This is a genomic window from Aquabacterium soli (assembly GCF_003933735.1).
GTDB classification, from domain to species: domain Bacteria; phylum Pseudomonadota; class Gammaproteobacteria; order Burkholderiales; family Burkholderiaceae_C; genus Aquabacterium; species Aquabacterium soli.
The window spans coordinates 1-54770 of sequence record NZ_RSED01000013.1; the positions used below are offsets into that span (position 1 = coordinate 1).

Annotated in this window: 57 protein-coding genes (1 of these 57 running past the window's edge); 23 read left to right on the forward strand and 34 right to left on the reverse strand. The window is 65.5% G+C overall.

Annotated elements, in window-relative coordinates; genetic code table 11:
• Positions 1-155: 155 nt before the first annotated feature.
• From EIP75_RS16070 to EIP75_RS16130, 13 genes are all read right to left on the reverse strand, one after another.
• A complete protein-coding gene (locus EIP75_RS16070; protein WP_125244299.1) occupies positions 156-1721 on the reverse strand; it encodes a hypothetical protein in 1566 nt (521 codons plus the stop codon).
• A gap of 9 nt (positions 1722-1730) precedes the next feature.
• Positions 1731-2399 (reverse strand): DUF7146 domain-containing protein, encoded by a 669-nt coding sequence (locus EIP75_RS16075; RefSeq protein ID WP_125244300.1) that lies wholly within the window; start codon positions 2397-2399, stop codon positions 1731-1733.
• 82 nt (positions 2400-2481) lie between these two features.
• The gene (locus EIP75_RS16080) at positions 2482-2916 is read right to left on the reverse strand and encodes a hypothetical protein (protein WP_125244301.1); all 435 of its coding nucleotides are present in this window, start codon (positions 2914-2916) and stop codon (positions 2482-2484) included.
• Positions 2916-3419 (reverse strand): hypothetical protein, encoded by a 504-nt coding sequence (locus EIP75_RS16085; RefSeq protein WP_125244302.1) that lies wholly within the window; start codon positions 3417-3419, stop codon positions 2916-2918. Before EIP75_RS16085 ends, EIP75_RS16080 begins: the two co-directional genes overlap by 1 nt.
• 358 nt (positions 3420-3777) lie before the next feature.
• The gene (locus EIP75_RS16090) at positions 3778-4068 is read right to left on the reverse strand and encodes a helix-turn-helix domain-containing protein (RefSeq protein WP_158622875.1); all 291 of its coding nucleotides are present in this window, start codon (positions 4066-4068) and stop codon (positions 3778-3780) included.
• Positions 4069-4082: 14 nt separating this feature from the next.
• Complete coding sequence (locus tag EIP75_RS24610) at positions 4083-4349, reverse strand: helix-turn-helix transcriptional regulator (RefSeq protein WP_233584909.1); 267 nt, start codon at positions 4347-4349, stop codon at positions 4083-4085.
• Positions 4350-4518: 169 nt separating this feature from the next.
• Complete coding sequence (locus EIP75_RS16100) at positions 4519-5481, reverse strand: hypothetical protein (RefSeq protein WP_125244304.1); 963 nt, start codon at positions 5479-5481, stop codon at positions 4519-4521.
• 593 nt (positions 5482-6074) lie between these two features.
• On the reverse strand, positions 6075-6728 hold the full coding sequence (locus tag EIP75_RS16105) for a hypothetical protein (protein WP_125244305.1): 654 nt from the start codon (positions 6726-6728) through the stop codon (positions 6075-6077).
• A 570-nt stretch (positions 6729-7298) separates the two neighbouring features.
• Positions 7299-7760 carry a hypothetical protein gene (locus EIP75_RS16110; RefSeq protein WP_125244306.1) on the reverse strand — a complete coding sequence of 154 codons (462 nt, stop codon included), beginning with the start codon at positions 7758-7760 and terminating at the stop codon, positions 7299-7301.
• 8 nt (positions 7761-7768) lie between these two features.
• A complete protein-coding gene (locus EIP75_RS16115; RefSeq protein ID WP_125244307.1) occupies positions 7769-8053 on the reverse strand; it encodes a hypothetical protein in 285 nt (94 codons plus the stop codon).
• The gene (locus EIP75_RS16120; protein ID WP_125244308.1) at positions 8050-8529 is read right to left on the reverse strand and encodes a hypothetical protein; all 480 of its coding nucleotides are present in this window, start codon (positions 8527-8529) and stop codon (positions 8050-8052) included. Before EIP75_RS16120 ends, EIP75_RS16115 begins: the two co-directional genes overlap by 4 nt.
• 9 nt (positions 8530-8538) lie before the next feature.
• Positions 8539-9039, reverse strand: coding sequence for a hypothetical protein (locus EIP75_RS16125; RefSeq protein WP_125244309.1), 501 nt, complete (start codon positions 9037-9039; stop codon positions 8539-8541).
• Positions 9036-9596 carry a hypothetical protein gene (locus EIP75_RS16130; protein ID WP_125244310.1) on the reverse strand — a complete coding sequence of 187 codons (561 nt, stop codon included), beginning with the start codon at positions 9594-9596 and terminating at the stop codon, positions 9036-9038. Before EIP75_RS16130 ends, EIP75_RS16125 begins: the two co-directional genes overlap by 4 nt.
• A gap of 113 nt (positions 9597-9709) precedes the next feature.
• Between EIP75_RS16130 and EIP75_RS16135 the strand changes: the two genes are divergently transcribed.
• Complete coding sequence (locus EIP75_RS16135) at positions 9710-9922, forward strand: hypothetical protein (protein ID WP_125244311.1); 213 nt, start codon at positions 9710-9712, stop codon at positions 9920-9922.
• On the opposite strand, the gene EIP75_RS16140 is transcribed toward EIP75_RS16135, so the two are convergent.
• The 7 genes from EIP75_RS16140 to EIP75_RS16170 all read right to left on the reverse strand — a co-directional run bounded on the left by EIP75_RS16140 (position 9919) and on the right by EIP75_RS16170 (position 16910).
• A complete protein-coding gene (locus tag EIP75_RS16140; RefSeq protein ID WP_338014934.1) occupies positions 9919-11253 on the reverse strand; it encodes a tyrosine-type recombinase/integrase in 1335 nt (444 codons plus the stop codon). The genes EIP75_RS16135 and EIP75_RS16140 overlap by 4 nt on opposite strands.
• 202 nt (positions 11254-11455) lie before the next feature.
• Positions 11456-11656 carry a DUF3606 domain-containing protein gene (locus EIP75_RS16145; RefSeq protein WP_125244312.1) on the reverse strand — a complete coding sequence of 67 codons (201 nt, stop codon included), beginning with the start codon at positions 11654-11656 and terminating at the stop codon, positions 11456-11458.
• Between the two features lie 154 nt (positions 11657-11810).
• Positions 11811-13052, reverse strand: a complete 1242-nt coding sequence (locus EIP75_RS16150) for a clostripain-related cysteine peptidase (protein WP_125244313.1) — start codon at positions 13050-13052, stop codon at positions 11811-11813.
• Positions 13053-13066: 14 nt separating this feature from the next.
• The gene (locus EIP75_RS16155) at positions 13067-13606 is read right to left on the reverse strand and encodes a hypothetical protein (RefSeq protein ID WP_125244314.1); all 540 of its coding nucleotides are present in this window, start codon (positions 13604-13606) and stop codon (positions 13067-13069) included.
• 63 nt (positions 13607-13669) lie between these two features.
• The gene (locus EIP75_RS16160; protein WP_125244315.1) at positions 13670-14233 is read right to left on the reverse strand and encodes a hypothetical protein; all 564 of its coding nucleotides are present in this window, start codon (positions 14231-14233) and stop codon (positions 13670-13672) included.
• Between the two features lie 137 nt (positions 14234-14370).
• On the reverse strand, positions 14371-16242 hold the full coding sequence (locus tag EIP75_RS16165) for a sensor histidine kinase (protein WP_125244316.1): 1872 nt from the start codon (positions 16240-16242) through the stop codon (positions 14371-14373).
• On the reverse strand, positions 16239-16910 hold the full coding sequence (locus tag EIP75_RS16170) for a response regulator (protein WP_125244317.1): 672 nt from the start codon (positions 16908-16910) through the stop codon (positions 16239-16241). The genes EIP75_RS16165 and EIP75_RS16170 overlap by 4 nt, the downstream gene beginning before the upstream one ends.
• Before the next feature lie 118 nt (positions 16911-17028).
• Here EIP75_RS16170 and EIP75_RS16175 point away from each other — a divergent pair, with 118 nt between their 5' ends.
• From EIP75_RS16175 to hprK, 4 genes are all read left to right on the forward strand, one after another.
• Positions 17029-17634: a CHAP domain-containing protein gene (locus tag EIP75_RS16175; RefSeq protein WP_158622876.1), complete on the forward strand. Its 606-nt coding sequence runs from the start codon at positions 17029-17031 to the stop codon at positions 17632-17634.
• Positions 17635-17942: 308 nt separating this feature from the next.
• A complete protein-coding gene (gene hpf / locus EIP75_RS16180; protein WP_125244319.1) occupies positions 17943-18293 on the forward strand; it encodes a ribosome hibernation-promoting factor, HPF/YfiA family in 351 nt (116 codons plus the stop codon).
• A 338-nt stretch (positions 18294-18631) separates the two neighbouring features.
• A complete protein-coding gene (ptsN, locus tag EIP75_RS16185) occupies positions 18632-19102 on the forward strand; it encodes a PTS IIA-like nitrogen regulatory protein PtsN (protein WP_125244320.1) in 471 nt (156 codons plus the stop codon).
• 75 nt (positions 19103-19177) lie between these two features.
• Entirely contained in the window at positions 19178-20122 is a 945-nt protein-coding gene (gene hprK / locus EIP75_RS16190; protein ID WP_125244410.1) for an HPr(Ser) kinase/phosphatase, read from the forward strand.
• Between the two features lie 65 nt (positions 20123-20187).
• On the opposite strand, the gene fur is transcribed toward hprK, so the two are convergent.
• A complete protein-coding gene (gene fur, locus EIP75_RS16195; RefSeq protein WP_125244321.1) occupies positions 20188-20625 on the reverse strand; it encodes a ferric iron uptake transcriptional regulator in 438 nt (145 codons plus the stop codon).
• A gap of 141 nt (positions 20626-20766) precedes the next feature.
• Between fur and EIP75_RS16200 the strand changes: the two genes are divergently transcribed.
• From EIP75_RS16200 to EIP75_RS16220, 5 genes are all read left to right on the forward strand, one after another.
• Positions 20767-21327, forward strand: a complete 561-nt coding sequence (locus EIP75_RS16200; RefSeq protein ID WP_233584911.1) for an outer membrane protein assembly factor BamE — start codon at positions 20767-20769, stop codon at positions 21325-21327.
• A 67-nt stretch (positions 21328-21394) separates the two neighbouring features.
• Positions 21395-22231, forward strand: a complete 837-nt coding sequence (gene dapB, locus EIP75_RS16205) for a 4-hydroxy-tetrahydrodipicolinate reductase (protein WP_274379818.1) — start codon at positions 21395-21397, stop codon at positions 22229-22231.
• A 19-nt stretch (positions 22232-22250) separates the two neighbouring features.
• Positions 22251-22922: a MotA/TolQ/ExbB proton channel family protein gene (locus EIP75_RS16210; RefSeq protein WP_125244323.1), complete on the forward strand. Its 672-nt coding sequence runs from the start codon at positions 22251-22253 to the stop codon at positions 22920-22922.
• Positions 22923-22934: 12 nt separating this feature from the next.
• A complete protein-coding gene (locus tag EIP75_RS16215) occupies positions 22935-23363 on the forward strand; it encodes an ExbD/TolR family protein (protein ID WP_125244324.1) in 429 nt (142 codons plus the stop codon).
• Positions 23364-23769: 406 nt separating this feature from the next.
• The gene (locus EIP75_RS16220; protein ID WP_125244325.1) at positions 23770-25284 is read left to right on the forward strand and encodes an AMP nucleosidase; all 1515 of its coding nucleotides are present in this window, start codon (positions 23770-23772) and stop codon (positions 25282-25284) included.
• Positions 25285-25333: 49 nt separating this feature from the next.
• Here EIP75_RS16220 and EIP75_RS16225 read toward each other — a convergent pair whose 3' ends face one another.
• Positions 25334-25651, reverse strand: coding sequence for a HigA family addiction module antitoxin (locus EIP75_RS16225; protein WP_125244326.1), 318 nt, complete (start codon positions 25649-25651; stop codon positions 25334-25336).
• 176 nt (positions 25652-25827) lie between these two features.
• On the opposite strand from EIP75_RS16225, the gene EIP75_RS16230 reads away from it, so the two are divergent.
• Entirely contained in the window at positions 25828-26631 is an 804-nt protein-coding gene (locus EIP75_RS16230; RefSeq protein ID WP_125244327.1) for a Crp/Fnr family transcriptional regulator, read from the forward strand.
• 12 nt (positions 26632-26643) lie between these two features.
• Here the strand turns inward: EIP75_RS16230 and purT are convergent, their stop codons facing one another.
• The 9 genes from purT to ssb all read right to left on the reverse strand — a co-directional run bounded on the left by purT (position 26644) and on the right by ssb (position 36434).
• On the reverse strand, positions 26644-27903 hold the full coding sequence (purT, locus tag EIP75_RS16235) for a formate-dependent phosphoribosylglycinamide formyltransferase (protein ID WP_125244328.1): 1260 nt from the start codon (positions 27901-27903) through the stop codon (positions 26644-26646).
• Complete coding sequence (locus EIP75_RS16240) at positions 27900-29195, reverse strand: sensor histidine kinase (protein ID WP_125244329.1); 1296 nt, start codon at positions 29193-29195, stop codon at positions 27900-27902. The genes purT and EIP75_RS16240 overlap by 4 nt, the downstream gene beginning before the upstream one ends.
• A complete protein-coding gene (locus EIP75_RS16245) occupies positions 29192-30106 on the reverse strand; it encodes a helix-turn-helix domain-containing protein (RefSeq protein WP_158622877.1) in 915 nt (304 codons plus the stop codon). The genes EIP75_RS16240 and EIP75_RS16245 overlap by 4 nt, the downstream gene beginning before the upstream one ends.
• Before the next feature lie 304 nt (positions 30107-30410).
• Positions 30411-31946 carry an efflux transporter outer membrane subunit gene (locus EIP75_RS16250; RefSeq protein ID WP_125244331.1) on the reverse strand — a complete coding sequence of 512 codons (1536 nt, stop codon included), beginning with the start codon at positions 31944-31946 and terminating at the stop codon, positions 30411-30413.
• Positions 31947-31951: 5 nt separating this feature from the next.
• Complete coding sequence (locus EIP75_RS16255) at positions 31952-32914, reverse strand: efflux RND transporter periplasmic adaptor subunit (RefSeq protein WP_125244332.1); 963 nt, start codon at positions 32912-32914, stop codon at positions 31952-31954.
• Entirely contained in the window at positions 32911-33126 is a 216-nt protein-coding gene (locus EIP75_RS16260; RefSeq protein WP_125244333.1) for a DUF1656 domain-containing protein, read from the reverse strand. Before EIP75_RS16260 ends, EIP75_RS16255 begins: the two co-directional genes overlap by 4 nt.
• Positions 33123-35255, reverse strand: coding sequence for an FUSC family protein (locus EIP75_RS16265; protein WP_125244334.1), 2133 nt, complete (start codon positions 35253-35255; stop codon positions 33123-33125). The genes EIP75_RS16260 and EIP75_RS16265 overlap by 4 nt, the downstream gene beginning before the upstream one ends.
• A complete protein-coding gene (locus EIP75_RS16270) occupies positions 35252-35755 on the reverse strand; it encodes a MarR family winged helix-turn-helix transcriptional regulator (RefSeq protein ID WP_233584912.1) in 504 nt (167 codons plus the stop codon). The genes EIP75_RS16265 and EIP75_RS16270 overlap by 4 nt, the downstream gene beginning before the upstream one ends.
• 160 nt (positions 35756-35915) lie before the next feature.
• The gene (gene ssb, locus EIP75_RS16275) at positions 35916-36434 is read right to left on the reverse strand and encodes a single-stranded DNA-binding protein (RefSeq protein WP_125244335.1); all 519 of its coding nucleotides are present in this window, start codon (positions 36432-36434) and stop codon (positions 35916-35918) included.
• Between the two features lie 215 nt (positions 36435-36649).
• Here ssb and recQ point away from each other — a divergent pair, with 215 nt between their 5' ends.
• The 4 genes from recQ (at position 36650) to EIP75_RS16295 (ending at position 42319) form a co-directional block, all read left to right on the forward strand.
• On the forward strand, positions 36650-38500 hold the full coding sequence (recQ, locus tag EIP75_RS16280) for a DNA helicase RecQ (RefSeq protein WP_125244336.1): 1851 nt from the start codon (positions 36650-36652) through the stop codon (positions 38498-38500).
• 168 nt (positions 38501-38668) lie between these two features.
• Positions 38669-39718, forward strand: coding sequence for a porin (locus tag EIP75_RS16285; RefSeq protein ID WP_125244337.1), 1050 nt, complete (start codon positions 38669-38671; stop codon positions 39716-39718).
• A 253-nt stretch (positions 39719-39971) separates the two neighbouring features.
• Positions 39972-41069, forward strand: a complete 1098-nt coding sequence (locus EIP75_RS16290) for a porin (RefSeq protein ID WP_125244338.1) — start codon at positions 39972-39974, stop codon at positions 41067-41069.
• 185 nt (positions 41070-41254) lie between these two features.
• Positions 41255-42319, forward strand: coding sequence for a porin (locus tag EIP75_RS16295; protein ID WP_158622878.1), 1065 nt, complete (start codon positions 41255-41257; stop codon positions 42317-42319).
• A gap of 50 nt (positions 42320-42369) precedes the next feature.
• On the opposite strand, the gene metW is transcribed toward EIP75_RS16295, so the two are convergent.
• On the reverse strand, positions 42370-42966 hold the full coding sequence (gene metW / locus EIP75_RS16300; protein ID WP_125244340.1) for a methionine biosynthesis protein MetW: 597 nt from the start codon (positions 42964-42966) through the stop codon (positions 42370-42372).
• Positions 42963-44180: a homoserine O-succinyltransferase MetX gene (gene metX / locus EIP75_RS16305; protein ID WP_125244341.1), complete on the reverse strand. Its 1218-nt coding sequence runs from the start codon at positions 44178-44180 to the stop codon at positions 42963-42965. The genes metW and metX overlap by 4 nt, the downstream gene beginning before the upstream one ends.
• A gap of 264 nt (positions 44181-44444) precedes the next feature.
• On the opposite strand from metX, the gene EIP75_RS16310 reads away from it, so the two are divergent.
• Positions 44445-46112 carry an FMN-binding glutamate synthase family protein gene (locus EIP75_RS16310; protein WP_125244342.1) on the forward strand — a complete coding sequence of 556 codons (1668 nt, stop codon included), beginning with the start codon at positions 44445-44447 and terminating at the stop codon, positions 46110-46112.
• Between the two features lie 28 nt (positions 46113-46140).
• Here EIP75_RS16310 and EIP75_RS16315 read toward each other — a convergent pair whose 3' ends face one another.
• Positions 46141-46761 carry a glutathione S-transferase N-terminal domain-containing protein gene (locus EIP75_RS16315; RefSeq protein WP_125244343.1) on the reverse strand — a complete coding sequence of 207 codons (621 nt, stop codon included), beginning with the start codon at positions 46759-46761 and terminating at the stop codon, positions 46141-46143.
• A gap of 141 nt (positions 46762-46902) precedes the next feature.
• Between EIP75_RS16315 and EIP75_RS16320 the strand changes: the two genes are divergently transcribed.
• From EIP75_RS16320 to EIP75_RS16350, 7 genes are all read left to right on the forward strand, one after another.
• Positions 46903-48447 (forward strand): DUF898 family protein, encoded by a 1545-nt coding sequence (locus tag EIP75_RS16320; RefSeq protein ID WP_158622879.1) that lies wholly within the window; start codon positions 46903-46905, stop codon positions 48445-48447.
• A gap of 55 nt (positions 48448-48502) precedes the next feature.
• Positions 48503-49870: an adenylosuccinate lyase gene (gene purB / locus EIP75_RS16325; RefSeq protein WP_125244345.1), complete on the forward strand. Its 1368-nt coding sequence runs from the start codon at positions 48503-48505 to the stop codon at positions 49868-49870.
• Between the two features lie 13 nt (positions 49871-49883).
• Positions 49884-50726 carry an orotidine-5'-phosphate decarboxylase gene (gene pyrF, locus EIP75_RS16330; protein ID WP_125244346.1) on the forward strand — a complete coding sequence of 281 codons (843 nt, stop codon included), beginning with the start codon at positions 49884-49886 and terminating at the stop codon, positions 50724-50726.
• Positions 50727-50854: 128 nt separating this feature from the next.
• The gene (locus EIP75_RS16335; protein ID WP_125244347.1) at positions 50855-52135 is read left to right on the forward strand and encodes an efflux RND transporter periplasmic adaptor subunit; all 1281 of its coding nucleotides are present in this window, start codon (positions 50855-50857) and stop codon (positions 52133-52135) included.
• Positions 52132-52848 (forward strand): ABC transporter ATP-binding protein, encoded by a 717-nt coding sequence (locus tag EIP75_RS16340; RefSeq protein WP_125244348.1) that lies wholly within the window; start codon positions 52132-52134, stop codon positions 52846-52848. Before EIP75_RS16335 ends, EIP75_RS16340 begins: the two co-directional genes overlap by 4 nt.
• Positions 52849-52860: 12 nt before the next feature.
• Positions 52861-54021, forward strand: a complete 1161-nt coding sequence (locus EIP75_RS16345; protein WP_125244349.1) for an ABC transporter permease — start codon at positions 52861-52863, stop codon at positions 54019-54021.
• Positions 54022-54031: 10 nt separating this feature from the next.
• Positions 54032-54770: the 5' portion of an ABC transporter permease gene (locus tag EIP75_RS16350; RefSeq protein ID WP_125244350.1), read on the forward strand. Its footprint extends 431 nt past the window's final position; the window shows 739 of its 1170 coding nt (coding positions 1-739); it begins with the start codon at positions 54032-54034; its stop codon lies off the right edge, out of view.

Here is a 54770-nt window from a genome sequence, read left to right on the forward strand (position 1 = left end):
CGCACGGGTGGTCAGGTGCTGCACGATGGCCGCATCAGCATATCCAGCCTGCCTGGCGCCTGTCAGATCGAAGCCGGTCTGCTTTGCGAGGTGATCAACGATCTGCGCGTCTGTGTAGCCTTCGCGGCGCGCGCCTTCAACATCAAAAGGCATCGTCAGTTTCCTTCAAAGCTAGAGAGTGGGCGACGTTGGCCGCCAGCGGCCGGTGTGCCGCTGGGTTGATCGAATGCTGACAGCGGCTTGCGCTTGTCGTCTTGCGGCCTCTCTGCGAAGCTCGGTTGCCTGTAGCCATTGGCAGAGCTGTAGACGTCACGCAGTCCTTGTTGTTCACTCTCGTACAGTTGCTTGAAGCGCTGCAGCTTCTTCACGGCCGTTTCCCGGTCATCCGTAATCAAAGGAATGAACGGCATCAAGCGGGGGCTTTCCGCAGCGGTCACCGCTGCACCGCTTCGGTCGTGGATAACTAGACTACCGATATCAGCAATCATGGCGCGCGTATCGACGCCCTCAGGGTCGTTGCGGTTCAGGACCGATTGAGGCCAGTAGCCTTTCCAGCCAGTGGCTTGCTTATCCCCCTTCAGTTCGCCGACGTCCTTACCTTCGATCAGATTCAAGGCGTCATTGATCTTCGCCAGGTTCTGCTGGTTGGTAATGATGGCTGTGCTGGCCTGCGAAGGGATCGGGTTCAGCGGCCGACCGTAGGTCTGTCCAGTCGGGCCGGTGACTGGCGTTGCCTGACCGCTGCGCGTGTTCACGACAACGGGGCCTTGATCGGTCTGGATGATCTGGGTGCTTCCGTTATCGCGCTGCCACTGCTGCGCCTCGCGAGCGCGCCGGTCTGCTGCGATGCCATCGGGCGTCATGGTCTTAGCAATGCGCTTGCGGACCTCTAGCGTCACGGGATCGATGGCATTGACGCTGCCGCCAGAATCTTGCCAAGTTGGCTCAACGAATGGGCGAACCCCCGTGTTTACGCGGCGGCCGAAGTCATCCAGGCCAATAAGCTCCAGCCCCTTGCCATCTGCTGTTGGCACCCGCTCCCAGCGTGTAGCCTTGGGCAGATTCCAGGTGTTCATATCGGCAACCGAGCGCGCTTCATCGATAGAGAAGCCATTGCGCAGGAGATCTAGCGCGTTCAGGGGTGACGTAGGCGGCGATTGAGTGGGAGCGCCACCAACGCCGCCTGAGGCTTGGGTGCCGCCCGGGATGGGGCCGTCGCCCGTGGAGTTACCGACAGGGCCACCGCTTGGCATCGGCGGTTGAGGCTGCCCCCCGCCTTGCTGTCCGGTCATGTTCTCCCAGTACGCCTGGCGCCTGCGCCGCTGGCTCAGATCGAACTGCTGGTTCTCGTTTTGAGTGTTGATCCCCGTGAGCTGGGCACCCATCAGGTTCTTGCGCTGTTCATCAAAGGCGGCTTGGCGCTGGTTCTCGACGGCGCTGGCGTAGCCCTGAAGGCCACCCAACCCAGCAGTGCCAAGTGCGTTCCATCGGCCAATGCCTGGGCGGCCAGCACTCGCAAGACCAGCGAACGCCGCACTCAGCAATCCTTGTCCGAGCGGACTCGATGCCAGGTTAGAGAACTGCCCAAGCAGCCCGCCCTGATTCTGATCCGAGGTATCAAGTAAACCAGCCATATTTAGCCTTCGAGAAACGCTTCTGATGCCTGTATAAATATACAGTATTGCGGGTGAGTCGGGGGCATTTTTTATCAACCAGGCCATGGACTTTCATCAATGTTCATCGGCTTCCCTGGCCGCTACGTCATCGGCGGGGACAGCGCCAGAAAGCAACATTTCTTGATGCCATGAGGCGCCTGGCGTGGGCGGGTAGAACACCTCAGCGGCAAGCCCTGCAGCGCGGGCCCTGTCCGCCAGGTGTTCGGCTTCTGTGGCCGTGGCGTCGGTGGCGAATATCGCCAGCTCTTGCGCGATGTCGGGCCAGTCAAATGCGGCCAGGTCGCTGGCGGTGGTGACGGCGCACAGGCTCACGGGCAAGTCAAGGAGATGCCGGGCCGCAATGGCGTTATCCAGCGCCAGCGCAACCCCGATGCTTGGGCCCATGGGGCAATCAATGCGGAAGTGAGCCCCGGGTGATTCGTGAATCAGCATCGTCTGCACAGGCTCAATAAGGCCCGCGTCAGGAGCGATATAAACGGCTTCAAGGCCTACCACTTGGCCGCGCCCGTCATGCAGCGCCATCACGAGGGCCGGGAAGGCGCCGAAGCACTCCCCGCCGACGACGTAGGGTAGCGCGTCATGCGTGCGCACGGTCTGCGGTGGGATGATGCGTGCGCGCGCGTCCTGCATCAGCTTATGCGCGATGTCGCCGGGCTCGGCGGGCTTGCTTTGCTCAAGCACTGATTGAGCGATTGCGGAGCGCTGTTCAATATCGGCGGTCATGGTGCGATGTGCTTTCGGTGTTGGAAACCCACGGGTTCCCAGTGGGTTGCCCGTGGGTTCAGTTAGTCCGGGTGTCGTCTGCTCAGGCTTGAACTAGCGACAGTTGCCCGCCCGGCCCTCCAGTTGCCAGCGGTGCGCCAGGTTCGGGTGTCTCCGCGATATCGCCCAAGTCTTGAGCCAGATCGGCAAGGCGCTCGGCGATGTGCTCCGCTGAGTTGAGTTCGACGCCCACATGCTGACCAGCGGTCAAGGCGTCGGCCAACATCCTTTCCAGATCACGCGAACGCTCACACAGAACTTCAATGCGCGCCAGGATCTTCGCCAGGGTGGCGCGCAGGCGATCAGGCACGGGAACGCCCATCATGGCCGCCGCCACCTGAATCTGCGCTGGGTGAGCATCGACAATGCAGCCCTCCGAGAAGGACTCGTCCTCAAACCGGACCAACCCGTTTTCCAACAGGCTGATGTTGAGTGCCGGGAAAGTTTGCTTGGTGCATTTCATGATGTTGTCCTTCATTACTGTCCTTGACTTGCTGCGTTGTAGGAATCGACCCATGGGTCATCTAAAGGCTTCACCGTCAAGACAGGGGTTCTGCTCAACTTGGCTCTACTCGACTCCGCTCTGCTCAACTCAACTCCGGACCCGCAGGCGACTTGCGGGTTACCCGGCGAGTCACCCGACGAGCCACCCGAAGGCTCAGAGTTGGCAGAAGGAGGGCGACGGCTGTTGGTTTTTGCGGCCCCTTGCTTGCCGCCCTGGGACTGCCTTTCACGAATCGCCGCAAGGTGTTCGCGGTAAGCATCCAACTCGGGCGATGTGATCTCGCGGCCATCTGAGCGGAAGAAAGCCATAACGTTGGGCAGGGCCGCGACGACTTCACCGGCGTCATAGCCCAGCACACGGGCCAGAAGGTGGGGATCTGCTGGCAAGCAGCGGTTGACCCAGCATTCCAGCCTCATCGAGAACAGGAGCCCGCGTTCGGCCAGCGTCATGACGCGGTACTGGCGCGACGCAAGCATGTCGCTGGCATATTCTTGATAGCAGGGGGGCTGTCGGTTCTGAGACATGGATTAGCCCCCCAAAGCGCGCAGCAGCGCAGAGACAGCGCGCCTGTCGGGACAGGCCAACGACAACCCGGCCGCGCCGTGGGACACAAGGAATGAGCCGTCACACAGCGCGAACAGTCGGCCACCGATGCGCCTACATGCCGCCTCCAATGCATTCACGGGATCGCGCTCGTCGTCGTGCTTGTGTGTCGAAAACTCTTGAGTCGAAACGTCCGTTCCCGTAAACTGGCTGTGCTGCTTTTCATGTACCCCCGCAAAACCCACCGGTTCCCCAGCCGGTGGGTTTTTGCTTTGCGGGTTGCTGTGCGTGTTACTGCGCATTGAGCACCCCCTCGGGTTCGTGGATCAAGCTGTACAGCGCTACGCCGTTATGCGTGAAGCCATCGGCGTCCACTGTCGTAATCAACGTTCTGGTGATGATGAAGCCCAAGCCGTTCAGCTCACGCACACGGCCTGCTGGGTGGCTGATGCCGCGTCGGCGCAATTCGTAGGTATGTTTTGCTCCTGTGCGCAGAGCGTCAGCAGTGCGGATCAGTTGCGCCCATGTGGCAGTGCTACGGCCGACATTCACGGGCGGGCGGTGTTTGGTGTGCTGCTCCATGTCCACGCCTTTCATTAGCGAGCCAGGGCGGCGCGCAGATCGCCCACCACCCAGCGCGTGGTGTTGCCCTGCTTAATGGGCGCGGGGATCAGGCCAGCCTTGACGCGAACCCATGCGGTATCGCGGCTGATGTCGTAGAGGGCGCAGACGACTGCCTCGGGGACGCGAGCGCAGTCGGGCAGCTTGTCGAAGTCGTAGAGGGTTTGGCGAGTGCGCTCGGCGCGCTGCTGCGCCCGCTGTTGCTTCGTGGGCGTTTGGGCAGCTTCAATACAGTGGTTCATTTCGTCGATTCCTTTTCGGGTGGATCGACGGGTCACCTCGTCAGGCCCCGTCGGTGTTAACCGGTTGGGGCTGACGATATGTAGTTAATGAATCGCTGCCTATGCTTTGTGAGTGGTCGGGAACCAGGGCGGGAAGTCGGGAACCAGGATGGGAAGAAGGGCGCGCACGCTATGCGTGGCTTTTCTGCATCTTTGGATCAGAGATGAAATCAGAGATGAAGTTGGAAATTGTCTTTCTCTTGACGTATTGATGGCCGCCGTACCTATCTCGGTAACGTATCTCGTAGCCTTGTTTGTCACTTGGCTCAATGCCATGCGCCGCCCCATTTGCTTTAAGGAAGCGGATCACAGTCGTAATGCCTTGGCCCTTCTGCCTGGCCATTTGCACGACTTTGTCGCGGCGTTCAATCAAGAACGATTTCCACTCCACCATGCCACCGGTCATTAACTCATCCCCGGCCCCGACTGGTGCGGCGTTCTGTGTTTTGATTGGCTCGGTGGAAGCGGCGGCGGACACCTCCGAGTAGAGAACTTCCACGACCACCGGCCGCAACGGCTCTTCCTGACCCATCCATTCACGCAGGTGGTCCAGGTAGATCATGGTTTCGTCCGTAACGCGCGGCGATCTCCATCGCGATCCCCTGAGGTCGAAGGCGGCCAATCCGCCCGCTTCTGCAGCGGCCCGAAGCCTTCTTGCCCATTCGACGAAAGTGATGCTTCTAAGCAACCTAAGTTGGCTCCAGTCGGTCCATTCTGTATCTGCCCACTGAATGCACCCCTTGAAGACCTCCGCACCGTCAACCATCGTGCTTGGCGTGTACGCGGGGTACCCGGTGCGCGCCTGCTCTGGGTAGCCACCGAGGCCCAAAATTTCCACCTCATCGGTTATCTGTTGCTCATCCCAATCCTTTGCATCTTCCAGGCTGTGCCATGCGTGGCCGGGCTTGGGGCGCCGCCAGAACAGGCCCGGGTAGCTGGCATCGCGCTTGAAGACAGGCAGCCGCGCGATGACCTGGCCTGCTTTCCCGGTCGGCTCTGGCATCTCGGGATAGTCTGAGTCCGTGAGCGCCCATGCTGTCTCGCTAATGGAGTAAAGAGGTGTCGCTCTCAGTGGCAGAACAAATGGTGTCATGGGATTACCACTCCTTTGCTGAACCAATGGCGCCGATGGAGGCGCGAACCGATGCGCCAATGGGGCAGGCACACGCCAGGAACGCGCCAGAGCCCACAAAACGAAGTCGGCAAGGGGTAGGCGTGGCTCGCGCTTGCGTGTGCGCCTATCGAAGTCGCGACCGGTGACGCGAAAGCCGCCGTTGTCGGCGTGGTTGCCGATTACTAGCCTTCGGCGCTGTAGCTCTTGCTGTAGGGCTTGGCCGGGGGCTTGGTCTGCCTTGAGGGGATCAAGGTTTAGAGAGAGGGCGGCGCACTGGCTGACGTTGACGGCCAGGAGGTCGAGCCACAATGCCCAATCCGGCGCGAGATCCGCGCTTTTGTTCTGCTGCTCATGCCCGCCCACTTGCACCCCTCGTGCAACCCCGATGAAAAGCGAAGGTCAGGCGGGCCCAATCGGGGGGAACCGGGCGTTCACAGTGATTTGCGGTCGCTGCTAGCCTGATAGGTCGGCAACATATATCGACGAATTTTTATTGCAACAGTGCCCGAGCAATTCTTAGGGGATTGAGGAACGAAGCCTGGTCCCCTGATTGCGTGGCCAGCTTGGCCCCATCAAGCGCTGCTAAGCGTGACTTCGGCAATTCGTTGGCGAATAGCTGATTCCACTTGCATGAACAGTTCAATTTCCTGCTCGGAAAACACATCCTGGACCGTGACAGTCTGAAGCAGCAGGCGGGCATATGTGGACGCCATAGAAACGCCACGCTGCTGCGCCTCCTTAAGTTCCTGTCGCATGGCCTCGGCCTTCTTGCCCTTCACCGGCTGCGGCACGGGCTTCTGCTTCTTGGCCTCGCGCAACATGAAGGCTGTTGTGACTTCGCCAGCAGTGGCTTTGGCTGTAGCTACCGCCGTTTCGAAATGCTCGGTTGGCATCGCGGCCAGTTGCTGGTAGCGGCTGGACTCGTCTTTGGTCAGGCCCATGTCAGCCAAGGTTGGCGACGCGGTCGAATCATCAGACCGCGTGGTGCCACGGTTTGTGCCGGGGACTGTGGCCCCCTTGTTCTTTTCCGTGGTGGACAGCAACTCGCCACACCGACGCTCGGCCCTGACTTTGATCTCGGTGGCGTACTGGATCAGATCCTGATCCTTGGCTTGGCGCGCATAAGCCGCCATGGCCTCGGCCTTGTCGCGGATGTCCTTGACCTCATCGACCTTGTGGCACTCAGCCAATGCTTGGCGGGCCTGCTCATAGCGAACGAGTTGCATATCAGAACTTGGGTGACAGTGTGCGGTACCGCAATGACAATATATTGAGGTGAACGAATTGCAATAGGTCCCTCCCGATTTTTTTGATGGCCCGGCATCGGTCGGGGGGTTGCGACTGGCGCAAACGCCTATGGGGAGTTATGCCCGCCGACCATTTCGAGACTGCCGTTGCAATCGCCAAGGAATCGGCCAAACAAGTCCGCGTCCGTCACGCGGGACAGACGCGGAGTCACGCGTGACCGACATGTGACCGACCTTAGGGTGACAGTGCCAGCAGGTCAGGATGGGGCTAGGTTGCGTTATCTCAGCGCCTCTGCACCCATGGGCTTAGGCGCCGCCGTTTTTGCTTGCTTGAGCCCACGCAATTTTTGGCCCGCCGCACTTTGCGCCCCATTTGCCCCACCTGGCAGACCCCACCCACCCCTAGCGGCCCCTTTCGCTGTCGCTCCAGGTATATGGTTACTCTAGATAGCACTCCAGTTTCTGGAGTAGAGGGGCTGTAGATAAGTGCCCGCATTGCTCCAGATTCTGGAGTAGTAGGGGGCTCGCCTACTCCAGTTTCTGGAGCAATCATGCGGCTGCTACTCCAGTTTCTGGAGTAAGGACCGCGTTTTGACGTGGCACCACCCGGGCCAGCGGTTCATGCATCTTGAAAGCATTGCGCATGAATGCCTTTGCGCCTGCGTCGTGCTTGTCGCTGACATCCAAATCAAACCACGTCAGGGCGTACAGGCTGCACTTGTTGGGACGCTGGCCCTTGCGCGCCTCGAACAAGAAGCCGGATTTCAGTAGCTCGTCCTTTGCCTTGTGCAATGTCGTCTGACTGGCCCATCCTCGCGGCTCCATCAGCTTCCAAGCGATGGACAGATCCCCGTTGTTGTCGCCCCGGTACTGCGCGCCTAAGTCCATCAGCAGCTTGACGGCCGATCCAGACAGGCGGACAAATGCCGCCGCGTTCAGCACTGAGTGCGGCATCGCCAGGAACCCGCCTTGCACGCGCGAGCCCTTGAAGCGATTTCGACTGCGTGACATGTCTGTCCCTAGTCGATAGTCCCCATTGGCTTCCCATAACGCATCAGGCCCACCGCGAAGGCAACCACCGTGAGCCCTTCGCGCTCAATGTGCTGACGGTCGTAGACCATCAGCAGCACGGGCCCAGTGTTCGACGCCTGTGCTAGCACGTAGGGGAACGTGAGGGGCACTGGATGGGCGGGCTTGTCGCGCATGATGAGCAGATCCCCGGCGAGGAGATCTCCCACGGGCGCGCTCAAGGTCACGGCTTTGTCTGTGACGGGGTTGAAGTTGGATTTGAGAACGGCGGTCATTGCTGCACCTCGCTTTCGACCTTGGCCCCGGTCGCAATGGCCTTGCGGGTAGCTGCGTGCTCACGCATGAAGGCGTCCACCTTGGCGGACAGGCCCTCCTGGCAAAACTCTATGTAGTCGTTCGGTAGATGACCTGGCCGCTTCTCGCTTCGCACGACAATAGCGAGCACGTCGCAGGCGGCCTCGATGTCACCGGCCGCGACGTGCAGCATGTTTGCGCGCCAATAGGCGTCACGCATCGTCGGCATGGTGTGAAGGACCCCAATCAGTTCATCGCAGCGGGTTTGCATGGACGGGGCAAGGGTGCCCGCGACATGGGCAACAGAGGCGGCGCACTGATCGGCCCCGATGTGGCTCGGGTTGTGCAGTTCGTTCCGAAGCATGTCGGTCTGGGTGGATATGGCACGCGCGTCTTGGGCCATGTCCCGCAGCAGGCTTGCGATTTGGCCTTGTACGGTCGTTGTGATCGTTTGCATAGCGCCCCCTTAGCCTTGCTGGCGCTGGTTGAGCCAGTCGCGGGCGGAACTTATCTCTGCCTGTCGGCGTTCCTCGATCAAGCGCCAGAGGTCGAAGCCTTCGGCCGCCTCCATGGCGAGGCTTTCAAGCACGCCGAGAAAGGCGCGTTCGGTCGGGCCGATGCTGCCGCCCTGAATCATCGACTCCACCACTTGCCAGAGCCACGGCCGATATTCACCCGTACGGCGCTCTTGGATGAAGTGCCCGGCATATTCGACGCCGACAGCGCGGAGCGCCTGCCATTGCAGGACATCGGCCCAGCGTTCGCCGTCCCTTTGTCCCAAGCCGGAGGGCTGCGCTACCTCAACCTGCAACGGGTGCCAGTGGGAGTACACAATGTCGCGCCTTTGCCGGATGAATGGCGCATATGGTTCGGTATTGGCCTTATCGCCAGCCGCTCGGACGGATGGCACATGGGCAAGTTGGGTGGCGGGTCTTGCCGCCTTGATGCGAATGGTTTTGGTAGTCATGCTGCACCTCCGGCAACAGGCAGCAGTCTGGCTTTGAACGCTTGAAAGCCACTGTCCGCAGCCGCCTCACGCACGCGCACACCGAAGCAGTGAAGTTGAATGAAGCCATCGTGCGATTGCCGGTGAAGTTCGTCAGCGAGGGCTTTTCGCTTCTCCGCCAACTCCCGAGCATCGTGGTCTGGGTTGGCCAGATGGCAGCGCAGTACCCATAAGTCACCATTCGTCCAAAGCCGCATCGGCCCCTTGAGACCTTCTGGACGGGTGCGGCGCAACACATACCTGAACTCGCCGGTTTGCCAGAACAGGCGTGCGCCTCCCCTTGGCCATTCGGCGCCCTCGGGGACTACGCCCTCTGCTTCAAGCTGGGCGCGACTGCCGCGCATCTCCCAAAAGGAAACACGCCCAGCCCCTGTGGTGATTACCAGCGGCGTGGTGTTTTCAACAAGAACTGATGCGTTGCTGGCTTCTGGCCCCGCGTCAGGGGGGGGCTCCCCGCTTTGGGTGGGTGAATTTTTGGCACGAGTGTGCCCATTGCCCATAAAATCATTTGTAGGCATAGCGAGTGCTCCTGTAAGCGCGTTTTTGCTCAGAGCCCGGTTCCCGCTCCAACGGTGCCGGGCTCGTCTATTTGCCTGTAACCCACAGGCTAGGGATAAGTTAGGGGTCTTCCATGGTGGTGTTTGGGCACGAAGTGCCGGATGTCATGGTGGTCAAAATCGTCTTCGTATTGGCGATAGCTGCGCTCGCTGGCGTGTATGAAGGCTGGACGGGCCGCAGCTTCGGACGAAAGCCACGGCCGGAAAAACCGCCCGAGCCAATCCCGGGCGAGGTTAAGCACATGGGGATGGTTGACGAGGTGCCGCCCGATCAGCGGTTGCCTTAAGCCTCGGCTCCTTTCTTCATCGGTATTACCTTGGCTGGCGTCTCGACACGGGACAGAAACTCTGCCCAGTCGTTCATGAGGTGGCGGCGCTTCTCAAACAGGTCGCCGCGCCGGTAGGCCGCTTCCGTCTTGTCCTTGATGGTGTGGGCCAAAGCCATTTCACACACGTCACGCGGGTAGGCCGTGCGTTCGGCACACCAGTCCCGGAAGGTGGAGCGGAAACCGTGGGGGACGCCCTTGGCCTTCATGCGGCGCATCACAGCACTGAGCGTCATGTCGGACAACATCCCGCCGCGTGGGGCCGCGAACACGTAGGGTGAATCGGCCAGCACCGGCATGGACTTCACCAGCGCCAGCGCCGGAGGTGATAGGGGGACGCGATGCTCCCGCCCTGTTTTCATGCGGTCGCCAGGAATCACCCACAAGGCGTTGTCCAGGTCGAACTCCTGCCAGGTCGCGCCGCGCACTTCGCCCGAGCGGGTGGCCGTGAGGATGGCGAAGTGCAAGGCCTTGGCGCCCACGCCCTCGACTTTGGTCAGGTCTGCCAGGAACTCGCCAACCTTTGACACGGGCACGGCTTGATGGTGGGCGGTCTTGCTCACCTTCTCAGGACGCACTAGCAACTTGTCCAGATTCCCGCGCCACCGCGCCGGGTTCTCGCCCTTGGGGCGGTGGCCGCTGACTGCGCACCAATCTATAACCTGCTCAACGCGCGAGCGCACCCGGGTGGCTGTCTCGGTCTTGGTTGTCCAGATGGGCTGCAGCACGTCGAGAACATGGGGCAGGGCAATGTGCCGCACGTCCATTGCGCCGATCTTGGGGTAGACGTAAGCCTCTAGGGTCGCTTCCCATTGCTTGGCGTGCTTCTCGTTCTTCCAACCTGGGCGCAGCGCCGCAACAAGCTTCTTGGCCGCTCCCTCGAATGTGATCACGGCGGCGCGGGCAGCCGCGTGCGTGCGGCGCTCGTCCTCGCGCAGTTGAATGGGGTCGTGGCCCCGGTCCAGCTTGTCGCGCTCTTCCCGTGCCTTCTCCCTGGCGCGGGCCAGGGTGATCTCAGGGAAGGACCCTAAGCCCATCTCGCGGCGCTTCTTATCTACGTGGTACCGCAAGATCCAGCTACAGCCCCCGCCCGTGGTGACGTTGAGGGCCAGTCCGGCGACACCGCCGACGAAGTGAACGCCGGGAACAGCCTTCTTTCTGGAGACCTCCAGAGCGCTGAGTTCCTTAGCTTTCTTCGGCATGTCGGCTTTCCCTTTTTTGTTCCCACCTTTGGGCGTCTGATCGGATCTTACTGATCCGGACGGCGGCTGACAACCATTCAGCGGCCACATAGGGGAAAGTAGGGGGTTTGGCGCATCAGTCCGACGAGGCCTGACGGCAAAAAAGTTATATGTGGCGGACACCCTCTCCGCCAAGTAGAAACGGGCCCTCCAGGGCCCGTTTTTCATTCCGGGGCCACGCCTCAGCACCCCAGTTGCGCACCTGTCTGGCAACGCCGGATGGCCAAGGGGCGCAGCCGTCGGCGCACGCAGGTCAGCCGGCCTGCTTGGCCACCCGTTCGCTGTTACTCGATGAGCGGCTGCCTTTGAGATGCAGTTCCACATCGTCGGGGTGGTTTCCAACCGCTTTCACGGCTTCACGGATTTGTTCAGCGGAAGCGTCGAATTTTCGAGCCCATGTCGACAGGGCTTGATCGCTGTTCACGTCGATGCGCTCAACATTCGGTTTGGACATGTCGTTCTCCTGGTTCGTTTCAGACACCATGCTCCGGCAACCGTCATGCCCGGGCATGGCTGCGCAGGGCCGATGGTGTGGATCGAGCCGCTCTCGTGAGGGCCGGCTGAAGGTCCGGTCGCTCACAGGGCAGGTGATCAGGCGAACTCGTGCGTCATTTGAAGGCCGCATCCAGCACGGCCAGCCAGCGCGTCTGCTGCGCAAACTGCAGACGCCCGTACTCCGCCCTGTTGGCCAGGTAAGTTGCCCGAGAGTTCGGCGAGAAGATGGACAAGCCCATCGACTGTCGATAGTCCTCTCCTGACGACAAGGCCAGCACACACTGCTGAAGGGCCTTGGCGCTTTCCTGCAAGGCCGTCATGGTGGCCGGAGGCAATCCCGGCAAGCCGGCCAGGGCCGTGGCCAGGCTGCGCACATCGGCCAGACCGCCGTCCTGGTACTTCACCACCGAGCCGGAGGCGGCCGCCAACGCGCGCTTGAGCAAGGGCGCACGGCCTGCAGCATCCGCATTCGTCCACGACAGCAGGCCCGCGCAGGCAGTTCGGAAATGAGCCACGGCATCGGCCCAGCCCGCAGCCGACAGGTCGATGGCCACGCAACTGTCGAAGCTGGCCTGTGGCGAGAACCGAGCGGCCACGGTGCGGGCCACGTCCGCAGCGGCCATGGCGCCCTTCTGGGCGGTGATGACCGCCGCGGCCCCGTCCAGCACGATGCCGGCGGCCGACAGCTCGTCGATCGACGCCACCACGGTGCTCACCGAGCCCCGCAGTTCGTGCAGGGTCTCCCAGGCGCTCATCAGGCAGGCATCGAAGACCAGCACATCGATGGGTCGGCCCCGGCGGGTCGCTATCTTCTCGCAGACCGCGCCCAGTTCGGCGTTCGACAGGTAGTCCCGGCTTCCGCCGTCGATCAACAAGGCACGCGTGGCACGCCGGGCGGCGCTGGCCCGACTGCCGAAGAGGCTGCGCGGATGGTGGATGGCGCGGGTGCCCTGTGGGGCCGGGCGCGCACGCCGACGTGCCGTGGCGCTCTCCAGGCCCAGCAGGGCATCGACCTGGCTGTCCTGCCAGGCGGCGCCATGCCCTGACAGCACCAGCACGGTGCGGTCGGCAGGGCAGATGGCGCCGCTCCAGGCCACGAAGTCGCCCAGGCTTGCCGGATCACCTACATCCACGTTGGGCAGCGACAGCACCGGCTGCCGCCCGGCCGGGTCGAGCACCATGCGGCGTGTCGGCACCCGGCTCGCATCGAGCTGGGCTGTCGCGGCGACGAAGCGGTTGGTGCACACCCTGGCCAGGCTGCCGAGCTGACGCTGGATGTAAGGTGCCAGCGCGCTGGCACCATCGATGGCCTCGCCACCGCCGTACACCATGATTGCGAGGGGCCAGTTGGCCATGGCGTGCTCCTTCCTCAGTCCGGCTGCTGGTCCGCGTGCTCCTGCAACTTGTACCCGAGGTACATCAAGCCCAACCCCCTGGCCAGCCGGATGGCCGCCGTCACCGGGCCACGTGTCGGGGCGGTAAGGCTGACGAGGTCCGCTTCGAGCGCATCGAGTTGCTGGTCCAGATCGACCTCGACGTCCTGCGACAGCACCAGGTTGGACAGGTAGCCCGAGACACTCTGGCCGTTCTTGCCTTCATACAGGCCTGAGAGGTAGGCCACGATGCTGGCCAGCTCGAAGACACCGGTGCGGACCTGGGCGGGAACGCCTGAGCGCAGCTTGCGCCGGGCAGCTCTCAGGATGGTCAAGGCGCTGATGAAGGTCTGTTCGTCCCGCTCGGACAGGGCGGAGGACGGCGCAACGCCGCGCACATCAAGTGCGCCGATGCTGGCCAGGAAGTCATCGTCGAACCACCACCAGGGGCGGGTGATCATGCCGTCGCGGGGGCCATAGCCCGAGCCGGGCGTGGTAGGCATGGTGATGGAAGGAGGCAAGGTCTTGCGGGTCATGTCGATCATCCTTGATGCCCTTGCAAGGGCTGTGAATTGGAGGAGTGTGCGGAACGTCGCTTGTCAGGGGGTGGCCGGGTTGAACAACTCGAAGGCGCTACCGACGACTTCGGCGGCACCTTGGGCGAACAAGATCCTGCCGATGGCGCCGATGGCGGCCTTCTTGAAGCTGCGCGTCTCCGGCGGCACGGCCAGCAGTTGCGTCAGCGCCGCCTCAATGCTGTCCAGCCAGAGGTTCAGGCGCGGCGGTTCGGGCGAATAGAACAGGCCCTGGAAACCCTGGTTCGGTACCGCGTTGCGTGCCAGGCCCTTGGCATCCAGGAAGCCCGTCAGGTGGCTGACGGTGGTCAGGATCTGCCAATGGGCGGCCTTGGCCTTGAGGATGTCCGCCGAGGCGAGGTTCGTCCTCGCGGTCTTGAGCGCGTGGAGGGTCACGTTCAGGGAGATGCGGTCGTTGGCGCTGAGCACGATGTCGTCCCCGGCATCATTCGCGTCGGTGTCGACATAGGACGCGTTCGAGGTCGTCGTGCCCGTGGACGGGTCGTCCGGGAAGCTGTCGGGCGACAGGGGCGGCGGCAGCGCTGTGCCATTGAGGCTGCCATTTTCAAGTGTGTTGGAGGCGTTCATCAAAGTTCCTTTCGAAGCAGACGTGGTGTGTGTTGCCCACGAGAGGAACTTTAAAAATTGGCGCATGCCATCGGAATCCCGCCTTCAGGCACGCGCATCGCGCCTTCACGGTATGGCGGGCGCAAGGCGCACAGGCCTCAGCAGGCCAGCGTCACCAGCACGCGCACCCCCCGGCCTGCTTCGCCAGGGCCCACCTCAAGCCTTGCGCCCACCTGCTCGGCGCGTGCACGCATGTTGCTCAGTCCGCGGCCTCCGGAGGTTGTGCCGCCGACCAGTCCCCGGCCGTCATCCTCGATGCGGAGCGTCACCTCGCCCGCGCAGTGCCGCAGGAGCAGCGCCACGTGCGTGGCACGCGCGTGCTTGGCCACGTTGGTGAGCGACTCCTGCGCGATGCGCAGCACCTGCAGGGTCGCGTGGGGCGGCAGGCGCAGGTCATCGCCTGCGACGTCGATGTCCCATGTGCAGCGCACACCCACCGCGTCCAGCTCCGCCTGCCAGCGGAACATGAAGTCGCCGAAGGCGCTGAGCAGGTCGGGGTCGTCGGGCGCCAGGGCATCCAGTGCCAGACGCATGTCCGAGATGCAGGCGCGCAGTGAATCGGCCATCTGGGGGGCGTCCATCACGCCCCGCTCCACGCGGGAGAGCGACGTGAAGAGCCGGGAGCCCACGCCATCGTGGATCTCGCGCATGATCAGCTTGCGCTCCTCGGCCGCGGCGTTCTGCCGCTCCAGGTAGGCCAGGCGCAAGTAGTTGTCGGCCAGGCTCTTCTCACGCTCGGCGATCCGTTGCTCCAGCGTCTGATTGAGCTCACGCAGTGATTTCACGGCCCGCACGAAGCGCACGGTCAGCAGCATCCCCATGCACAGCAGCAGGACGTTGGCCCCATGGTGCAGCAGGAAATAGCGCTCGCTCGCCCAGGCCGGCGCCACGCTGGCCACCAGGGCCGGTTTCCACACCACGAGGTAGTCATTGACACCCGACAGCGTGGCCAGTGCCAGCGCGCACGGCAGCAGCAGCGACGCCGCCGTGCGTTGTCGCCAGGCGGCCAGGAAGGACACCACCACGGTGGCGATGGCGATCGGGATGAGCCCGGCCGTCCACAACCGGTTGACCAAGGCATCGCTGCCCACGCCATGCCAGGCAAACCACAGGGGCCCGGCCAGCCAGTACAGCAGCAGGCCCCGCTCCACCCAGCGCTGGCGCAGGCCCGCCAGGTGTGACGCGAAGATGACCATCACCACGATGAAGCCGCCCGTGCCGGCCAGATACACCAGTCGCCACAGCGGCCAGCGCTCCGCCGGCACCACCTCCATCACGAAGGTCAGCGTGCGGATGCCCCACAGCAGGGCGGCCAGGCCGAACCACCCGTACAGGGGCTCCGGCAGACGCGACCAGATCAGCAGCACGAAGGCCGACACCACCAGGCAGGCGGCCACCGTCAGCTGCGGCACCGTGCTCACCCAGAACATCCGCCGGTCGTGCGCAGGCTCGAGCTCGGACATCGGGCCCACCAGCGGGCGGGGAAAGGTCAGGCTCGTTTCGCCGGCCACCGGCGCGGCATGAACCCACAGCTCATGGCGCCCGACCCCGAGCAGGTGTTCCGGCACGACCACCAGATGAGGCCGTTCCCAGCGGATTTGTACACGCTCGGTCGAGGTCGGGATGTCGGCGATGCGCACACCGTCAAGCCAGACCTGTCCGCCGCCATAGAGGTAGGGCAGCAGGACGCCCCAGAACGCCGTCGGCTGACGCTGCAGATCGAAGGACATCCGGAACCAGGTGGGCGACGGTGAGGCCTCCGACGGCCGCATCACCGGCAGGGCCGTGGCCTGCCAAGGCTCGCTGTCTGCAGGAGGGCGTGCCTGGGGGGAGGGCAGGTAGAAGGCCTCGCTCATCGTCAGCGCTTTGCCGGGCGAGGTGTCTCTCGACACCGTCAGCCACAGGCCGCCTGCGGCAAGGCAGGCCAGCAACAGCCCCAGCCACAGGTCCGCCAGGGCCCGCCGGCTCACAGCAGTCCCATCTGGGTCGCCTCGTACACCGCTTCGCCCCTCGAATGCACCGCGAGCTTGCGGTAGATCTTCTTCACGTGCGCCACCACCGTGTGGGGTGAAATCTCCAGCAGCTCGCCGATCTTCTCGAAGCTCAGTCCCTTGGCCGTCAGCTTGAGCAGCTCGATCTCGCGGGAGGTCAGCACGGGATCGGGTGGTGGCTGCTCTGGCGATTTCGCTGTCGGCGGGCGCATGCGGGCCAGGACGCGCCGCGCGATGCTGGGGCTGATCGGTGAGCCGCCAGCGCGGACGTCGTGGATGCTGGCGGCGATGCGCTCCAGTCCAGAGTCCTTCAGCAGGTAACCGGTAGCCCCGGCCTCCAGCGCCTCGAAGACATGCTGGTCGTCGCCGAACATCGTCACCACCAGCACATCGCACTCGGGTTGGTGGCGGGCCACATGTTTGATCACCTCGGTGCCGCGCATGTCGGGCAGGCCCAGGTCCAGCAGGATCACGTCCGGGGTGTCGGCCGAGAGCATGGCCAGGGCCGCGGTGCCGGTCGATACCGCGGCGGTCAGCGCCAGATGGCGATCATCCAGGATGGCCTGGGAAAACCGGTGCATGAACTCGGGCTCATCCTCGACGACCAGCACACGGACCTGAGGATGGAGGGGCGATTCATTCGGCATGGCGGACATTCTGGACGAAGACGCGTGCGTCGCACATCCCGCCAACACGCTATGGCAGCCCGCGGGCCCGCGCCCTATATTGGCCGCGCCGCCACCCGATCCGCGAAGGAAACATCCCATGAGCACCGTTGACGATGTCCTGGCCCGCGCACGTTCCGCCGTCGGGCATTCCACCCTGTACTGGCTGGGCCAGGGCGGCCAGGATCCCGAGCGGGCAAGGCCATCGAGTCCGCTGCCTGCTGGCAAGCTCTGGCCCACGCTGCCCGCGAGCCAGCGTGCTGAGCTGGAGCCGCTGGCCCAGAAGCTGGGCATCGATGTGCACGACCCGCACCTGATGCTCGATGCCTGCGACTGCTCGGGCTATGTGTGCTGGGTGCTCGGCTTTGCACGGCACACCACGCCGGCCTCCTTCACCGACCCGGGCGGCTGGATCTTCACGGACAGCATCTGGGCCGATGCGATGGGGCCCGGCCATCGCTTCAAGCGGCTGGACAAGGCGCGTCCTGGCGCCCTGGTGGTCTACCCAAGGAAAGGCAGCGGCAAGCAGTACGGCCATGTGGGCATCGTGATGGAGGCCGATGCATCGGGGCGTGCCACCCAGGTGGCACACTGCTCGGCCGACAATGCGAAGTCGGAGCTTTTCGACGCCATCCAGATCACGTCTGCGGAGGTGTTCGAACACAACGTGCACAGCCTCTATGCGTGGTGCCAGACCGTGCGATGAACGAATGGTGGCAAGGTGTAACCATGGATTCCCGGCCGTGAAAGCTCTAGCACAAGCCGCGTGGCCCATCTTGTCCGGCCTCATCGGGAAACCCCGCGAAAACACGCCAAAACACTGTATTTCGGCGTTCCTTCACAAGGGTCAACGGGTCGATACAAACACTCTCCGCATGGGCTTGTCTCCCACCTGATTCGGGGGCACACTGACCTTCCGGTTGACGGTTTTCAGCAGCGCCAGAAAGCGCTTTCTGACAGCTGCCAGACGGTCGCCGGGTCTCTGTATCAACCCCTGCTCCCAAAGGAGGCAGTATGAATCTGACGATCAGTGGCCATCATCTGGAAGTGACTCCCGCGCTGCGCGAATACGTGCTCACCAAGCTCGATCGCGTCACGCGACATTTTGACCAGGTGGTGGACGTGACGGTGCTACTCACGGTTGAGAAGCAGAAGGAAAAGGAGCGCCGCCAGAAGGCTGAAGTCAATCTTCACGTCAAGGGCAAGGACATCTTCGTTGAAACCTCCCACGAGGATCTTTATGCCGCCATCGACCAACTGATGGACAAGCTGGATCGACAGGTCTGCCGCCACAAGGATCGCGTGCAGGATCATCACCACACCTCACTCAAGCGAGAGGCAGAAGCATGGGATGTGACCCAATGAGCCATTCAAGCCGCACACAAACAACGCACTGCTTGGTGTGACCTGGTAGTGGGTCGCCCGCACAGCGAGGCACCAAGCTATTGACGGCCCTTCGGGGCCGTTTTTCATGTCTGGCCCATTTGTCATCCGGTCATACTGCTGTTGCGTTGCAGAGGTAGGCGAATTTCTGCTCACAATGGAACTTCTTGTACTTGCTGCGGTGCAGCAATGGGTGCAGAATCCCTCAATCCAATGGTGCCCCGGTACTGTTGGTCGGACCTTTGGCTTCCTATAATCCGCCGCTCAGCCGTCTCGGGAGTGGGGGACAAGGTTCTTACCGTCGCCCCCGCTGAAACACGATGAACAGACTTTCCGCCATCCTGCCCTCCGGCCAAGTGCTGGTGGATGTGGACGCCAGTAGCAAGAAGCGCGTCTTCGAGCACGCTGGCCTGCTGTTCGAAAACCAGCATGCCATCGCCCGCGCCACCGTCACGGACAACCTGTTCGCGCGTGAGCGCCTGGGTTCCACCGGTCTCGGCCACGGCGTGGCCATCCCGCACGGCCGCATCAAGGGCCTCAAGAACCCTCTGGCCGCCGTCATCCGCCTGAGCCAGCCCATCCCTTTCGACGCGCCCGACGACGAGCCCGTCAATTTGCTGATTTTTCTGCTCGTGCCCGAGGCCGCCACCCAGCGCCACCTCGAGATCCTGTCGGAGATCGCCGAGCTGCTCTCTGACCGCGATCTGCGCGAGCGACTCAAGACCGAGACAGAAGCCAAGACCGTGCACGATCTGATCGAGCGCTGGCAGCCCCTGAAGTCCGTGGCCTGAGCCCGGCGGCGCCAGGCCAACGTCCACGCAGACGCAACCCCACCCCAGGCCAACGTGAGCGCCCAAGACCTCGCCATCATCAGCGCCGAAGTCCTGTTCGAAGCCAACCGCGGCGCCTTGCGCTGGGAATGGATCGCCGGGCATGCCCACCCCGAACGCCGCTTCGACGAAGAAGCCGTGCAGACGGCCCAGTCGGCCGCCGACCTCGTCGGTTACCTCAACTACATCCATCCGTACCGCGTGCAGATCGTGGGACGGCGTGAGCACGCCTACTTCGAGAACTCCACGCCCGAAGACCAGGAGCGCCGCATCCAGCGCATCGTGACGCTGGAGCCGCCCGTGGTGGTGGTGGCCGACGGGCAGAACCCTTCTGACCGCCTGGTGGCCATGTGCGGCCGCGCCGGCATCCCGCTGTTCGTCACGCAGGAGCCCGCCGGCCACGTCATCGACGTGCTGCGCAGCTACCTCACCCAGCACTTCGCCGAGCGCATCACGCGCCACGGCGTGTTCATGGACATCCTGGGGCTGGGCGTGCTGCTGACCGGCGAAAGCGGTCTGGGCAAGAGCGAACTGGGCCTGGAGCTGATCTCACGCGGGCACGGCCTGGTGGCCGATGACGCGGTGGACCTGTACCGCGTGTCGCGGTCGGCCATCGAAGGCCGCTGCCCCGAACTGCTGGCCAACCTGCTCGAGGTGCGCGGCATCGGCCTGCTGGACATCAAGTCCATCTTCGGCGAGACCGCGGTGCGCCGCAAGATGCGCCTCAAGCTGATGGTGCACCTGGTCCGCAAGGAAACCATGGAGCGCGAGTTCGAGCGCCTGCCCTACGAGCCTCTGTACGAAGAAGTGCTGGGCGTGCAGATCCGCAAGGTGGTGATCGCGGTGGATGCAGGCCGCAACCTGGCCGTGCTGGTAGAGGCCGCCGTGCGCAACACGGTGCTGCAACTGCGCGGCATCGACACCTACAAGGAATTCATCGACCGCCATCAGCGGGCGATGGAGCGCGGCACGCTGGATTGAACGACAAGGCCCCTTCCAGAGGGGCCTTTTTCTTTCAGCTGGCGACCGCCATCAGCGGTCTGGCATCAACGGTGATGCTGGTGGCTCTTCTGGCACTCAGGGCGGTTGCACACCACGTACAGCGCCAGCGCATGGTCCTGCAGGGCGTAGCCCCGCTCCTTGGCGATGGCCTGCTGGCGGCGCTCGATCTCGGCGTCGTAGAACTCTTCCACGCGGCCGCACACCACGCAGACCATGTGGTCGTGGTGCTTGCCTTCGTTCAGTTCGAACACGGCCTTGCCGGCCTCGAAGTGGTTGCGGCTGAGGATGCCGGCCTGTTCGAACTGCATCAGCACACGGTAGACCGTGGCCAGCCCGATGTCCGAGCCTTCATTGAGCAGCACCTTGAACACGTCTTCGGCCGTCATGTGGCGCTGCGTGGCCTGCTGGAACACCTCCAGGATCTTGATGCGCGGCAGCGTGGCCTTCAGGCCGCTGTTCTTGAGTTCTTCTGCGTTGTTCATGGCGGGTTCTCGCAAATCGGGGCGAAGCCTGGGCGGCCCCGCTAGAATGGGTAGATGATATCGGGCTTGGCCTGTTCAAGCGAACGCACGCCTTGCGCTGCGCCCAAACCCTCCATTTTCCGCCTGAAAGGACGACGTCCTGTGTTGAGCTCTATTATCCGCCGGCCCTGGGCCGGGGTCGCCGTGTCGGGGGCCCTGCTGGCCCTGTCGGGCTGCAGTTCCTTGTCCAGTGGTGCATTGTCCAGCCCCGAGACCCTGTTCGGCCTGCTCAAACCCTACCGCATGGAGGTGGTGCAAGGCAACGTGGTCACGCAAGAGGTGATGGCGCAGATCCAGCCCGGCCTGGGCCGCAACCAGGTGCGCGACATCCTGGGCACACCCCTGCTGGCCGACATCTTCCACGGTGATCGCTGGGATTACGTGTTCACCATCGCACGTCAGGGCATCCAGCCCCAGCAGCGCCGCGTCAGCATTTTCTTCAAGAACGATGTGGTCGAACGCTTCGAGGCCGACACCCTGCCGTCCGAGCGTGAGTTCGTGGCGGCCATCACCCGCGAGCAGAAGCTCAAGAAGCCCGATCCGGACCTGACCGCCGAGCAGATCGCTGCCTTGCCGGTGCCCGCCAAGGCGGACACGCAGGCCACCAAGGTGCCGCAAGGCGCCGTGCGCGACTACCCGCCGCTCGAGGCCGGCCGTCCCTGAGCCAGGCCCTGGGCAGCCGCCCTGATCCCGGACACATCAGACACATGACACCAAGACGAGGCCGACCGTGCCCAACACGCTGAACTCCGACACCCCTGACACCGCTTACCGCGTGGGCATCGCAGGCGCCTCCGGCCGCATGGGCCGCATGCTGGTCGAGGCCGTGCTGGCCGCGCCCGACTGCACATTGGCCGGCGCACTGGATGTGCCCGGCAGCCCGGCCGTGGGCCTGGATGCCACCGCCTTCCTGGGGCAAAGCAGCGGCGTGGCCATCGCTTCCGATCTGGGGCAGGGCCTGGCCAACGCCCAGTTCCTGATCGATTTCACGCGGCCTGAAGGCACCATGGCGCACCTGCGCCACTGCCGTGAGCACGGCATCAAGCTGATCATCGGCACCACCGGTTTCACCGATGAGCAGAAGGCCGAGATCGAAGCCGCCTCGCGCGACATCGCCATCATGATGGCGCCCAACATGGCCGTGGGCGTGAACGTGGTGCTGACCCTGCTGCGCCAGGCTGCCAAGGCCCTGAACCAGGGCTACGACATCGAAATCATCGAGGCCCACCACCGCCACAAGGTCGATGCGCCCAGCGGCACCGCGCTCAAGATGGGCGAGGTGGTGGCCGAGGCCCTGGGCCGTGACCTGAAGGACTGCGCCGTGTACGGCCGCGAAGGCGTGACCGGTGAACGCGACCCGAGCACCATCGGCTTCGCCACCATCCGCGGTGGCGATGTGGTGGGCGACCACACCGTGCTGTTCGCCGGCATCGGCGAGCGCATCGAGATCACGCACAAATCGTCCAGCCGGGCCACCTATGCGCAAGGCAGCCTGCGGGCGGTGCGCTTCCTGGCGCACCAGCCCCACGGCCTGTTCGGCATGGACGACGTGCTCGGCCTGCGCTGAGCCAAGGGGCCGCAGTTCCATGGACGGTTTGCAGCACCTGTGGACGCAGGGCGACGTGGTGTCGCGGGCAGTGGCCTTGCTGCTGTTCGTGATGTCGGTGTCGTCCTGGGTGGCCATCGTCTGGAAGGGCTGGGTGCTGTCCCGCGCCCGGCGCGACCTCACCGCCGGCATGATCCGCTTCTGGGACGCGGCCGACATGGGCGCTGCGCGCGCGCAACTGCTGGGCAATGACCGCGAACGCGTGCTGCTGCCCCTGGTCGATGCCGCGGCGCAGCCGCCGGTGTCCGGCTCCATCGCCGCAAACTCCGACCCCGAGGCGCGCCTGACACGTGCCCTGCGCGACAGCCTGCACCGCGTGCTGGCCCGCCTGCGCGCCGGTCAGGTGCTGCTGGCCTCGGTCGGTGCCGTGGCGCCCTTCGTCGGCCTGCTGGGCACGGTCTGGGGCATCTACCACGCCATGATGGCCATCAGCGCCGAGGGTGCTGCCACGCTCGACAAGGTGGCCGGCCCGGTGGGCGAGGCCCTGATCATGACGGCCGTCGGCCTGGCCGTGGCCATTCCGGCCGTGCTGGCCTACAACGTGTTCGGCCTGCTGGTGTCGTCCTGCGAGGCCGATCTGGAAGGCTTCGCCCACGATCTGCGCGAAACCCTGCTCGGCAGCCGGCGCGACCGCCCGGCGCTGGACGAGTAAGGCGTCGCCGCCATGGCCTTCGGACGCCTGGAGCGGCCCCGCGGCTCCCAGCCCATGAGCGAGATCAACATGACGCCCTTGATCGACGTCATGCTGGTGCTGCTGGTGATCTTCATGCTCACCGCGCCCCTGCTCACCTCCAGCCTGAAGCTGGACCTGCCCAAGACCGAAGGCACGAAGCCCCAGGAGCCCGATCCCAAGGCCATGCGCATCGCGCTGACCGCCTCGGGTGAGTTGCTTGTCGATGACGAGGTTCTGAGCGCGGAAGCTTTCGAGCAACGGCTGGCACCACTGAAAGGCGGCGACACGGAGGTGCACCTCAAGGCCGACCGGGCAGTGCCGTATGGGCGCGTTGCCGAAGTGCTGGGCTTGCTGCAGAAGGCCGAACTGCACCGCATTGCCTTCATGGCCGATCCTGCGGGGGTCGCGTCAGCGCCCTGATGACGGTGCGGCGTGGCGGCCCCTCCTGATGGAGGGGCGCCCGCTCATCACGACAACATCACTTCACATCCACCTGGGTCTGTAATGGGGGTGTCGGCCGAGCGCCTTGAGACGGGCGGCCTTCAAGCCTGGCCGGGGCACGCTGCCCGAAACGACCGGGCGTCAACACCGTGAGACAGCGTTCTGCCATTTCAGCGCAAACCGCGCCGTTTGTCATCCTCCCTGCGGGCGCCAAGGGCGGGCATATTGCACGAGATGGGAATCATTCCGCAGGAACCTGGCGGGCGCGCGTGTCGGGCATTGGCTACAAACCCGCGGACACCGCCATGGCTCGCATGGATGTCGGTGGCGCGGGGCGCGCGCCGGGTGGACAATGGGCCATCAACAGACGCCCCGGAAAGCCCGAATGAGTGCAGGTTTCAAGGAGGCGCCCAAGAGCGCCTCGCAACGTTTCGACAACGCGCAGGCGGCCTACGACCAGGTGCTGGCGCTGTACAACGGGCAGATCGCCTACCTGCGCGAGGCGCTCAAGCGCTTCGTGGCCGGAGAGCACTTCGACGAGCCCGTGCGCGCCAAGTACCCCTTCGTGCGCATCCACACCGACACGGTGGCGCGCGCGGATTCGCGGCTGTCCTATGGCTTCGTGGCCGGCCCGGGCACCTACGAGACCACCCTCACGCGCCCGGACCTGTTCGAGGACTACTACCGCGAACAGTTCAGCCTGCTGCTCAACAACCACAACGTCACGCTCGAAGTGGGCCTGAGCAGCGAGCCCATCCCGGTGCACTTCTCGCTGGCCGACAACGACTACATCGAAGGCAGCTTGACGCCCGAGCGCCGCGTGATGCTCAGCGACCTGTTCGACCTGCCCGATCTGGCCTCGATGGACGATGGCATCGCCAACGGCACGCACAACGTCAAGGCCGGTGCGTCTAAGCCGCTGGCGCTGTTCACGGCGCCGCGTGTGGACTATTCATTGCACCGGCTGCGCCATTACACCGGCACCTCGCCCGAGCACTTCCAGAACTTCGTGCTGTTCACGAATTACCAGTTCTACATCGACCAGTTCGTGCAGCTCTCGCACACGCTGATGCAGACGCCGCCGGACCCGGCCAACCCGCGCGACGACGACGACTGCATCGCCTTCGTCGAGCCGGGCAATGTGCTGACGCGCCGCGTGGGTGTGCCGGCCGAGGCCTTCGATGCGCTGGGGGCCGTGCCGCCGCGCCTGCCGCAGATGCCGGCCTACCACCTGGTGCGCCGTGACCGCAGCGGCATCACCATGGTCAACATCGGCGTGGGCCCGTCCAACGCGAAGACCATCACCGACCACATCGCCGTGCTGCGGCCGCTCGCGTGGATCATGCTGGGCCATTGCGCCGGCCTGCGCACCTCGCAGCAACTGGGCGATTACGTGCTGGCCCACGGCTATGTGCGTGAAGACCACGTGCTCGACGAAGACCTGCCGCTGTGGGTGCCGATCCCGCCGCTGGCGGAAATCCAGCTGGCGCTGGAAGGCGCGGTGGAGGATGTGACGCAGCTGCAGGGCTACGAGCTCAAGCGCATCATGCGCACGGGCACGGTGGCGTCGACCGACAACCGCAACTGGGAATTGATGCCGCACCGCGAGCCGGAGCGGCGTTTCAGCCAGAGCCGGGCGGTGGCGCTGGACATGGAAAGCGCGACCATCGCGGCCAACGGCTTCCGGTTCCGCGTGCCGTACGGCACCTTGCTGTGCGTGAGCGACAAGCCGCTGCACGGCGAGATCAAGCTGCCGGGCATGGCCAACACCTTCTACCGCGAGCGGGTGGACCAGCACCTGCGCATCGGCCTGAGGGCCATCGAAAGGCTGCGCCACAACCGCACGGAACAGCTGCACAGCCGCAAGCTGCGCAGCTTTGCCGAGGTGGCGTTTCAGTGAGGGGGTGAGCGCGGTGCCGGCTGGCGCCGCGGCTCAAGCGCCTGGAAGATCAGGCGGCGATGGCAGGCTCGTTGGCGTCGGCGGCCACGGGCAGCACTTCGCGGACGATCTGCTCGCCAGCCAGGGCTTGGGCCAGGGACAGGTCGTAGGCGGTCTGCAGGTCCATCCAGTACTGGGCGGTGGTGCGGAAGAAGCGGGCCAGGCGCAGGGCCGAGTCGGGGCTGATGCCGCGACGCTCACGCACGATGTCGTTGACGCGAGGCGCCGGCACATGCAGGCGGATCGCCAGGGCGCTGGCCGACAGGCTGTAGCGCTCCATGAACTGGGTCCGCAGAATGGCGCCAGGGTGAACAGGTGTCTTGCTCATGGATGAACCGGGGTAAACCGCAAATGATTGGGGATCGTTTGATGCTATACCCGTACCGCTTAAAAAACTGTACGAATACAGACAATTGTATTAAATATCCCAGGGTTTTCCCATAGCCCGCCCCTTCTTTTTGAGCGGTTGCACGGGCCGAGTGGCCCCTGCACCATGAAAGGCCCATGAGCCGAGCCCCTGAGTTGTCCCCGCTGCACCTGATCCCCGCCCTGCGCTCGCACGTGTGGTTCGCATCCTGCAGCCCCGAGTTCCAGGAGGCCCTGGTCGATCGGTCCCGCGTGGTGCACCTGCGCAGCGGTGACCGGCTCTTCGCGAGGGGCGATGACGACGAAGCCCTGTGCTGCGTGTTGTCCGGGGCGCTCAAGGTCGGGTCCTTCAATCCGGACGACGAATCCCACCTGCTGAGCCTGTATGTCGAGCCCTACCAGTGGTTCGGAGAGATCTCGCTGATTGACCAGCTGCCGCGCAGTCAGGATGCGGTGGCCGATGGCGCCAGCAGTGTGCTGGTGGCCTCACGCGCATCGCTGGAGCCGTGGTTGAACAAGCACCCGCAGCATTGGCGCGACGTGGCCCGCCTGGCCTGTCTCAAGCTGCGCCTGCTGGTGGTGATGATGGAAGACAACGCCACGCTGGCGCTGGAGCAGAAGCTGGCGCGGCGGTTGCTGATGACGTCCACCAACTTCGCGATGAACTACCCCATGTCCTTCAAGCGCCACCTCCGCCTGCCGCAGGAGTACCTGGCGCGCATGATGGGCGTGTCGCGCCAGACCATCAATCGCGCCTTGAAGCAGCTGGCAGAGCAGGGCGTGATCGCGGTGCGCTATGCCGACATCGAGCTGCTGGACATCCCGGCGCTGGTGCAATGCGCCGGGCCGGTGAACTCGGCCTTCATCAACAGCCTGAAGGCGATGGGTGAGAGCGCGGACCGCAGCGTGCGGCAGGGCCAGGAAGCCGCGCGCGGCTCCTGAGCGAGGTCACGTTCAAGCCTGGCGCGGGCGCACCTTGCCGGCCGCTTCCTTGGCGCGGGCACGTGCCACGTCGATGTCGGCATCGACGGCCAGGGCCACGCCCATGCGGCGCCGCGCAAAGCTCTCGGGCTTGCCGAACAGGCGCACATCGGCACCGGGCACACGCAGGGCGTCGGCCACGCCTTCGAACACGATGCCCGTCGCTTCCACGCCGCCATAGATCACGGCCGAGGCGCCCGGTGAGCGCAGCGAGGTGTCCACCGGCAGGCCCAGGATGGCGCGGGCGTGCAGCTCGAACTCGCTCTGCACCTGGGTGGACAGCGTGACCAGGCCGGTGTCGTGCGGGCGCGGGCTGACCTCGCTGAACCACACCTCATCACCCTTCACGAACAGCTCGACGCCGAACAGACCCTGGCCACCCAGGTCATCGGTCACGGCCTTGGAGATCTCGCGGGCGCGTTGCAGGGCCTGGGGCGCCATGCGGCAGGGCTGCCAGCTCTCCACATAGTCACCCTGAACCTGCACGTGGCCGATGGGCTCGCAGAAGTGCGTGGTGATCTGCCCGTTGGCATCCAGCGCACGCACGGTGAGCTGGGTGATCTCGTAGTCGAAATCGATGAAGCCTTCGACGATGACGCGGCCGTGGCTGACACGGCCACCGGCCATGGCGTAATCCCAGGCCTTGGCCACATCGTCCGGGCCGTTGAGCTTGCTCTGGCCCTTGCCGGATGAGCTCATCACCGGCTTGACGATGCAGGGATAGCCGATGGCGGGGCGGCCATCCGTGCCGTCGATGGCGCCCTGCAGCTCGGCCAGCGAATCGGCGAACACATAGGGGCTGGTGGGCAGGCCCAGGGTTTCGGCGGCCAGGCGGCGAATGCCTTCACGGTCCATCGTGAGGCGCGCGGCGCGGGCGGTGGGCACGACGCGCACGCGGCCTTCGGCTTCGAGCGCCTCCAGCTCGGGCGTGGCGATGGCCTCGATCTCGGGCACTACCAGCAGCGGTTGCTCGGCCTCGATCAGGGCGCGCAACTGGGCCGGATCGCTCATGGTGATGGTGCGCGCGTGGTGGGCCACGTGCTGGCCGGGGGCGCTGTCGTAGCGGTCGACCGCGATGGTCTCCACACCCAGGCGCTGCAGCGCGATCAGCACTTCCTTGCCCAGCTCGCCCGAGCCCAGCAGCATCACCTTGGTGGCGCTCGGGCTCAGCGGGGTGCCCAGGGCGGCGGGCTGGAACGGGGCGGTGGGGGCGGGAAGTAGGGTGCGGCTCATGGCCCACAGTCTAGCGGCAGCCACAAGGAGAACAGGCTGCCTTGGCCCGGGATACTGTCCACCTGGATCTCGCCCCCCAGCCGCTCGGTCAGGCGCGCGGCGATGGCCAGGCCCAGGCCGCTGCCGTCCTGGCCGGCGCGGCGGGCGTCGTCCAGTCTCACGAAGGGCTGGAAGATGTGCGCCTGTTGTTCGGCGTTGATGCCCGGGCCGGTGTCGCGCACGTCGATGCGGGCCCAGCCGGGCCGGGCCGGCTCCTGCTGCAAGGACACGGTGATGCCGCCCGAGGGCGTGTACTTCAGCGCGTTGAGCAGCAGGTTGTCCAGCACCTGGCGCACGCGGTCGGGGTCGCCCTGGGCGTGGTGCCAGGTGGGCGGGAAATTGCTGTCGTCGGGCATGGTCGAGGGCGGCGTCGTCCATGCCAGGCCCTGATGCTGAGCCTGGGGTTCATGCTGCGCGCAGCACGCCGCCACCAGCGCCACCAGGTCGTAACGGCGGTGCTCGATGCTGAAGTCGGGGCTGTCGAGCTGGTTGAAGGCGATCAGGTCACGCAGGTGGCGGTCGAGCTGGCCGGCCACGGCCTCCAGGCGCTGCACGGCGCGCACCGAGGCGGCGTCCTGCGCCTTGGCCGCCAGCAGATCCACCGAGGTCAGCATGGTCTGCAGCGGTCCTCGGATGTCGTGCGAGAGCATGGCCAGCAGGCGCTCCTTGCCCTGGTGGTGCTCGCGTTCTTGCTTGGCCAGCTCGCGCCGCAGCCGAACCATGAAGGTCAGCACCAGGATGAAGGTGGGCTGGCCCAGCAGGATGCCGGCCTTGGCCTGCATCAGCAGCGTGGGCTCGTTCGCTGGTGGAAAGAGCATGCTGGCGCCCAGTTGCAGCACCAGCAGCCCGTACTGCAGCCAGCACAGCAAGGGCGCGCCGCGATGGAAGCCGGCAAAGGCGGCCAGGTAGAACAGCGGCATGAACTGCGCCGTCGACAGCAGCGAGTAAACATGGTTGGGGCTGGGCGCGAACAGGTTCAGGAAGACGATGCCCTGCAGGTACAGGGCGCTGGCAGCGAGCACGCACAGCATCGCCGGGGTGGACCAGGCCGGCCGGCGGTGCATGGCCCAGGTGGCCAGCAGCAGCACGCTGGACACCATCGGCATGCCGATGCGGTCCCAGCGGCCGACCAGCAGGTGGGGCGACTCCAGCAGCCACAGGGCCAGCACCACCAGCGCCACCAGGGGCACGGCCTTGAGCAGCATCGGGCGCTGCAGCGGGTCGACCGACGGCAGCCCGCGCCACTCGCTCATGCGGTGGCGCCGTGGTGGCGGTCCAGGCTGTTGAGCAGGGCCGTGGCCAGCACGGCGGGCCGCACCGGCTTTTCGAAGAACATGACCTTGAGCGAGCGCATCAGCGCAGTCAGCGAATCTTCCGAGGCGGTGCCGTCGCGCAGGCGGCCTGTCAGCAGCACGATGGGGGCCTGCGGGCACTGGCTGCGCAAGTGGCGGATCAGGGCTTCGCTGCTCTGGCCGGCGGCGAGGATGTAGTCCACCACATAGGCGTCGAACTGCTGAAGATCCGCGGCCAGCAGGGTGTCTGCCGTGGCAAAGGCCTGGCCCTTGCCCCCCGCGTCGTCGAACCAGTCGCACAGGCTTTCGGCGGCCATCAGGTCGTCATCAACCACGGCCACCCTCAAGGGCGCGCGGGGGGGCGTGGGTATGAGCAACAGGCGCTGCACCGCATAGCGCGGTGCGTGCGGGTGCAGGCGCCGCAGGGCAGGGGCCGAACCGACAAGCCACCGCTCGCCTTCGCGCACGGCCTGCAGCGGGGTGCGGTCCTGCTCGCGCGGGGCCAGCAGGTGGCCGATCTGAACCTGGCAAGGGGAGTGGCCACCTTCGAGGAGCAGCTCGCCGTGGGCCATGGGGGCACCAGGTCCGGTGCTGGTGGTGTCATGGCGCGCCAGGTCGTCCAGCGACAGGGCGTGGTGCTGGGCCAGGGTCTGCACCTCTTCGAACAGCCAGCCGGCCCCCTGCAACTTGCGCCGAGCCTGGCTGACGGAGATGTTGCACAGGCGGGCCACCCAGGCGGCCTGCTGGCGTGGTGCCACGCCCTGGCCGTTCAGGGCCTGGCGCAGGCGCTGGGCCACCAGGCTGTGCGCACCCTCGTCCGATGGGTCGACGGGGCTGTCGTCGTCCTCATCGGCAGTTGAAAAACTGGTCATCGCAGGTCCCTGTTGTCGCGGCCTCTTGGGGCCCCGTGGTTTTTGCGCATACCCCCTTTGGGGTGTGTTTGCGGCTACTTGATGATAAGCGCGCATATATGCGCGTTGTGATCGGGTGGAGTCCTAAAATGGGGGAACCAAAGGGGCTTGTCACGCAGAACGGACAAAAAGGCCTTGCTCAGGGGGAGCAAAAATGACGGTTTCAGGGCACGGCCCGAACCGCGAGTGGTGAGGGAGACACTCTCGGGTGTCATGTGGCCGCCCTGGTCCTTCAACGGACCGGGCGGCTTTTTCTTTGGATGTTTCAGCGCGCCGCGGTGGCGGCGCCCTCGGGCTCCCAGCCGCCGCCCAGCGCCAGGAACAGGTTCACCTGGTCGTCGGCCAGTTGGGCCTGCGAGCCGGCCAGGGCCGCTTCGCTGGTGGCCAGCGAGCGCTCGGCGTCCAGGGCTTCCAGGTAGCCGGTCTTGCCGCCCTGGTAGAGGCGGCGTGCCTGCTGGGCCACGGTGGCGGCGGCATCGCGTGCGGCCTGCAGCGAGGCGCGCCGGTCCAGCTCATGCGCATAGGCGTCCAGTGCCGTCTCGGTTTCGCGCAAGGCCGTGAGCACGGTGCCGTCGAAGCGCGCCAGTGCACCACGGGTGCTGGCCTCGGCCTGGTCGATGCGTGCCTGAGCCGCACTGGTGTTGGGGATGCTCCACGAGATCAGCGGCCCCAGGCTCCAGCTGAAGGTGTCGCGCCGGCCAAAATCGGCGGCGGGGCCGGCCGAGGCGGCCGACAGGCCCAGCGTGATTTTGGGATACAGATCGCCCACGGCCACGCCGATGCGGGCGGTTGCAGCGGCCAGTTCGCGCTCGGCCTGGCGCACGTCCGGGCGGCGCTTGAGCAGCGCGGCGCCGTCGCCCACTGGTAGCACGCTGGTCATGCGGGGCGGGGTGGTGCAGGCGGCCACATCGGCCGGGAAATCGCGCGGGGGCACGCCCATCAGCGTGGCCAGCTGGAACAGCTCGCTCTGGCGCTGGGCCTGCAGTGAGGGCAGCGTGGCCCGCAACTGGTCGAGCTGTCCTTGGGCACGGGCCGTGTCGATGATGCCGACGCGGCCGGCGCGCTGCAGCCGCTCGGACACCTGCAAGGCCTCCTGCTGCAGGCGCACCGAGGTGTTGGCGGTCTGCAGGCGCAGGCCACTGGCGCACACGCCGGCATAGGCCCGCGCAGTGCTGGCCGCCACGTGCACGCGTGCGAGGTCCAGCGCGGCCTGGGCCGCCTCGGTGCTGGCCTGGGCGGCCTCGATGGCACGGCGGATCTGGCCGGTGGCATCTACCTGGTAGGAGAGCGACGCCCCCGCGCTGTAGCTGAAGCGGGTCGTCGGCACGGTGCCGGGTTTCAGCACCGACAAGCCCGACACATGGCCGTAGCTGGGGCCGCCGTTGACGCTGAGATGCGGGCGGCGGTTGTCGTCCACTTCTGCTTGCTGGGCCTGTACACGTTCGAGGTTCGCGACAGCCTGGCGCAGATCGGTGTTGTGGGCCAGGGCCTGGTCGATCAGGCGGTCGAGTTGCGGATCCTGGTACAGGCGCCACCAGTGGGCAGGCAGCGGCTGGCTGGAGAACAGTGCCTGGGGTCTGGCACCCGGGGCAGTGCTGGCCGTGGCTTGTTCAGCGGCCGACAGGAAGGGCGCCGAGGCGGCCGGGCTGTTGAGCACCGCAGTCGATGGCGTTTGGTAGTTCGGGCCGACCGGTGTGGTGCCGCAACCCGCCAGTGTAGCCAGCAAGGTGGCTGCCAGCAACGCGGCGGGTGCGGCGCTGGCCAGGCTTGATCGCGTGTGGATGGTCGTGTGGCGGGTCATGGCGCTCACCCCTTGCTGGCCAAAGGCTTGGTCACCGTGGCCTGGGGCGATGCGGTCTTGGTGGTCGCAGCCGCACCGGCCGCGGCAGAGCCCACCACCTCCACCGTCACCGTCTGACCAGCCACCAGGTGCACGTTCTCGGGCAGCGGTGCCAGCTTCACCCGCACGGGGATGCGCTGCGCCAGCCGCACCCAGTTGAACGTTGGGTTCACGCTGGGCAGCAGGTTGGTGCTGGTGGATCGGTCGCGGTCGGCGATGCCGGCGGCGATGCTCTCGATGGTGCCATCCAGCGCGGCCGAAGCGCCCATCGGGACCACCCGCACGCGCTCACCCACATGGATGCGTGGCAGCTTGGTTTCTTCGAAGTAGCCCTCGACGTAGAAGGACTGGCTGTCCACCAGCGCCAGTGCGGGGTGGCCGGCCGTGGCGTAGCCGCCTTCGCGCAGATCCAGGTTGGTGATCAGGCCGTCCACCGGGGCACGCACGCCAGCGCGCTGCAGGTTCAGCTGGGCCGAGCTCAGCGCCACCTCGGCCTGGGCCACGGAGGCGCGGGCCTGGTCGACGCGGCTGCGGGTCTGCTCCCTTGATTCGGTCGACACCAGCGTGCCCAGGCCGGCGTTGCGGGCGTCTTCGCGCAGGGCCTGCGACAGCACGGTGCGCTGTGCGGCCAGTGCCGCCTGGGCCTGCCGCTCTGCCAACTGGTACCGAGCCGTGTCCACCTCGAACAGCAGCGTGCCGGCGCGCACGGCCTGGTTGTCGTGGATGGGCACCGCGGTGACCAGGCCGGACACGTCCGGCGCGATCTGCACCACGTTGGCCTTGACGCGGCCATCACGCGTCCAGGGCGAGAGTTCGTAGTGGTCCCACAGGCGCAGGGCGGCCCAGCAGGCGGCGGCGACGGTGAGCAGGGTGATCAGGACGCGCACGGTGCGCCGCGTCCAGCTGTCGGGGGAGGCCAGGGTGTTCATGACAAGACTCGCAAGTAGGGGCTGAGGGCGCTCAAGCCATAGAGCAGCAAGGCGTACAGCGCCAGATCGAACAGCGCCGGGTGCCACACCCAGCGGTACACGCCGAGGGCGGCCAGGGCGCGGCGAACGCCCCACAGGCCCAGCAGGGCTGCCAGCGCGAGCAGGCCCAGCCAGGGGATGTACAGACCGTAGAAACTGGCTTCGCCGATCATGTGGCGCGCTCCTGTTGGGCAAGGATGATCGAAGGTGGCGTGGCTTGTGGGAACAGCACGCGCCGCAGGCCCACCAAGGCTGAGACGGCCTGGCGGCGGGCGCCCGGGTCGATGGCCTTGGCCTCGTCGGACAGCACGGACATCAGGGCCGTGTCGAGCGGGGCCAGCATCGAGGCCGGTCGTGGGACGGCACGCCCCGCGCCGCGCTGGCGGAAGAAGCTGCTCACATCGGTGAGCAATCGGTTCACGGCGACGGTGGCCTGTGGGGGCAGCCTGTCGCGGCAGGTCTGCAGCGTGACCAGGTCGGCGCCGACGCGAAGATCGCGCAGCGCATCGCGGGCGGCGGCATCGTCGTGGGTGCTGCCGGTGGCGTCGGTGGGTGCTGCAGACGCCTGGGCGATGCGCGGGGCCAGCAGGCCGATGCGGTCCAGTGTGCGTGCGGCGTAGCCTTGTGCATGTGCCGCATCGGCACGGCCCGAGGCCAGTTCGCCCAGCTCGCGCCAGGTGCTGCGCTGGATGCGCCGGGCCATCCAGTCGGCACCCACCGAGCGCAGCAGCTTGGTCGTGCGCGCAGCCACCACGATGCCCATCAGTTGTGCGGCCGAGCTGTTGATGAAGCTGACGAAATCACCGGTGGCCGTGTCGTGTCCGGACAGTGCGCCGGCCACGCCCAGCAGCAGTGCCATGCCCTGCAGGCCTGTGGCCGGGCGCGCCATGAAGCAGCCCATCACCAGGAACACCGGCGCGCACACCAGGGCCAGCGTGATCGGATCCTGCACCAGCGGCATCAGCACCAGCACGTACACGGCGGCGATCGGCAGGGACCAGGCTGTGAAGGTCAGGAACAGGTGGATGGCCGGCACCGGGTCATCCATGGTGGCGAAGAAGCAGCACAGGATGGCGCACATCATCGCGGCCACCGAGCCCATGGGCCACTCGGTGAGCATCCAGAAGCCGCAGACCAGGCCGATGGCGATGAAGGCGGCTGCTGCCGAGAGCACGGCCATGCCGCGGTCCAGGTGCATCACGGGCACGGTGCGGTCGGGGCCACGGGCGGACACGAGTGTGCCGTCCAGGCCCACGTTCACATCGTGGCGCAGGCCCAGGCAGGCCTGCCAGCCTTGCACCAGCGCGGTCAATCGGGCGGCCAGGGCCAGCCGCAGTGCGTGCGCCCAAGGTGAATCTTCGATGCTGGTGCCGTCGTGGCCAAGGGCATCGATGGTGGCCAGCAGGTCCGTCGTGTCATTGCCGTGCGTCAGGTGCGCATCGGTGCTGGCGTCCAGCCATTGCTGCATGCGGTTCAGAACCACCTGCACATCCTGGGGCAGTGCGCCATCGGCATCCTGCAAGGCACGCAGGCGGTCTTCCACGGCCGAGAACACCGAGGTGAGCGAGGCCATCTGGTTCTGCATCGCGTGCAAGGTGGAGGCGGTCAGGCGCAGGTGCGTGGTGTCGAAGGGCACGTGCGTGGACAGCATGCGCAGCTGCGTGATGTCGGTGGCCAGGCGCTGGCGGTCGGTCTGCAGCGGGGCACCTGCTGGTGCCGTCGCGGCAGGGCCGCGCATCAGGTCGGTGAACCACTGGCGCGCATCACGCATCGTGCGGTCCAGCAGGCCCAACACGGGCGCGGCCATGCCCGTGGGCAACACGATGCTGTGGATCAGCGTGGCGCAGGTGATGCCGATCAGGATCTCTTCGACCCGGGCCGAGGCAGTGTCGAACAGCAGCAGCGGTGTCTCGACCGACGGGAAGCCGATCAGTGCGGCGGTGTAGCCGGCCAGCATGAAGACGTAGGCGCGGGGTGTGCGGTCGAGCAGCGACACGTACAGGCACACGGCCACCCACAAGGCCAGCGCGATCGCCAGCAGCTCTGGTGCGCTCGACAGGGCCGGCACCATCAGCAAGGTGGCGGTGCAGCCGAGCAGCGTGCCGCAGAAGCGGAACACGGCCTTGGAGCGCACGGCGCCGGCCAGCGGGTTGGCCACGATGTAGGCCGTCATCATCGCCCAGAAGGGGCGCGGCAGGCCGGCCCACTGGGCGATGGTGATGGCCATCATCGACGAGGTGAAGCTCTTGGCCGAGAACAGCATCTCAGCCTGGCTGAAGCGGGGCAGGGCGGGCAGCTTCATGAGCCTGTCGACGACGGGATCTCGTCATCGCCCTGCAGGCCGGGCACCACCGGCATCGCGCAACCCACGCGCTGGCCGATGGTGGCAAACACGCGCAGGCAGGTGGCCAGATCCTTGTCGGAGATGCCGTCGAACACGCTGTCGCGCATCTGGTCCAGGGCGGCCTCGATCTGGTCGCGTGCTGCGTGCCCGGCAGGGGTGAGGTTCAGGATCTTGGCGCGGCGGTCCTGTGGGTCGTCACGGCGCTCGGCCAGGCCGCTCTCGAGCAACTGCTCCACCGAGCGCGCGATGGAAGGTGCTTCAATGCCCAGTGCGTCGGCCAGCACGCCGGGGCGCACATCGCCGCCCAGGCGGCCCAGAAACACCATCGGCCAGGCCAATGCCTGAGACAGGCCGACGTGTGCCACCGCCTTGTCCGCCGCGGCGCGGTAGGCCCGGTGCAGAGGCGGCAGCGCAATGGCGAAGGACATTCGCAAGGCCTGTGGGGTGGGCTTGGTCATGGTGCCGGCTCATTAAATTAGTTAGCTTGCTAAATATTATAGGTGAATTGTTATGTTGATGAATCACTGAAGGGCGTGAAAAAGCCCCGGCAAGGCGAACCTTGAACGGGGCGTGAACCGACGCGGCGACCAAGCCGCATCCGTAGAGATTCGTCGCGGCTCAGAACGGGATGTCGTCATCCATGTCGTCGAAACCGGTGGACGACTTCGAAGCCGCAGGTGCCGGTGCAGGCGCCGGACGCGAGGCAGCTGCCGGGCGGGCTGCCGGACGGCTGTTCTCTGCCGGTTCGCGGCTGAAGCCTTCATCGCCACCCGCGTTGCCACCGCCGTAGTTACCGCCACCTTCACGGCCTCCCAGCAGCTGCATGTTCTCAGCCACGATCTCGGTGGTGTAGGTGTCCTTGCCGTCCTTGTCCTGCCACTTGCGGGTCTTCAGTCGGCCTTCGACGTAGACCGAGCGGCCCTTCTTGAGGTACTCGCCGGCGATTTCGGCCAGGCGGTCGTAGAACACCACGCGGTGCCATTCGGTTTCCTCGACCTTGTCGCCGCTGTTCTTGTCTTTCCAATTGCGCGTGGTGGCCACGGACACATTGCAGACAGCAGCACCCGAGGGGGTGTAGCGCACTTCGGGGTCGCGGCCCAGGTTGCCGATGATGATGACTTTGTTGATCGAGGCCATGGCCTGAGATTCCTATGTCGGTTGGTTAAATAAGCTTGCGTTGGTTAAGCCTCGCCATTATCGCCGCGGCGCGGTGGCCTGCCACCCTCCGGCGAGGGCCTCCGAGGGGTGAACGGGAAAACCCGGGGCGCGCCGCCCCCGTCCCGCGGAAAGCGCGGACAATCCGGCCTTCCGCGCTCACGCGATCCTGTATCCACCTGCTCCCGCGACCGACCATGCCGACAAGCACACCCCTGGAGATCCTGAACGAGGTGTTCGGCTACCCGGCCTTCCGCGGCCAGCAGCAGACCATCGTCGACCACGTGGCCGGCGGCAGCGATGCCCTGGTGCTCATGCCCACGGGTGGCGGCAAGAGCCTGTGTTACCAGGTGCCGGCCATCGCGCGCCATCGGGCAGGCAAAGGTGTCACCATCGTCGTCTCGCCTCTGATCGCGCTGATGCACGACCAGGTCGGCGCGCTCGACGAGGTCGGCGTGGAATCCGCTTTCCTCAACAGCACCCTGCAGTTCGATGATGTCCAGCGCATCGAGCGGATGATGATGTCCGGGCAGCTCGTGATGCTCTACGCCGCGCCCGAGCGCCTGACCACGCCGCGCTTCCTGGCGCAGCTCGATTCGCTCAACGAGCGTGGCCTGCTCAGCCTCTTCGCCATCGACGAAGCCCATTGCGTCAGCCAGTGGGGCCATGATTTCCGCGAAGACTACCTGGGCCTGAGCGTGCTGCACGAGCGCTACCCCGAGGTGCCCCGCATCGCGCTCACCGCCACGGCCGACGAGCACACCCGCGCCGACATCATCGAGCGCCTGCAACTGCAGGATGCTCGCCTGTTCATCAGCAGCTTCGACCGGCCCAATATCCGCTACAGCCTGGTCGAGAAGGACAACCCCCGCGCCCAGCTGCTGCGCTTCATCCGCGATGAACACGAGGGCGAGGCCGGTGTCGTCTACTGCCAGTCGCGCCGCAAGGTCGAAGAAACGGCCGAGTGGCTGTCTCAGCAGGGCGTCAACGCCTTGCCGTACCACGCGGGCCTGGATTCAGGCGTGCGCCAGCGCCATCAAGACCGCTTCCTGCGTGAAGACGGCATCGTCATGGTCGCCACCATCGCCTTCGGCATGGGCATCGACAAGCCCGACGTGCGCTTCGTGGCCCACCTGGACCTGCCCAAGAACATCGAAGGCTACTACCAGGAGACCGGCCGTGCCGGCCGCGACGGCCAGGACGCCGAGGCCTGGCTCACCTACGGCCTGGCCGACGTGGTGCAGCAGCGCCGCCTGATCGACGACAGCCCCGCGCATGAAGATTTCAAGCAGGTGCAGCGCAAGAAGCTCGACGCATTGCTGGCGCTGGCCGAGGCCCACGACTGCCGCCGCGTGCGCCTGCTGGACTATTTCGGTGAACAGAGCCAGCCCTGTGGCAACTGCGACAACTGCCTCAACCCACCGGCCACCTGGGATGGCACCGAGGCCGCCCGCAAGATGCTCAGCGGCATCTACCGCTTCTGGCAGCATGGGCGCCAGCGCTTCGGCGCGGGCCACCTGATCGACGTGCTGCGCGGCAAGCACACCGACAAGGTCAGCCAGTATGGCCACGACAAGCTCAGCACCTTCGGCATCGGCGCCGACCTGAGCGAGCAGCACTGGCGCGCCGTGCTGCGCCAGCTGGTGGCCCTGGGCCATGTGGTGGCCGAGGGCGAGTTCAACACCCTCACATTGACCGACAGCGCCCGCGCCGTGCTCAAGGGCGAGGTGACGCTGGTGTTGAGGGAAGCGCGCGATGCGCCCAAGCGCTCAGGTAAAACGACCCGCAAGGGTGGCAAGAGCGCCTCCAGCGCGCCTGCCCACCTGGACGAAGGCGCGCGGGAGCGCTTTGAGGCCCTCAAGGCATGGCGGGCTGGTGTGGCGAAGGAGCACAACCTGCCGGCCTATGTGGTGTTCCACGACGCCACCTTGGCTGAAATGGCACAACTCGGGCCTCAGTCGCTGGGCGAACTGGGGGGCATCACGGGCGTGGGTGCCAAGAAGTTGCAGGCTTACGGCGATGCCTTGCTGGAAGTCCTGAGGGGTTGATTTCGGACATTTGTTGTGAAAACGCACCAACTTGTCTCAAATAAGGAACACAAACGGTGCGTTGATGCCCCACAAAGGGGGGGGTCGTCGGAGTTTCGGTCAGGACTTGCGAATCACGTTGTCACAATCCAGACATACGAAATCATTCCCCACTAGGAGAGATAGCAAATGTTCTCGAAGAAAACCGCTGTTGCCGCCGCCGCTCTGCTGGCTGCTTTCGCTGCTCAAGCCCAATCGCAAGTGTCGATCTACGGCAACCTGGACGTGTCGTTCGGCCGTTTCGAAGAGCCCAGCCTGCTGGGCGACGACGATGCTGTGACCGCTGTCGAGTCCGGCTCGCTGCGTCAGAGCTTTATCGGCTTCAAGGGCCAAGAAGATCTGGGCGGTGGTCTGAAGGCCTTCTTCGTGCTGGAAAGCGGCATCAACGTCGACACGGGCTCGCAAGACGGTAACTTCTGGGGTCGCACCAGCGTGGTCGGCCTGACCGGCGACTTCGGTACGGTGGCTCTGGGCAATGCCCGCAACCTGGTGTTCCTGGCCAACGATGCCTTCAACCCGTTCCGCGCTGACTCCGCCATGTTCAGCACCTCCAGCTTCGGCTTCACCAACGGCCCGATCAGCACCATCAACGCTGCCTTGGCCGTCGCTGGCACCGATATCTCGCTGTCGGGTCTGGGTTCCAACTGGCAAAACAGCATCACCTACACGTCGCCTAACCTGTCGGGCTTCACCATCGCCGTGCAAGCTCGCCTGAGCGAGAACGACGACATCGACAACGGCTACGCTGTCGCCCTGAACTACGCCGCCGGCCCCCTGGCCCTGAATGCCACGTACGAAGATGCCCCCATCACGGCGACCAGCATCGCCCTGGGAACCGAATCTGCTGACAACAAGAGCTGGCTGCTGAATGCCAGCTACGACCTGGGCGCAGCCAAGCTGTTCGCTCAGTATGGTCAGCGTGACTTCGAAGGCTTTGACGACAAGTACAAGTTCTTCCAACTGGGCACCAGCATCCCCGTCAGCAACAGCGGTTCCGTTCTGCTGAGCTACTCGCAAGGCAAACTGGACGACGCGAAGCTGCAAGACCTGTCGCTGGCCTATGAGCACAGCATCAGCAAGCGCACTTCGGCCTACGTCGGCGTGAACAGCACGAACATCGACGGTTTCGAAGACGAGCGCGGCACCTCCTTCGCCGTCGGCGTCCGCCACGCATTCTGATCTATGCCCTTCGGGGCTTCGTTTCAGCCAAAGCGCCCCTCGGGGCGCTTTTTTGTTGCCTGATGACAACGAGAATGGGCTGTTTTGTCGTTCTGAAGCAACGAAATCAGGCTTTCAGCCCCCCAATTGTGACGATCCGGTGACCCGGGGGTTGGGTTGGCAGAAAGATTGCTCACACAATCGGCGCAGCGGCAACCACCAAACTTTCCAAGGGTTGCCCCTGAGTTTTCATCCCACTTGCTAGGAGAACTGCATGTTTGCAAAGAAGAACGTCGTGGCTGCCGCCGCCCTGATGGCCATGGCCGCTGCTGCCCAAGCCGAAGTGAAAATCTACGGTTACTTGGACGCCGCCTTTGGTTCGTATGAAAGCTTCACTTTCAATGGCGCAGGCGCCATTACCACTGAGCGCAGCACCCAAGTGAGCAGCGGCAACATGATGACCAGTTTCATCGGCTTCGCTGGTTCTGAAGACCTGGGCGGCGGCCTGAAGGCTGAATTCGCCCTGGAATCCTTCCTGGCCACCGACACGGGTGGCGAAGTGCGCAACATGGCCGGTGGTTTCTGGGGCCGTGCCTCGTGGGTCGGTCTGAGCGGTGGTTTCGGTCGCGTGATTTTGGGTCAATACGACAACGCCTTCTTCACGTTGGGCTACACGTACAACCCCTTCGGCTCGTCGATGGTGTTCTCGCCCTCCATGGTCAGCTGGTACAGTTTCTCGCTGGATCCGACAGCTTTCGGTGCCGATGCCAACCTCGGCTATGACACCGGTTGGGTGAACTCCATCACTTATGAAACGCCGAATCTGGGTGGTTTCACCGCGGCCCTGCAGTTCGCTCCGAAGGAATCTTCGGGTGGTAACGAGGGCAACAAGAACAACTATGCCGTGTCGGGTGCCTACAATGCTGGTCCCCTGAGCGTGATGGCCGTGTACACCAATTCTGGTGCCAATACAAACTCCACCGCCTACATCGCTCGGCAGAAGAACTGGGGTCTGGGTGCGAGCTACGACTTCGGCGTGCTGAAGCTGCAAGGTCAATACGCACAGATCAAGACCTTTGATGCGGTGTCCGGTGACGAAGACAGCAAGGCTAAGTTCTTCCAAATCGGTGCGACCGTGCCTGTCACGCCCGCTGGCAACCTCCTGTTCAGCTACGGTGAAACAAAGAATGAGTTCGCTGGCGTGAGCGGTGAAGAAAAGCTCAAGCAGTTCTCCATCGGCTACGACCATTCCATCTCCAAGCGCACTGGTGCCTACGTGGCCTTCAGCAACAAGAAGATCGACAGCGACTTCGTCGCGATCGATGACGACAGCGCCAACATTTTCGCGGTCGGCGTTCGCCACTCGTTCTAAGCACTCGCTGCTCTGAATCCCAAGGCGCCTTCGGGCGCCTTTTTCGTTTTCTGATGCCAAGATCTATGTAACGACTGCCATCTGCACCGATCTTGGGCGCATCAAACTGGCACGACTCCTGCTAATTGTATACAGTCATGTGCACACATGACCCCACTTTAGTGTTCGGATCTTCAGGAGTATTCATGTCCGTCTCCCAAAAACAATTGCTCGCCGCTGTGGCCCTGTCCCTGGGTGCTGCCGGTGTCGCGCAAGCGCAGTCCAGCGTGAGTGCCTACGGCATTCTTGATCTGTCGTTCGGGTCCTTCCAGTACGCTGGTCTGGACAACAGTGCCGACAACTCGAGCACCACCCGTGTCGAAAGCGGCCAGATGACCACCAGCTTCATCGGCTTCAAGGGCACGGAAGACTTGGGCGGCGGCCTCAAAGCCCTGTTCACGCTCGAGTCCTTCATGCGTCTGGACACAGGCGCCTCGGGCCGTTCGAACACCGATGTGTTCTGGGCGCGTGCCGCCAACGTGGGTTTGTCCGGTGGTTTTGGCAAGGCCGTGATCGGCCGCATGGACAACTTCCTGTATCAGCAGGCCCTGGCCTTCAATCCTTTCGGCGGCTCTTTCGGCTTCTCGCCCACCATCCGCCTGACCTACGGCAAGTGGGGTCCGGACAAGGGAGACTCGGGCTGGAGCAACTCGATCGCCTATTACACGCCCAACCTGTCCGGCTTCACGGCCGCGGTGCAGGTGCAGCCGGGTGAGTCGCAAACCGAAAGCACGAGCACGGGTGTGATGGCTGGTTACGCCAATGGGCCTTTTGCCATCGGCTTCGGTTATCAGGTCGCCAAGTCGGCAGAAGCGCCGAAGGCCGATCTGAACGACGGTGCCAAGCAGACCTTCGGGTTGTTGGGCGCCAGCTATGACTTCGGCGCCGTGAAGCTGTTCGGCCAGTATGGCCAGTACAAGGGCAGCGGCTTCACCGGCACCACCGCCGCCACCGACAACGTCAAGACCAAGCTGTACCAACTGGGCCTGTCCGTGCCGGTGTCGGCCGATGGCAAGGTGCTGGCCTCCTACGGCTCGCAGACCCGGGAACTCACGACGGGTGATGCCAAGCACGAGATCCTGACGCTGGGCTACGACCACTTCCTGTCCAAGCGCACAGATGTCTACGCCGTCTTCATGCGTGACGACGACGACCGTGATGGCTACAAGGCTGGCAACACCGTGGCTTTCGGTATCCGCCACCGCTTCTGATCAGCGCCGCCTCAGCGCTGCTTGAGAAGGCCTGGCGACCTCGGTGGTCGTCAGGCCTTTTTTTCGAACTTGAAGATGGCGGTGCTGGCGCGCAGGTTGGGCCAGCGGCGCACTTCATCGCCCTGCGGATCCAGCCCGAAGGACTCGAGCACGCGCAGGCCGTTCTGGCGGGCCAGCGCGTCGAAGTCCTTGAAGGTGGTCACGCGGATGTTGGGTGTGTCGTACCACTGGTAGGGCAGGCTCTTGCTGACGGGCATGCGGCCGCGCAGCACGCTCAGGCGGTGCGGCCAGTGGGCGAAGTTGGGAAAGCTGACGATGCCGATGCGGCCCACGCGGGCGGTTTCGCGCAGCATGGCCTCGGTGTTGCGCAGGTTCTGCAGGCTGTCGAGCTGCAGCACCACGTCGAAGGAGCCGTCGTCGAAGATGCTCAGGCCGTCTTCGAGGTTGCGCTGGATGACGTTGACACCGCGCTGCACGCATTCGAGCACGTGCGTGTCGTCGATCTCGATGCCGTAGCCGGTGCATTGGCGCTGATCGCGCAGCAGGGCCAGCAGGGCGCCGTTGCCGCAGCCCAGATCGAGCACGCGAGCGCGGGGCGGCACCAGCTCGGCAATGCGGGCCAGGCGGTTCTGGTGGCGGCCGGTCATGGCGTGGCCTCCGTCGCGGTGGCGTCGATGACTGTGCGGGTGCTCGCAGGCAGCTCGGCCGCGATGCGGTCGAAGTAGGCCCGCATCACGCCCATGTAGCGCGGGTCGTCCAGCAGGAAGGCGTCGTGGCCATGGGGCGCGTCGATCTCGGCATAGGCCACGTCGAGGCCGTTGTCCAGCAGGGCCTTGACGATCTCGTGCGAACGCGCCGGCGAGAAACGCCAGTCGGTGGTGAAGCTGATGACGAGGAACTTGGCCACGGCCTGCGCCATGGCCGCCGTGAGGTTGCCGCCAAAGGTGCGGGCTGGGTCGAAGTAATCGAGGGCGCGCGTGATCAGCAGGTAGGTGTTGGCGTCGAAGTAGTCGCTGAACTTGTCGCCCTGGTAGCGCAGGTAGCTCTCGATCTGGAACTCGATCTCCTGGGTGCTGTAGTGGGGCGCTTCACCCAGTTCGCGGCCCACCAGTTCACGGCCGAACTTGGTGTCCATCACGTCGTCGGACAGGTAGGTGATGTGGCCGATCATGCGGGCCACGCGCAGGCCGCGGCGCGGCACCACGCCATGGGCGTAGAAGTGGCCGCCGTGGAAATCAGGGTCGGTGACGATGGCACGGCGGGCCACCTCGTTGAAGGCGATGTTCTGCGCAGACAGGTTGGGCGCGGTGGCCACGGCCACGCAGTGGCGCAGGCGGTGGGGGTGTTGCAGCGCCCAGCTCAGCGCCTGCATGCCGCCCAGGCTGCCGCCCAGCACAGCGGCCAGTTGCTCGATGCCCATCGCATCGAGCACGCGGGCCTGGGCATCGACCCAGTCTTCCACCGTGACCACCGGGAAGCTGGCGCCATAGATGCGTCCAGTGTCCGGGTTGACGTGCATCGGGCCGGTGGAGCCGAAGCAAGAGCCAGGGTTGTTGATGCCGATGACGAAGAACTTGTCGGTGTCCAGCGGCTTGCCGGGGCCGATCATGTTGTCCCACCAGCCTTCGCTGCGAGGAATGGGCTGGCCGGTGAGGTCACCGTGCAGGCCGGCCACGTGGTGCGACGCGTTCAGGGCATGGCATACCAGCACCGCATTGCTGCGGTCGGCGTTGAGTGTGCCGTAGGTCTCGAAGACGAGCGTGTAGTCACGCAGGGATGCACCGCTGCGCAAGGGCAGCGGGGTCTCGAAATGCACGCTTTGCGGGGTCACGACCCCGAGGGAAGACTGTTGTGTCGTCACGGTCACCAAACCAAACCGGCCACGCTGCGCAAGCAGGGGCCGGTGTGCAAGTGCCCCCCTTTAGCGGCATTTCTATAGCGCCCGCAAGCCGGACAAATCGGCGCTGTGCTGCGAGTGTAGCGCCAAACGCCGAGTGCACGGCGCCCGGGAAATGGGCGGTATTGCCCGTCTTGTTGAAGCAAGCGCCCGAGGTAAAAGGTTTTTAGTATCCGAAAATGCCGCCACAGTGTCCGGCACGTCGACCGTGATGCCCAGGGAGCTTGCATGCTGAAGTGGTTGCTCAGACTCAACAAACATGTGCCGATCCGCTATGCGGCCTGGGTGTTCTCGGGCCTGCTCGGGGCGCTGGGCATGGTTCTGGCGCTCTACAGTGGGCACCCCGCATGGAGTGGCTACTGGTGGCTGGCGGTGCTGGGTGGTTTCCTGGTGCTGCAGGGTGTGCGCGACCTGTTCCAGGCGCAGCGTTCCGTGCTGCGCAACTACCCGGTGATCGGGCACCTGCGCTACCTGCTGGAGTTCATCCGGCCAGAGATGCGGCAGTACTTCATCGAAAGCGACAACGAGGCGGCACCGTTTTCGCGCCAGCAACGCTCGCTGGTGTACCAGCGGGCCAAGGGCGCGCCAGACAAGCGCCCCTTCGGCACGCAGAAGGACGTGGGCGAGCAGGGCTACGAATGGCTCAGCCACTCGCTGGTGCCCTCGCACATCGACTCGCATGATTTCCGCGTGCGGATCGGCGAAGGCGGCTCATCGTGCACGCAGCCCTACGACGCCAGCCTGTTCAACATCTCGGCCATGAGCTTCGGCGCGCTCAGCGCCAACGCCATCCTGGCGCTCAACAAGGGCGCGGCCAAGGGCCGCTTCGCGCACGACACAGGTGAAGGCTCCATCAGCCAGTACCACCGCGAGCCCGGCGGTGACCTGATCTGGGAGATCGGCTCGGGCTACTTCGGCTGCCGTGACGAGAAGGGTGGCTTCGACGAGGCACGCTTCCAGGCCAACGCGGCCGAGGCGCAGGTCAAGCTCATCGAGATCAAGCTGAGCCAGGGCGCCAAGCCCGGCCATGGCGGCATGTTGCCGGGCCCCAAGGTAACGCCGGAGATCGCGCGGGCGCGCGGCGTGCCCGAGGGGCTCGACTGCATCTCGCCGGCCAGCCACAGCGCGTTTTCGAACCCGCTGGAGATGGCGCACTTCATCGAGCGCCTGCGCCAGCTGTCAGGCGGCAAGCCGGTGGGCATCAAGCTGTGCATCGGCCACCCCTGGGAGTGGTTCGCCATGGTCAAGGCCATGCGCCAGACCGGCCTGTGGCCCGATTTCATCGTGGTCGACGGGGCAGAGGGCGGCACGGGCGCCGCGCCTCTGGAGTTCACCGACCATGTGGGCGCGCCGCTGCAGGAAGGGCTGCTGCTGGTGCACAACACACTGGTGGGCCTGAACGAGCGCCACCGCGTGAAGATCGGCTGCGCTGGCAAGGTGATCAGCGCCTTCGACATCGTGCGCATGATGGCGCTGGGTGCCGACTGGTGCAATTCGGCGCGGGGCTTCATGTTCTCGCTGGGCTGCATCCAGGCGCAGAGCTGCCACACCGGCCATTGCCCCACGGGCGTGACCACGCAGGACCCGATGCGCCAGCGTGCGCTGGTGGTGCCCGACAAGGCCGAGCGGGTCTACCACTACCACGACAACACCTTGTATGCCTTGAAAGAGCTGGTGCAGGCCGCAGGCCTGATGCACCCTGGGCAGATCACGCCGGAGCACATCGTCCACCGGGTGTCGCGCCATCAGGTGCAGCGCCTGTCGAACCTGCTGCCTTTCGCCAGGCCCGGCCAGTTGCTGGCCGCCGAGCGAGGCGAGGAGCCGTGGCCGCAGGCGGTGTTCGAGCAGTACTGGCTGGGCGCGCAGGTGGACAGCTTCTCGCTGTTCACGCCCTGACGACAGGGCTGCGCCTCAGGCCAGTTGATCAGGCAGCCGGCGGTGCCGTGTCGATGAAGCTCTGGCGCTGCGAAAGCTTGTCGTGCAGGCGGGCCAGGTTGGGGTAATCGCTGCGCCACGGGATGTGTGCGAAGCGGAAATCCAGGTAACCCAGCGCGCAGCCCACGGCGATGTCGGCCAGCGTGTGGTACGTGCCGGTGCACCAGGGCCGGTCGCCCAGGCCCTGGCTCATGGCCTTGAGGCTGGCGTGCACCTTGGCCATCTGGCGGTCGATCCAGACCTGGCTGCGCTGGGCCTCGGTGCGCCCGTCGTAGGTGGCCTCCAGGCGGGCGAGGATGGCTGCGTCGAGCAGCCCGTCGCCCAGCGCTTCCCAGGTCTTGACCTCGACACGCTCGCGTCCGCTCAGGGGGATCAGCTTGCCGACGGGCGACAGCGTGTCCACGTATTCGACGATCACGCGGGAGTCGAACACGGCCTCGCCGCCTTCCATCACCAGGCAGGGCACCTTGCCCAGCGGGTTGGCTTCGCTGATGTGGGTGTCGGGCGACCACACGTTGTCGAGGTCGAACTTGTAGTCGAGTTTTTTCTCGGCCAGCACGATACGGACCTTGCGGACATAGGGACTGGTGAGGGAGCCGATCAGTTTCATGGGGCGAGGGAGGTTCGAATTGGCGCTGATTTTACAAAATGGGATGACAGTGGTGATCTGTTGCCACCGAACCACCCAATGAGGGGGACAAACCAGCATCCACGGGCAGAAAGGTCCAGTTACAGTTATTGCTCTTGGATCATGAATTTGAACGCCACCCGTTTCACTGCGCGCGTAGTGCGGCTGGCCGACCTGGACGATCTGCACCGCCCTCCGCCTGTGGCCACGCAGCCCCCGATCAACGAGTTCCCTGATGCCCAGGCCGCCCATGTGGCGGCCGGGTTGTCCTCGAACGATTCGGTGGCGCCGCGCGCGGATTGGGAGGCGGTCATGTCTGGCGAGGCTGAAAGCTCCCGCATCATGCACCCCATCGGCTCGACCTTGCCCGGCACCTTGTCCGGGCTGGACGTGGCCGTGCAGCCGCCATGGCCGGGAGATGCCTCGGGCGCCCCTGACAGTGTGCTGGTAGAGCCCGAAGCGCATTTCCCGCCGCGCGATGTGCCCCGGCTGCCCCAGGGGCAGGTGATCAAGGTGGGCGTGCGCTTCGACGCGACAGGCGATGGATACGCCAGGATCTGGTGGGGCAACGTGGCGCTGATGCTGTTGACGCTGGGACTGGCGTGGCCGTGGGCCTACCAGCGCCGCGAGCGCTATTTCCTGCGCCACACGCGGATCGCGTCGCATCGGCTGGATTTCCGCCTGCCTGCGAGCGCGCTGTGGCCCCGTTATGCCACCCTGCTGGCGCTGTGGGCGGGGGTGGCAGGTGCGATGTCGGGGTCGCTCTGGGCGGGCCTGGCCGGGCTGAGCCTGGGGTGTGCCGTGTGGCCGCTGATGGCCTACCTCAAGATCAACCAGCGCGTGGCCAGCATGACCTGGGCCGGACGGCGCATGTGGTTCGATGGCACCTGGCAAGGCCTGACGCGGGCGATGCTGGTGCCGATGGTGTTGGCCATCGGCATCGTCTGGACGGGGGGCATGGCGTGGCGCCTGCACAGCCTGCCGTGGGCACTGGGCTGCACTGGCCTGACCGTGATCGGCTTGCTGTGCCTGCCGCAGGCGGTGTGGACGCATTTCCGCTACCGGCAGGATCACCTGCGACTGGGGCCTCTGCGCCTTGAATGGAAGGGCAGCCGCACGGACGTGGCCGGGGTGGTGCTTAGGGCGACTGCGGTGGCGGTGCTGATGGGTGTGCTGTCGGCAGGTGCTGCATGCATGGTGTTGGCGGCGTGGCTGGGCTGGCACCGCGGCACGGGCCAGGGCTTGCCCGTGGGCCTGCTGGTGACTGTGGGCGTGCCGGCGTTGCTGCTGACGGCCGTGGTGGTGCGCGCCTATGTGCAGGCCCGGCTGATCAACCTGGTGTGGAACAAGACGGGCAACCGCCACCTGCGCTTCCGAAGCCGCCTGTCGGTGGCCGCGCATGTGCGCCTGGCCCTGCGCAATGCGCTGTACACGCTGGTGACATTGGGGCTTTACCACCCCTGGGCGGCGGTGGCGATGCGCGGGCTGCGTGTGCGCTCGCTGCGTGTGGCCAGCCGCGTCGATCCCGAGACCCTGCTGGCTTATTGGTCTCGCCGCCAGGGTGAGGCCCCGCCCACGGTGCTGCCCTCGGTGGCGGCCAGCCCGGTCGAGGTGGGCGGGCAGACCACGCAGCCCTCCGTCGCCCACCGTCGCGCACCCTCGGCTTGAGCGCGGCCGGCGCAGTTCGTACAATGGCGGGTTGATCTTTTTCCTGCCCGCCGCCATGACGCTTTCTGCACTGACCGCTCTTTCGCCGCTTGACGGCCGCTACGCCGCCAAGGTGTCGGCCCTGCGCCCCCTGTTGTCCGAGTTCGGCCTGATGCACCGCCGCGTGCAGGTCGAGATCGAGTGGTTCATCGCGCTGTCGGATGCCGGCCTGCCCGAACTGGCCCCGCTGTCGGGCGCCTCGCGCGATACGCTGCGCGCCCTGGTGACCGGTTTCGCCGAAGCCGATGCCCAGGCCATCAAGGACATCGAGAAGACCACCAACCACGACGTCAAGGCCGTGGAGTACTGGATCAAATCCCGCTTTGCCGGCAACGCCGAGCTGGAAAAGGCCAGCGAGTTCGTGCACTTCGCCTGCACCAGCGAAGACATCAACAACACCAGCCACGGCCTGATGCTCAAGGCCGCGCGCGACGAGGTGCTGCTGCCGACCATCGATGGCGTGATCGGCACGCTGCGCACCATGGCGCACGAGATGGCCGCGCTGCCCATGCTCAGCCGCACGCACGGCCAGACCGCCAGTCCCACCACCGTGGGCAAGGAAATCGCCAACGTGGTGGCCCGCCTGGTCAATGCCCGCGAGCGCATCGCCAGCGTCAAGCTGCTGGCCAAGATGAACGGCGCCGTGGGCAACTACAACGCCCACCTGTCGGCCTACCCTGAGAAAGACTGGGAAGTCTTCAGCCAGGCCGTGATCGAGAAGCAGCTGGGCCTCACGTTCAACCCCTACACGATCCAGATCGAGCCGCACGACTACATGGCCGAGCTGTTCGATGCGGTCACACGCACCAACACCATCCTGATCGACTGGTCGCGCGATGTGTGGGGCTACATCAGCCTGGGCTACTTCAAGCAGCGTACCAAGGCGGGCGAGATCGGCTCGAGCACGATGCCGCACAAGGTCAACCCGATCGACTTCGAGAACGCCGAAGGCAACCTGGGCCTGGCCAACGCCGTGCTGACGCACCTGAGCCAGAAGCTGCCCATCAGCCGCTGGCAGCGCGACCTGACCGACTCCACCGTGCTGCGCAACATGGGCGTGGCCCTGGGCTATGCCGTGCTGGCCTACGACAGCCTGGCGCGCGGCCTGGGCAAGCTGGAAGTGAACCCCCAGGCCCTGGGCGATGACCTGGAAGCTTCGTGGGAAGTGCTGGCCGAGCCCATCCAGACCGTGATGCGTCGCTACGCACTGCCCAATCCGTACGAGCGCCTGAAGGAGCTGACCCGCGGCAAGGCCATCACGCGTGAATCGATCCAGGCCTTCATCCACACGCTGGAGCTGCCAGAGGCCGAGAAGCAACGCCTGCTGGCCATGACGCCGGGCAACTACGTGGGCACGGCCGAGTCGCTGGCCAAGCGCATCTGAGCCGGGTGCACGCATGAGCTTCATCGAGCAGCTGCGCCACGCGCAGACCCACAACGACTCCATGCTCTGCGTGGGGCTGGACCCTGAACCGTCGAAGCTGCCGGGTGCCTGGAAAGGCCAGCCCGACCGCATCTACGATTTCTGCGCGGCCATCGTCGATGCCACGAAGGACCTGGTCTGCTCGTTCAAGCCGCAGATCGCCTACTTTGCGGCGCACCGGGCGGAGGATCAGTTGGAGCGCCTGATGGCCCATATCAAGCGCACGGCGCCGCAGGTGCCCGTGATCCTCGATGCCAAGCGCGGCGACATCGGCAGCACGGCCGAGCAGTACGCGCGCGAGGCCTTCGAGCGCTACCAGGCCGATGCGGTCACGCTGTCGCCCTTCATGGGCTTCGACACCATCGAGCCGTTTTTGCGCTACCCGGGCAAGGGTGTGATCCTGCTGTGCCGCACGTCCAACCCGGGCGGTTCCGATCTTCAGAACCAGCGCCTGGCCGATGTGCCAGGCCAGCCGCGGCTGTATGAACACGTGGCGGCGCAAGCTCAGGGCCCGTGGAACACCAATGGCCAGATCGGCCTGGTGGTGGGCGCCACCTTTCCCCAGGAGATCGCGCGGGTGCGTGAGCTGGCCCCGACGCTGCCCTTGTTGATCCCCGGTGTGGGCGCGCAGGGCGGTGATGCCGCGGCCACGGTCAAAGCCGGGCTGCGCACGGCGGCCGATGGCACGGTCACAGGTCCGGTGATCGTCAACAGCTCGCGTGCGGTGCTGTATGCGTCCAGCGGCATGGATGACTTCGCCAGCGCGGCGCGGCGGGTGGCGCTGGAAACCCGGCAGGCGCTGAACGCGGCGCGTTGATACCGCGGCGGCTTGGCCACCCATGAAGAGCGCTCCGAGGGGCGCTCTTCTGCTTTTGTCCTGCAGCGCGGGCGGAACCCACCCATGGCCCACAATCGGTGTTTTCGCACTTTGTTCATGACACCGCCATGGCCGAGCCCGCGCCGCCTTCGTCTTCTTCCAAGACCGCCTCTCCCGCCTTGTCGCAACTGCGCATCGACCGTGGTGGCGCGTCGGCCAACCGACGGCGTGGCCCGCACTGGGGCCTCTGGGCGACCGGGGCCATCGTCGTGGCGGCAGGGGCCGCCTGGCTGCTGTCGCCACGCGCCGTGCCGGTGCAGACGGCCGCGGTGGTCTCGACCACGCCGTCCCAGCAGTATGTGGAACTGACCGCCTCAGGCTACGTGGTGGCGCAGCGCCGTGCGGCGGTGGCCTCCAAGGCCACGGGCCGGCTGGTGGAGCTGATGGTGCGTGAGGGTTCCAAGGTCAAGAAGGGCGAGATCATCGCGCGGCTCGATGCCAGCGATGTGCAGGCCGCCATCGCCGCGGCCGAAGCCGGGGTGCGCCAGGCCGAGGCGGGCCTGCGCCAGGCCCAGGTCGAAAGCACCAATGCCCAGGCCGAGTTGGTGCGCAGCAAGGGCCTGCAGGCCCAGGGTTTCATCTCGCCACAGGCGGTCGACACCGTGCAGACGCGGGCCAATGCGGCCCAGGCCAGCGTGGCGGCGGCGCAGGCCTCGATCGCGGCCGCGCAGGCGCAGCGCAAGGTGCAGCAGGTCAACCAGGATTTCACCGAGATCCGCGCGCCCTTCGACGGGGTGGTGCTGGTCAAGAACGCCAACGTGGGCGACATCATCACGCCGTTCTCCAACGCGGCCGGCTCGCAGGGCGCCGTGCTGACCATGGCCGACATGAGCACCCTGGAGGTCGAGGCCGACGTGTCCGAGAGCAGCCTGGGCAAGGCCCGCATCGGCCAGCCGGTGGAGATCGTGCTCGATGCGCTGCCCAATGTGCGCTTCCGTGGCACGGTGGGGGGCATCGTGCCCACGGTGGACCGCGCCAAGGCCACGGTGATGACCAAGATCCGCTTCGACCAGCTCGACCCGCGCGTGCTGCCCGAGATGAGCGCCAAGGTCAGCTTCCTGTCGCGCCCGGTCAGCGACGCCGACCAGAAGCCCGTGCTGGGCGTGAACGCGCAGGCCGTGGTCGAGCGCGAGGGCGGCAAGGCCGTGTGGCGCATCACGACCACTGGCCCGGCCGATGCGCCGGTGATGACGGCCTCGCCCGTGGCCGTGAAGACCGGCCGCATCATCGGCGAGGTGCTGGAGATCACGCCCGTGACTGCCGACGCGATCAAGTCGGGCGACAAGGTGGTGCTGGCGCCGCCATCGAAGCTGCGCGAAGGCGCCACCGTCAAGCAGGCCGAGAAATGAGCATGCCGGGCGATGCATTGATCCGCATCCGCGGCCTGAGCAAGTCGTACCAACGGGGCGACCAGCACATCCCCGTGCTGGAAGACATCCACCTGGACGTTCAGGCCGGCGAGTTCGTCGCGCTGATGGGCCCCAGCGGCTCGGGCAAGAGCACCTTGCTCAACCTGATCGCGGGCATCGACCAGCCGACGTCGGGGCGCATCGAGATCGGCGGCGTGGACATCGCCACCCTGGGCGAGGGTGCGCTGGCCGACTGGCGTGCCAGCCACGTGGGCTTCATCTTCCAGTTCTACAACCTGATGCCGGTGCTCACGGCCTTCGAGAACGTGGAGCTGCCGCTGCTGCTCACAGGCCTGTCGCGCCGCCAGCGGCACGAGCACGTGGCCGCGGCGCTGGACATGGTGCGCCTGAGCGATCGTGTGGACCACTACCCCAATGAGTTGTCAGGCGGGCAGCAGCAGCGCGTGGCCATCGCCCGCGCGCTGGTGGCCGACCCCGCCCTGATCGTGGCCGACGAGCCCACAGGCGATCTGGACCGCACCACAGGGCAGGAGGTGCTCAACCTGCTGCAGCAGTTGCAGAGTGATCTGGGCAAGACCATCGTGATGGTGACGCACGATCCGAAAGCCGCCTCGCGCGCCGGCCGCCTGATCCACCTGGAGAAGGGGGTGCTGGTGCCCGACGACGAGATGCCCCATCAGGCCGGACACTGAACGCGCAGCGCCATGTTCCTGTTCAAGCTGCTGTTGCGCAACGCCTTCAGGCACCGCCTGCGCACCCTGCTGACCATGGTGGGGCTGGTGGTGGCCATCTGCGCCTTCGGGCTGCTGCGCACGGTGGTCGACGCCTGGTACGCGGGCGTGGATGCGTCATCCAGCGCACGGCTGGTGACACGCAGCGCGATCTCGCTGACCTTTCCGCTGCCGCTGAACTACGCCGAACGCATCCGCGCAGTGGAAGGCGTGAAAGCCATCTCCTGGGCCAACTGGTTCGGCGGCATCTACATCACAGAGCGCAACTTCTTCGCGCAGTTCGCGGTGGACCCGGAGAGCTACCTCAAGCTCTACCCCGAGTTCCAGCTCACGGACAGGGAGAAGGCCGAGTTCCTGCGGGATCGCCAGGGTTGCGTGGTCGGCCGCAAGCTGGCGGCCAAGTTCGGCTGGAAGGTGGGCGACACCGTGTCGCTGCGCGGCACGATCTACCCGGGCACCTGGAGTTTCACCATCCGCGGCATCTACCAGGGCCAGGATGCCAAGACGGACGAGCAGCAGATGTTCATCCACTGGAAGCGGCTGTCCGAGGCCGTGCGCGTGAGCGGCGCGCGCAGCAGCGCCGACTACGTGGGCGTGTACATCGTCGGCATCCACAACCCCGATGACGCACCGCAGGTGTCCCGGCGCATCGACACCCTGTTCCACAACTCGCTGGCCGAAACGCTCACCGAAACCGAGAAGGCCTTCCAGCTCAGCTTCGTGTCCATGAGCGAGGCCATCCTGCTGGCCGTGCAGGCCGTGAGCTTCATCATCATCCTGATCATCATGGCCGTGATGGCCAACACGATGACGATGACCGCGCGCGAACGCCTGGCCGAGTACGCCACGCTCAAGGCGCTGGGCTTCAGTCCGGGCTTCGTGGTGCGGTTGCTGTTCGGAGAAAGCCTGCTGATCGCGCTGATCGGCGGCGGGCTGGGCGTGGCGGCCACCTTCCCGGTGGCCAAGGCCTTCGTGGGCGCGGTGGGCACCTTGTTCCCCGTGTTCAATGTGTCGGCCACCACGCTGGCGCTGCAGGTGCTGGCCTGCGTGGTGGTGGGCGTGGTGGCGGCGGCGTGGCCGGCGTGGAAGATGTCGCGCATCGACATCGTTCAGGGCCTGAGGCACGTGGCATGAGGCGGCCGGCATGAAGACGCTGCCCTGGAGCTACATCGCCCGCAACCTGTGGGTGCGCCGCGTGACCACCTTGCTCACGGCTGGCGGCATGGCGCTGGTGGTCTATGTGTTCGCCACAGTGCTGATGATGAGCGAGGGCATCCGCGCCACGCTGGTGGCCACGGGCCAGCCCGACAACGTGATCGTGCTGCGCAAGGGCGCGGGCGCCGAGATCAACTCGCTGATCTCACGCGACCAGGCCGCCGTGATCGAGAGCCTGCCCGGCATGGCCACCGATGGGGACGGGCGCCGCCTGGTGTCGCGTGAACCGGTGGTGCTCAACACGCTGCCCAAGCGCGCCAGCGGCAAGCCCAGCAATGTCACGGTGCGTGGCACATCGCTCTCCGGGCTGGCGCTGCGGCCCCAGGTTCACTTCGTTCAGGGACGCATGTTCCGGCCCGGCACCAGCGAGATCGTGACCGGCCGCGCCGTGGCTTCGGGCTTCGCCGGTGCGGGCCTGGGCGAGACCTTGCGTTTCGCCGGCCGTGACTGGACGGTGGTGGGCGTGTTCGACGCGGGTGGCAGCGGCTTCGATTCGGAGATCTGGGGCGATGCCGACCAGATGATGCAGGCCTTCAGGCGGCAGGTGTTCTCCAGCATGGTGTTCCGGCTGGCCGATCCCTCGGCCTTCGACGAGCTCAAGGCATCGATCGAGAAAGACCCACGGCTCACGCTGGAGGCCAAGCCCGAGCGCCAGTTCTATGCCGAAC

What these genes read in the sequence shown, in the direction of transcription:
- EIP75_RS16090 (WP_158622875.1), bottom strand. Translation starts at nt 4,068, where the DNA reads ATGGAGCAGCACACCAAACACCGCCCGCCCGTGAATGTCGGCCGTAGC.
- ptsN (WP_125244320.1), top strand. Translation starts at nt 18,632, where the DNA reads ATGAACAGACTTTCCGCCATCCTGCCCTCCGGCCAAGTGCTGGTGGAT.
- EIP75_RS16240 (WP_125244329.1), bottom strand. Translation starts at nt 29,195, where the DNA reads ATGAGCGAGTGGCGCGGGCTGCCGTCGGTCGACCCGCTGCAGCGCCCG.
- recQ (WP_125244336.1), top strand. Translation starts at nt 36,650, where the DNA reads ATGCCGACAAGCACACCCCTGGAGATCCTGAACGAGGTGTTCGGCTAC.
- EIP75_RS16220 (WP_125244325.1), top strand. Translation starts at nt 23,770, where the DNA reads ATGAGTGCAGGTTTCAAGGAGGCGCCCAAGAGCGCCTCGCAACGTTTC.
- EIP75_RS16170 (WP_125244317.1), bottom strand. Translation starts at nt 16,910, where the DNA reads ATGCCGAATGAATCGCCCCTCCATCCTCAGGTCCGTGTGCTGGTCGTC.
- EIP75_RS16145 (WP_125244312.1), bottom strand. Translation starts at nt 11,656, where the DNA reads ATGTCCAAACCGAATGTTGAGCGCATCGACGTGAACAGCGATCAAGCC.
- EIP75_RS16215 (WP_125244324.1), top strand. Translation starts at nt 22,935, where the DNA reads ATGGCCTTCGGACGCCTGGAGCGGCCCCGCGGCTCCCAGCCCATGAGC.
- EIP75_RS16265 (WP_125244334.1), bottom strand. Translation starts at nt 35,255, where the DNA reads ATGAAGCTGCCCGCCCTGCCCCGCTTCAGCCAGGCTGAGATGCTGTTC.
- EIP75_RS16070 (WP_125244299.1), bottom strand. Translation starts at nt 1,721, where the DNA reads ATGGCCTGGTTGATAAAAAATGCCCCCGACTCACCCGCAATACTGTAT.
- EIP75_RS16140 (WP_338014934.1), bottom strand. Translation starts at nt 11,253, where the DNA reads ATGTGGCCGCTGAATGGTTGTCAGCCGCCGTCCGGATCAGTAAGATCC.
- pyrF (WP_125244346.1), top strand. Translation starts at nt 49,884, where the DNA reads ATGAGCTTCATCGAGCAGCTGCGCCACGCGCAGACCCACAACGACTCC.
- EIP75_RS16285 (WP_125244337.1), top strand. Translation starts at nt 38,669, where the DNA reads ATGTTCTCGAAGAAAACCGCTGTTGCCGCCGCCGCTCTGCTGGCTGCT.
- EIP75_RS16130 (WP_125244310.1), bottom strand. Translation starts at nt 9,596, where the DNA reads ATGCCTACAAATGATTTTATGGGCAATGGGCACACTCGTGCCAAAAAT.
- ssb (WP_125244335.1), bottom strand. Translation starts at nt 36,434, where the DNA reads ATGGCCTCGATCAACAAAGTCATCATCATCGGCAACCTGGGCCGCGAC.
- EIP75_RS16100 (WP_125244304.1), bottom strand. Translation starts at nt 5,481, where the DNA reads ATGACACCATTTGTTCTGCCACTGAGAGCGACACCTCTTTACTCCATT.
- EIP75_RS16175 (WP_158622876.1), top strand. Translation starts at nt 17,029, where the DNA reads ATGAGCACCGTTGACGATGTCCTGGCCCGCGCACGTTCCGCCGTCGGG.
- EIP75_RS16210 (WP_125244323.1), top strand. Translation starts at nt 22,251, where the DNA reads ATGGACGGTTTGCAGCACCTGTGGACGCAGGGCGACGTGGTGTCGCGG.
- EIP75_RS16310 (WP_125244342.1), top strand. Translation starts at nt 44,445, where the DNA reads ATGCTGAAGTGGTTGCTCAGACTCAACAAACATGTGCCGATCCGCTAT.
- purB (WP_125244345.1), top strand. Translation starts at nt 48,503, where the DNA reads ATGACGCTTTCTGCACTGACCGCTCTTTCGCCGCTTGACGGCCGCTAC.
- EIP75_RS16320 (WP_158622879.1), top strand. Translation starts at nt 46,903, where the DNA reads ATGAATTTGAACGCCACCCGTTTCACTGCGCGCGTAGTGCGGCTGGCC.
- EIP75_RS16255 (WP_125244332.1), bottom strand. Translation starts at nt 32,914, where the DNA reads ATGAACACCCTGGCCTCCCCCGACAGCTGGACGCGGCGCACCGTGCGC.
- EIP75_RS16120 (WP_125244308.1), bottom strand. Translation starts at nt 8,529, where the DNA reads ATGCAAACGATCACAACGACCGTACAAGGCCAAATCGCAAGCCTGCTG.
- EIP75_RS16125 (WP_125244309.1), bottom strand. Translation starts at nt 9,039, where the DNA reads ATGACTACCAAAACCATTCGCATCAAGGCGGCAAGACCCGCCACCCAA.
- EIP75_RS24610 (WP_233584909.1), bottom strand. Translation starts at nt 4,349, where the DNA reads ATGAACCACTGTATTGAAGCTGCCCAAACGCCCACGAAGCAACAGCGG.
- EIP75_RS16345 (WP_125244349.1), top strand. Translation starts at nt 52,861, where the DNA reads ATGTTCCTGTTCAAGCTGCTGTTGCGCAACGCCTTCAGGCACCGCCTG.
- EIP75_RS16105 (WP_125244305.1), bottom strand. Translation starts at nt 6,728, where the DNA reads ATGCAACTCGTTCGCTATGAGCAGGCCCGCCAAGCATTGGCTGAGTGC.
- EIP75_RS16290 (WP_125244338.1), top strand. Translation starts at nt 39,972, where the DNA reads ATGTTTGCAAAGAAGAACGTCGTGGCTGCCGCCGCCCTGATGGCCATG.
- EIP75_RS16250 (WP_125244331.1), bottom strand. Translation starts at nt 31,946, where the DNA reads ATGACCCGCCACACGACCATCCACACGCGATCAAGCCTGGCCAGCGCC.
- EIP75_RS16295 (WP_158622878.1), top strand. Translation starts at nt 41,255, where the DNA reads ATGTCCGTCTCCCAAAAACAATTGCTCGCCGCTGTGGCCCTGTCCCTG.
- EIP75_RS16270 (WP_233584912.1), bottom strand. Translation starts at nt 35,755, where the DNA reads ATGACCAAGCCCACCCCACAGGCCTTGCGAATGTCCTTCGCCATTGCG.
- metW (WP_125244340.1), bottom strand. Translation starts at nt 42,966, where the DNA reads ATGACCGGCCGCCACCAGAACCGCCTGGCCCGCATTGCCGAGCTGGTG.
- EIP75_RS16225 (WP_125244326.1), bottom strand. Translation starts at nt 25,651, where the DNA reads ATGAGCAAGACACCTGTTCACCCTGGCGCCATTCTGCGGACCCAGTTC.
- EIP75_RS16115 (WP_125244307.1), bottom strand. Translation starts at nt 8,053, where the DNA reads ATGACCGCCGTTCTCAAATCCAACTTCAACCCCGTCACAGACAAAGCC.
- EIP75_RS16260 (WP_125244333.1), bottom strand. Translation starts at nt 33,126, where the DNA reads ATGATCGGCGAAGCCAGTTTCTACGGTCTGTACATCCCCTGGCTGGGC.
- EIP75_RS16080 (WP_125244301.1), bottom strand. Translation starts at nt 2,916, where the DNA reads ATGAAGGACAACATCATGAAATGCACCAAGCAAACTTTCCCGGCACTC.
- EIP75_RS16245 (WP_158622877.1), bottom strand. Translation starts at nt 30,106, where the DNA reads ATGACCAGTTTTTCAACTGCCGATGAGGACGACGACAGCCCCGTCGAC.
- EIP75_RS16135 (WP_125244311.1), top strand. Translation starts at nt 9,710, where the DNA reads ATGGTGGTGTTTGGGCACGAAGTGCCGGATGTCATGGTGGTCAAAATC.
- EIP75_RS16085 (WP_125244302.1), bottom strand. Translation starts at nt 3,419, where the DNA reads ATGCTTGCGTCGCGCCAGTACCGCGTCATGACGCTGGCCGAACGCGGG.
- EIP75_RS16230 (WP_125244327.1), top strand. Translation starts at nt 25,828, where the DNA reads ATGAGCCGAGCCCCTGAGTTGTCCCCGCTGCACCTGATCCCCGCCCTG.
- EIP75_RS16075 (WP_125244300.1), bottom strand. Translation starts at nt 2,399, where the DNA reads ATGACCGCCGATATTGAACAGCGCTCCGCAATCGCTCAATCAGTGCTT.
- EIP75_RS16110 (WP_125244306.1), bottom strand. Translation starts at nt 7,760, where the DNA reads ATGTCACGCAGTCGAAATCGCTTCAAGGGCTCGCGCGTGCAAGGCGGG.
- hpf (WP_125244319.1), top strand. Translation starts at nt 17,943, where the DNA reads ATGAATCTGACGATCAGTGGCCATCATCTGGAAGTGACTCCCGCGCTG.
- EIP75_RS16340 (WP_125244348.1), top strand. Translation starts at nt 52,132, where the DNA reads ATGAGCATGCCGGGCGATGCATTGATCCGCATCCGCGGCCTGAGCAAG.
- EIP75_RS16315 (WP_125244343.1), bottom strand. Translation starts at nt 46,761, where the DNA reads ATGAAACTGATCGGCTCCCTCACCAGTCCCTATGTCCGCAAGGTCCGT.
- EIP75_RS16150 (WP_125244313.1), bottom strand. Translation starts at nt 13,052, where the DNA reads ATGGCCAACTGGCCCCTCGCAATCATGGTGTACGGCGGTGGCGAGGCC.
- fur (WP_125244321.1), bottom strand. Translation starts at nt 20,625, where the DNA reads ATGAACAACGCAGAAGAACTCAAGAACAGCGGCCTGAAGGCCACGCTG.
- EIP75_RS16160 (WP_125244315.1), bottom strand. Translation starts at nt 14,233, where the DNA reads ATGAACGCCTCCAACACACTTGAAAATGGCAGCCTCAATGGCACAGCG.
- EIP75_RS16335 (WP_125244347.1), top strand. Translation starts at nt 50,855, where the DNA reads ATGGCCGAGCCCGCGCCGCCTTCGTCTTCTTCCAAGACCGCCTCTCCC.
- purT (WP_125244328.1), bottom strand. Translation starts at nt 27,903, where the DNA reads ATGAGCCGCACCCTACTTCCCGCCCCCACCGCCCCGTTCCAGCCCGCC.
- EIP75_RS16155 (WP_125244314.1), bottom strand. Translation starts at nt 13,606, where the DNA reads ATGACCCGCAAGACCTTGCCTCCTTCCATCACCATGCCTACCACGCCC.